This is a genomic window from Thalassotalea sp. ND16A, from assembly GCF_000764205.1.
Classification (GTDB): domain Bacteria; phylum Pseudomonadota; class Gammaproteobacteria; order Enterobacterales; family Alteromonadaceae; genus Thalassotalea_A.
On the sequence record NZ_JQDZ01000123.1, the window covers coordinates 1 to 57,671 of the forward strand.

A 57,671-nucleotide genomic window follows, 5' to 3' on the forward strand; every position below is an offset into this window, starting at 1 on the left:
GCTGACCCAATACCAGCAATGCATACATTCAACGCCTAATACGAGATCATCTAAATAAGGTTTTAATAATTCATGAAGTGCTAATCGATCTGCTTTAATCTGTTGATGTAACACCTTTTTTCCGTCATTATCTAAAATACAAACGTATAAAATGTACGCATGAAGATCGATTCCACAATAATAATTATGAGATTTGGTATAGAATTTCATTTGAGTCTTCTCCTTTTGGTTTTGTCGCCTTGAAGTCTAGTTTAAAGCTGGACTTCAAGGAGAAGGCTCAATAAGTATCAAGTCACTCAAGCGGGAAGATTACAGTTGGCTGTGTTTCACTGCGCTCACTATTTTAGCCAACTATAAATAGCCGCTTAAGGTTGAGTATTCTTTTGCTGGCCAACATAGAAATGCTTTAATTGCTAGAGATATAACGGCTGAAACAGAAAGCTCCAGTTTGGACGATTTAACTAACTTATCGAATACTCTCCGGATTATGGAATCAAGGATATCGGTACTTTGCTGCTGAGACCTTGAGCAGTTGGGCTTCATCACAAATTGATAAAGGGGTTATTACAAATCAAGCTGGGTATTACACACGTGAAGCCATATATGCAAATTTAATACTTAAAGCAAAAGAATTAGGTTTCGAAATCGTTTCATACGACCAGCATAAACCAACCAAGCTAAATACTATAGATGAACGCGAAACTAATGCTGCACTAACTATCAAAGAAAAAATCTTTGATAAAGACCCTGATTCAAAAAAATGGGACATAAGTGTTTTTTGGCCAAGAACAACTTACTTGAATGGGCGCCCAAGTCGGGCCTCTTTAGATAGAAAAAAATACAGCTTAGACTCAAATGACTGTAAAAACTTATATCCTTGTATGGTTGAAGTGTTTAAATTCAATCGCACAGATGAAGTTCCCTTGGATAGAGTTATAATTTCATCTAAAGAAGAGCCCAAGACAGTATTTTTATCTCAAGGAAATAATATTATTGTAATGAGTGATAGTAATGGGAATCTGATTCGAAAAATCACCGTTCAGAATTAAAAGTTATCAAGCTGCCAACCAAGGGCAAAATTCAGTTGGCTTTTGCTCCTTCGTCGCTTATTTTAACCAACTATTTTTAGACTCTTAGGAAGGCGTTATGAGTACTACATATGAGTATTAATCTCCGGCCACTTAACAAATATGACGCTAATTATTCGGAGGTTATCGATCTTTATAAAGAAGCTTTTCCGGAAGCTCAACGCATATCTACATGGATTCTTAGATACAAATTGAGAAAAGGAAAAGTAGGATTTAACATACTTTATGCACATGATGATTGGATTGGTCTCATCTATGTAACTGAATATAAAGACATTATATTTGTACAGTTTTTAGCAATAGCAGAATCTTACCGCTCTGGTGGTTTCGGTAGCAAAGTACTAGATTCAATGAAAAATATGCACTTCGGAAAAAGAATTGTTTTAAACATTGAGGAGCTTGATAAACAAGCAAACAACAACCAGCAAAGAATAAAGCGTAAAGCTTTTTATGAGAAAAATGGGTTCTGTACTACAGGGTATATTGTGAAGGAACCCGGAGAACAACTTGAGATGCTGATATTTGCTGGGACGATCAGCAAAGAAGAGATAGAAGCAATGTACAAGAACCTTTTTGGTCGTATCCTTGGATTCTTTTTTAGACCTAAAGTCATAAAAATCTGAAGGAGCACCTTTGCCACGTACCTCAAAACAAGGCAATAAAGTCGATTCGTAACAGTTTGCTCGAAGTGAGCAGGCCATTAAAAACGGTAATATATTTTCTAATGAGGAAGCCAAAGAGAAAATGAATAAATGGCTGAAGTAACATGGACAGCCCCAGCTCTTAATGATCTTATCGAGAAATTATTGCTATCTTTGTCGAACTTTCTATAAAGTAGAGGAAAATCATACTTTTATTTTACATGTAAGGCGACAAGAGCGAGAGCTTAGAAAGTTTATTTTAAAGAGTTAAGGTATGGCTAACAAGATTCTTAACAGGACAAATAACATCGTCATGGTTTTTGCAAAAGCACATGCCAATATAGTTTGCCTCTTAATGAGGCGTTAGGGGAAATGAGGGTTACATGAGACTACTACTAATATTATCAATGTTTGCATCATCAGTACTCGCATCAAAATTTGACATAAATACTTACTCTACCTCTTTAGAATTTGCTCAGGTTACACATGTTCTCGCTACTCAGAAGCCAGATGGCAGTTGGTGTTTTGGTACATCAGTTCGACACAATGACCAAGGCTGGGAACATTATGCAGATGGCTGGGAAGTTATAGATTTAGAGGGTAATCAACTTGGATACCGTCAACTTGTTCACCCTCACGATAATGAACAACCATTTACGCGCAGTCAGTGTAATATCAAAATTCCATCAGAAATATCTAAGGTAATAGTACGAGCCAAATGTAATAAACATGGATTTGGTGGTAAACCGTTCATCGTTGACCTAAATTCTATTTAGGTAGTGATATATTCGGTTAAGCGGCTCAATTAGGCAACTTTTCACCTAACAAGAAAACACACAAGGACACGTAACAGTTGGCTACGTTTCGCTTCGCTCATAATTTTAGCCAACCATTACTTAGTCTGTTATTTGGGCGCTAGGCATAGATTAAATGGAAATCAGTGTAAATTTCAAATCAGACCTATTCCATCCGCATCTTCCGGATGAAGCGCAAGTGAATCCTGGAGTGCATGGAGCTGAGTTAGCTTGGTGGCTCGGGAAAGAACTTGCTGCTAGAGACGTTGTCACGTCATATCCTGAATCGGAAGATTGGGGTTGGTTTATTGAGTATATTATTGATGATAATGTATATTCAGTTTGTTGTGGAAATGTAGAAAATAGAAGAAATGAATGGCATATATATTTAGATCCACATGCTAAAAGCTTGTTTGGGCGAAACAAAGCCAAAATGGAGCATGCCAACGTACTTATTTCCACTTTAAAAGAGCTGTTAAATGAAACAAAAGAAATCACAAATATTGAGTGGAACGGTGTAGGTGCCTAACAAGTAAGAAAAACAAGGGCTTAAAACAGTTTACTGTTTTTCGCATCTCAAATTTTTTGCCTCTTAATGAGCCGTTATAGCGTACTTCAGGTTTCAAGCTTAAAATTTGATGTAATGTACTCGCTAAGTTAAACGAGAGCGATTATTATGTAACGCAGACTAATTTTTAGAAGTGGTAATGTATGTCTTTTCCTCCTTGCCCAAGTTGTAAATCTGAATTCGTTTACCAAGATCAAAATCACTTAATTTGCCCTGAGTGTGCACATGAGTGGAATCCGTCGGAAATTCTTTCCGAACAAGCTTTAACGATTAAAGATGCCAACGGCACGCTACTAGATGAAGGTGATAAGGTCACGTTAGCTAAAGATCTCAAAGTAAAGGGCGGCTCTCAAGTACTCAAGATTGGTACAAAAGCAGTTATTAAGCGAATTGTCGACGGAAAGGATCACCAATTAGATTGCAAAGTTAACGGTGCGGGCGAAATGATGGTGACGGCCAAATTTGTGAAAAAAGCCTGAGTAAGGCTTAGCCCTGCGCTATAACAAACCAATTAAAACGGGACTGCTAACAGCTTGCTCGGTTCCGCTACGCGACACATTTTAGCAAGCCATTATCAGTCCCTTATTCGGACGTTATGAGTAAATCAAATGAATAGAGTTATCATTTTATTGTTAGTTATGGGCTTATTTGGTTGTAGTAAGTCACTAGATATTCAGTTAGAACCTGAAGTGCACATGTTTCTTAGCAATGATACCAAGCAGAAGATACCTATTACTCAGAAAGATGAAGTCTATGTGGTTCTCAACGAATGGCTACATGAGAACAAGGACGGTTGGTATGCCACTTCTGGTCGTTACCCTGGTGGCGTCTACGTTAAATCTGGCAACTATGGTATTCAAGTTACTGAGTCAAAAGTTGTTATTTACTCAACCGTAACTAATGATCCAAAAGCCATCTATATCCAAGAAATTAACAAAGGTGAGTTAAGTGCAATATTAAATTTTGCTAAATAAACTCATAACCGGCTGTTTAAATGGGAAAAATACAGTAGGTTGTTTTCGCTCCGCTCAATATTTTAGCCAACTGTTTTCGCCGATTCGCAATAATTAAGAGTATCGATGAATATCAGCTTTAGAAAAAGCCACACTTAAAGACTCTGAAATAATAGGCTCGTTGGTGGTAGAACTTACAACTGAAATTTGTGAGTTAACAAAAGCACAGCATTTTGATATTGATCTCAATGGTACAATTCAACGCTGTCATGAACTAATTAGGAATGGCCACTATTCAGCAATTATTGGAGTCTGTGACAATAACCCGATTGCTGTAGTTACGCTCACAGAAACATACGCATTATACGCAGGTGGCAAAATTGGTGTAATTCAAGAATTTTATGTTTCTCCTGATTTAAGAGCTTCTGGTGTAGGTTCAATGTTAATTGAGCAGGTGCAAGGCTATGGAAAGAAACAAAATTGGTCATGTATTGAATTATGTACTCCGCCTTTACCTGAGTTCGAGCGTACATTGAAGTTTTACCAAAAAAACGGTTTAATTCCTGTTGGAGGTCGTAAAATGAGGCAGTCATTGGTGTAAATAATTGCTAGCAAGGTATTCAAACGGACAAAATGCAGTTGGTTGTTTTCACTCCGTTCAACATTATAACCAACTACATATAGTCGCTTAATGTGGCGTTAGGCAGACATAAAAAGGATCGCCAATGTATCGGAATTTTTTAATCTCAATCTTTATTCTTTTATCTTTCAACAGCACCGTTCATGCGGTCGAGTTTACGGAAGGTGATTACTATATAGAAATTGAAGGGGACGCTACTAAAAGCAAAGAAATCACTGAGTTTTTTTCCTTTTTTTGTCCTCACTGTTTCAAACAAGAACCTCTAATGAAAGAGTTAATTGCATCTTTACCTGCTGATGCAACCTTTAAGAAAAATCATGTTGACAGTATGCCGGGACAAAACATCGAAATCGAACAAGCGTTAACTAAAGCTTTAATTACAGCTGATATTTTAAAAGTGAAAGAAAAAATTGTTGCTGCCATATTTCAGTACATACACAGTGACAAAGCCAAATTTAATGACGAAAAAGAGATTAAAAATCTATTTCTAATTAATGGTGTGGACGGTGATCAATTTGATAAGACATTTGCGAGTTTTTCTGTAAATACCCAATTTAAGAAAATGCAAAAGAAAACCAAAGCACTGCGTCAACAAGGTATAGGTAGTGTTCCTACACTCATAATAAATGGTAAATACAAACCTGTCACAGGTAAAATTAAAAGCATGGACGAGTACAAAAAACTTATCTCATATTTATTAAATAAACCGGCATAGTTTGCTGTAAGTATGCCTAATAAGGCACTCAATACTTACAGGTTACGCTTGCTCGTTGCCACGTTGTTCCACATTTTAGCACACATTACTTAGCTCCTTAGTGGGGCGTTAGACATCACGGGGTATCGCGGCATGATTGAAGCAAGTTGTCACTGTGGCAATGTAAACTTTGAGGCCAGGCGCAGTATGATAAAAAAACTTGATAATTCGAATGAAGAAGTCGCAAGTCAAATTTTCACTATATTTCAAAATTCTTATAAAATTGAAGCTCAACTTATAGGTGTTCTTGATTTTCCTCCACTATTGCGAAGCGCTACAGATATAGAAAATTCAAAAACACTGTTTTATGGCTTTAGTGAAAATGAATGTCTCGCAGCAATTATAGAGATTGTGATAGAAGATAAGCACTTAGATATTTGTAGCTTAACTGTTGACCCGAATTATTTTAGGAAAGGTATCGCAAACAAATTAATAAGCTATGTTCTGGGGATAATTGATTTTTCAGAAGCTATTGTAGAAACAGCGGTAGTAAATATACCAGCAATAAATTTATACAAGAAACATGGTTTTGTTGAATTTAAAAGATGGACTCCATCGCATGGCATTCAAAAACTAGCAATGTCGGTTAATACGCTCTCTAAAAAGCAAATTAAGCTGGACGTATAACCGTCGGCCGTCGTTCGTGCCTCAATATTTTAACCAACTAAGTTTTACCCTTAACTCTGCCGCAGTTCTTGAGCGTTAGCGCTATATTGACTACAATAACTCACTTTTTATTTAATCCAGGCACTAACATGAACGATACTAAATCGCTACCAGCTTTACCGGATCGCCTTTCGGGTAATCCCCGTAGCCCACATCATGTGGCAGAAATTTTCGAGCACAATATTGGTATTCGGCTGAACGGCAAAGAGCGTACCGATGTGGAGGAATATTGCATCAGTGAAGGTTGGGTAAAAATTCCTGCTCCTAAGGCGTTGGATCGTCGAGGTCAACCGCTTCTAATAACGCTAAAAGGAACGGTTGAAGCCTTTTATCGTTAAGTCGTTTGGCTCTTCTGGTTTTCACTTTGGGGGAGTCGGCATATAACAAATTATTTAAAGGGACAAAAAACAGTTGGCTTCCCTTTTTCGTCACTAATTTTAGCCAGCTAATTAATTAACTGAGCGCTTTGCTCTATAACAATAAAAAATCAAGGGATAATTAATGAAAACAGCATTACTAGCAACCATAATCGCAACGACTTTATTAGCCGGTTGTTCTTCAGTTCCAATGGAATCAAAAGAAACAACCGATCTGGCTAAAGAGTTTAATGCTCCATCCAAAGATACCGCTGGTATTTATGTATACCGTAAGGATACTTTTGTTGGTGCAGCTCTTAAAAAAGATGTGTGGATTGGTAAAGATTGTGTTGGTGAAACAGCTAAAGGGGTTTTCTTTTATAAAGAAGTGCCTGCAAACGAAAAGCTTGAGGTATCAACCGAGTCTGAATTTTCTCCTAATACGCTCACTATTAACGCAAAAAGTGGAGAGTTATATTTTGTTGAGCAATTTATAAAAATGGGAGCTTTTGTCGGAGGGGCAGACCTTGAGCTAGCTCATGCGGAATCTGGTAAATCAGAGGTTCTAAGGTTAGGTATGGCTAAAGGCGGTAACTGTAGCTCTGTATTACAATAATTGCCTAACAAGAGGTTATGCGACAATAGTTAACTTTTAACTGTTGTCGCATCCCACATCACACCGTCTCTGAGCAGAGGATTCAAGATTAAAATCATCTTCCTAATACGCGCAATAATCTGAAACTCCACTGTTTTCATCTTCAATTAACATATTACGCAAAATTAGTATTTTGGTTTCTTGATCTTCCTGTACCCTAGCCCGGCTCTGATAACTTCACTAGCCGAACCATAACGGCCAGTGTTAAGTTGTTGATTTATAAATTGATCAAAATGTTCGCCTAATGTTACGCTGGTATTTTCAGCCGTTTATTGCGGCGTTAGCTTTCAAATTAACAACGGAGAAAAAATGAAATTACGTAGTATTTCGATAGCTTTTATCGCTATGATTTTAAGTTGCTCATCTGTAGCAAACGATAATATTGATGTGTATAAAAAAGAAATAGAAACTGTTATTGAAACTTTCAGGTTAGCAATCATTAATAAGGATAGAGAAACATTCAAATCTCTTTTTTATAGTGAAAGTATCCCATGGATTGCAGTATTTAGTGATGAAATGATAAACGCCAAACGAAAACTAAAACCAGATTTTCCACGTTCAGTCAATTTTGGAAAATATGGAGCTCCAGTGAAAATGATTTCCGAAAAAGATCAACAAGAAGAAAAAATCTGGAATATTAAAATTGAATCGGATGGTTACTTAGGCTCTGTGCATTTTAATTACAGCGATCACAGAAATGGTATTAAAAAAGCGTTTGGAACAGAAGCTTGGGATTTAATCAAAGGTGAATCAGGTTGGAAAATTGTCTCCGTGATGTACACCGTAACAGAGATTCCCCAAGTTATTGACAGTGCAAGCTTGCAAGTTGAGCAAACGGAAAAATAACCGTTGCGCATTACTGCGCGATTATAGCCAACCTTATTTTCTGCTCACGCAAGACGTTAGCCATATTACCAATGAGGCACCAGTTTGAAACTATATGTATTACTCATGTTCAGTCTCCTTAATAGTGGTTCTATTTGGGCCGATGAATTAACTGCCGATGATAAAGCATTAATTCAGCATTTAAAGCGAACAGATTATGTTTTATCTACAGCCTTAAAAAATTGTACAGATGAAAAACTGAAGCGCATTAATGAGAAAGAGTTTATTTTTTCTGCGGCGTGATATATTTATTCAAATGCAGAGATATACAAATATATTAATCAAATATTGAAAGATTATGGTGTTGATAGTGATGCCATTGTAAAACAAGTGATATATGCAACCGATCTTGAGGGAATGGATGATAAAACAAAACCAGAAGTGCTCGACTGGGGAGGTTCAGGTACCCCTCTTGTTTTGTTGACTGGTCTAGCTCTTAACGCCCATACTTTTGATAATTTCGCACCGTTGTTTACCGGCTCATACCGGGTTATCAGTATCAGTCGAGTTGGACACGGAAACTCTGATGCTCGCAAGAAAGACTTTTCAACGAGTCGGTTGGTTAAAGATATTATCACTGTCATGAAAAATAAGAGCATTGACAGTGCGATTTTTTCAGGGCACTCCTTTGCCGGAACTGAATTAACCTATCTGGGCAAGCATTTTCCGCAGAAAGTAAGGGGCTTGATTTACATTGATGCTGTGCAAGCTCTTGAATACCTACCGAAAGTTCAGGAGTCATGCCCTGATGTTGGTCAAGCCAGTATTGATTCACATGGTTACGCCGGAAAGTTAGCGATAATTATGAATAATTGGCTTTCGAGAACCTTTGCCACTAAGTCACTCGAACCGGACAAATAATGCATGGATGCTGCAGTTGGTACTGAGCAAGTAGCCCATCCACAGGGTGAAGCTAGCATATTAGTTATAGAATCAGCCGGCAGCGTTTCAGTAATTAAAGCATGGCTGTAGTTAGTTTCACTTACAACGTTTAGCCAACTATAATTTGTCGCTTAATGTGGCGTGATATTTCAGGAGAGTTTTGCATTTGCCCAAGTTAAGAGATTTAAAAGGATTAGGTCCGAAGTCAGAGCAGTTACTGATTGAAGCGGTAGAAGGAGCTGGGGGTAATATTCAAGATGTTATCAGAACCCGAATAATGCTTACCGACATATCTCGCTGGAAAGAAGCCGCACAAGCTCATGGCGAGTTATTCTCAACGATTAAACCAGCTTGTACGTTTGTTGAGATAAGTCAATTCATCGATAAGCAATGGCTAGTAGAAACCGAAGTTGACTGTGTTGTAACTTAGTGATTAAACAAAAACTTAAACCCTATCGTAATAAATACATATCCGTGCTGCTCCTATCTATGATTCATGTACTTTTTGTCGCGGCCGCGAATGCTAACCCTATGGTCAAAACCATTGAAGACGTTAAGCTGAAGCTTGGCGCTGATGTTGGTGTTGCCGTTTATGATATCTCTTCAGATGACCTTTGGAGCTACAATGGTGATACTCGCTTCCCGCTAATGAGTACTTTTAAAACATTAGCGTGTGCGAAATTACTCGTCGACATTGATAATGGCGAGCAGTCTTTTGACACCTCTGTGGTGATAAAGAAAGCATCTCTTGTTACCTGGTCTCCCGTTACTGAGAAACATGTTGGCGAGAAATTTTCGCTCAGACAAGCGTGTTCGGCGACAATGATCATGAGTGACAATACGGCAGCTAATATCGTACTCAATGGCATCAATGGGCCAACAGCGTTGACTCAATTTATGCGCTCTATTGGTGACCCAATCACTAGACTCGATAGAGTCGAACCATATTTGGGCGAAGCTCTTGCGGGGGATGTTAGAGACACCACCACACCGAACGCTATGGTAAAGAGCTTACACAAACTACTGTTTGGTAATGCGTTGTCAGCAGCAAATAAAACGCAACTAAAACAGTGGATGACAGATAATAAAGTGTCTGATAGTTTGTTAAGGTCGGTACTTCCCGTCGGTTGGACAATTGCTGATCGCTCTGGTGCCGGAGGTTATGGTTCCAGAGGGATTACTGCGGTGGTTTGGTCTGAACAACATTCACCTCTAATTGTCGCCATTTACCTGACCCAAACAGAAGCGTCTTTTGCCCAGAGAAATAAAGCGATTGCGCAAATAGGCAAAGAAATTTTTAGCTATTATCGATAATAGCAAGTTGCTGCAAATGGATAAATTAGATGTTACGCTCATATATTATGGTGAGCAAGAGTTTAGAATGGAAATAATCATGGAAGTAAAAATATTACACCGTCACAAAGTGGCGGTTCATTTCAGCCTTCTACCATAGTGGTAAGTGTCTGGTATCATTAATACATCTAGATCTGAGTATGAATAATTTAACATGGAATGACTTCCAAAAAGTCGAATTAAGGGTAGGTACAATTATTTCGGTTGACGATTTTCCGACAGCAAGAAACCCATCTTTCATTGTTAAGGTGGATTTTGGCAAGGTGATCGGCATTAAAAAATCTAGCGCTCAAATTACCGATCTTTATAGCAAAGAAAGTTTGCTTGGTAAAAAAGTTATCGCAGTAACCAACTTTCCTGCCAAACAAATAGGGTCAATAATGTCAGAGTGTTTAATTACGGGCTTTCATCGAGAAGATGGTGCCGTTGTTTTATCGGTACCGGATAATGAGATACCCAATGGAACACGTCTTGCCTAAGCGGTTAAAGCGGGGTGAAAACCCGTTAGCGATTATTGCTCTATTCAATATTTTTGCCAACTCAAAGTCTTCCTAAACCGGGTGTTTGTTTACAAGAAGAATTTATATGCACATTCATATATCTGAAAACGTTAAGCTGTCTGCCCTGCTCGAGTCTGATGCGGCAGAAATATTAGACTTGGTGAATACCAGTCGGAGGGATCTGAATAAATTTTTGTACTGGGTTAAAGACGTTAACAATATTGAATCGGCGAGACAATATATAGCAGACAGAGTGAATAGCTCACTGCCTGGCTCTCGCTGGTTTAAGGTTTATTTCAACAACAAGATATGTGGTATTTTTGCGATTAAATCTATTTGTTCTGACTCATATGTGGCGGAGTTAGGTTATTGGTTAGCAAGTGCCACTCATGGTAATGGTGTTATTAATCAAATAACGGATAAGCTCCCTGATATTTTAGCAGATACTAGCGCGAGAATAGTTGAATTCAGATGCCTTGAACAAAACCTGGCTAGTATCAAAGTCGCCTTAAAATCTGGGGCTGAGTTGGTATATTGCATTCCCAATTTTATGGTGGCAAACCAGACTATGCAAAACCTAAATATTTATCGAGTGCAATTACCAACATAAGGCGAAATAGAAACAGGACAGCTAATCGCTTGCATTGTCCACTTAATCCCTCTGGTTTTTGCTGGAGCTTTGCAAGCAGAATTGTTTGAAGTAGATGGAGGTGATATAAAAGTAAGATCGTTAGCTTATAGCGGCTATCAAACGGGCATTGTTCAATCAGACTTCATTCATGTCGTGTTAAGAATACTCTCTGGGCGCACCAGTGCACAGAAGCTCAAGTAATCGCAATTAGTGTTAGCGCAACTTGAAACGGCAGGGTTGACTAATTGCTCAATAACCATAGAAGTTGTAGATATCGACCGTGCTAGTTACTCAAAGCTGGTCCGTTGAACATAACAATTTAATAACAAAGGATGTTCTAATGCTTAAATTCATATTTAGCTTGTTGGTATTTGTTTCAATCTCACTTAATGCGCAGCAACTGGGCGATAACAATTTTAAACCTAAAAACACAACCAGTACATTTTCAAAAACAGAATCGCCACTAGTACTGTTGGATGAAGCTCATCATAATTTTCATACTATGGATGGCAGATATCAACCTTTTGTCAAAATATTGCAGAGTGATGGCTATTTAGTAAAGAAAAATAAGGCATTATTCTCTAAGGAAAGTCTGGCCCATGCGGACATCCTGGTTATTTCTAATGCCCTGAGTGCGAAAAATGTAAAACATTGGAGTTTGCCCAACTATTCCGCATTTTCGAGAGAGGAAATTGAGGCGGTTTATCACTGGGTAAAAGATGGCGGCTCACTATTTCTGATTGCCGATCATATGCCGTTTCCGAAGGCTGCAGAGGGGATGGCCGCGATTTTCGGGTTTCAATTTAATAATGGTTATGTAGAAGATCTCAATAATAAAGAGCAGATGTTTGAACAAAGTCGTGGGACTTTAGCGGCTCACCCAATCTTAATCGGAACCGGTAGTAAAGAAGAAATAAAAGCAGTAAAAGCATTTACCGGACAAGCCTTTTTATCGCCACCAAATGCGAAGCCGTTATTGGTTTTTGCTGATTCAGCAATTTCACTTATGCCGAAGAAGTCATGGAAATTTCCTCAGGGTACACCCGAGATATCCGTGAACGGCTGGCATCAAGGTGCGACCTTGGAATTTCATCAAGGAAGAGTTGTGATCTTTGGTGAAGCGGCCATGTTTACGGCTCAAATGAGTGGTAAAGCGAAAAGAAAGATGGGCGTTATTGCTGATGGTGCCGAGCAAAACGAACAGTTCTTATTAAATATCATGCTGTGGTTAGCAGGAAAAATTTAACCAAGGATTAAAATCTCTTCTTGTGGCTTACGCTGCAAGATTTCTAAATTCAATAACAAGGAAATGTAATGAAAAGGTTTGAATATAAGATTGTTGACACTCGGGACGTTCCAACGGGTGGTATGTTTAAGGGCAGGAAACGCGAAGATGTTGAAGCGTACCTCTGCTCTCTGGGCTTTGAGGGATGGGAACTGGTAAATGTGGATTTCCGTGAGCTTGAAGGTGGACTAGAGTTCGCTGGCGTTATGAAAAAAGAAGTTTAACAAAAATAAAATGGAAAAGGCATTTACTGGTATCTTTGCAGCCGATTCGGTCGTTAAAACCTTGGTTCTTTGTGTATTAACCATTGGCGCCTTTTTAATGGTCAAACTCTATCGCTTTTCATACCAAATTAACCACCATACAAATTTAAAAATATCTAATGTTTTCATTGCTATAACCATTGTTTTATTTGGTGTTTCTTTGGCGAGTTTAATTTATGGCCTGGTTAATCTGGACAATCCGGTTATCTTAAAAAGCTCAATTGGTGTTCATCTCATTTCCAGTGTGTTTGATGTCATTTGGATAATCATGGTACGTAATCGTATTAATTTAATTGCCGGTGCCAATAAAGGTGACAAACTTTGGTTAAACCCACTTATCACCTCAATTTTTCATGTGATCTACATGCAATATAAAATAAATCAGGGATTGCTTAAGAGTGCAACCTAACACGCAAACAAAGCTGATTTTTAATTTGTGGCGGTGTTCGCGGAGCACTAAATTTAGCAAACTCGTTTAAGCTGACGTTAAACTCTCAAGCTAAGTGTGGAGTAAAATTCAAAAATGAAAACAATAGGCATGCTTGGCGGCATGAGCTGGGAATCTACGGCGAGCTATTATAAAGCGATAAATGAAGGGGTGAAAAAGGCTCTTGGTGGTTTACATTCAGCAAAAATATGTCTTTATAGTGTAGATTTTGACGAAATTGAAACCTTACAGCATCAAGGGCGATGGGATGAAACAGCGAAAATACTGGCAAAGGCAGCCCATGCCGTAGAAGCCGGCGGCGCAGATTTCCTGTTAATTTGTACCAATACAATGCATAAAGTAGCGCCCGACATTGAAGCTGCGGTGGCAATACCGCTGCTGCACATTGCCGACGCCACCGCTGAACAGTTAATCGGTGACAAGGTGAAACGTGTCGGGTTATTAGGGACAAAATTTACCATGGAGCAAGACTTTTACAAAGCTCGGCTCACCGATAAATTTGGCATTAACGTTATTGTACCAGCAGCTGAACAGCGGCAAGTCGTGCATGACATCATCTATTCTGAGTTATGCCTTGGCAAGGTCACTGAGCAGTCCAGAGTAAAATACCTGGAGATTATTGAGCATTTGTATGAGCAAGGAGCCGAAGCCGTGATTTTAGGCTGTACTGAAATTGCCCTGCTAATAGAGCAAGAGCACACTAAGGTACGCTTGTATGACACTACCGAAATACATGCCGAGCAAGCGGTAAAGGCTGCGATATCCGAGTGAATGGCAAGGTCAGCAGCTAATTCCGCACTTGGTAGCATTGGCATGATGTTTAAATTTGTTTTTTAATCGCCTTTAACTGAATGTGCATCGCCTTTATCTGAGTTTTTTGCTGTTGCTCAGTTAAGTTTTGATATTCGAGTTGGATAAAACAATCACTTAGCTGGGTAAAGTTGCTGGCAACATTCGGTAAACTTCGATTCACCAGAACAACAAAATCGCTCACCGACATCGCTTTTGGCTTTTCTAGCCCTTTGCCAATTAACAAGCTTAATGCTTTTTGATACAGCTTTAACCACGGTGAAAGCCCCTTAACCGGCACTTTTTGTTGCTGTAGTAGCCACAACAATATCATTACCACTGAAAATGCCAGGCCGATAAGCAGGCCGGTTTTCCACGGCAGCATTTGACCAAACCAGCGCGACAATAATTCTATTTGCTGCTTAGATGAAAAACCAATTACCCATTTTGTCCATTGATAATCCATGGCGGATAATTTTAATCTTACTGCATTTAACCACTTCGAGTTTTTATAATTTGAAAGGCTAAAAAAGTTGTCACTTAAGCTCGACTGTTCGTTGATTAACTGTTGTGAAAAGCCACTCTCAACGCGCTCAGGATCAACGACAGCGGTTGGATCAACCCGTTTCCAGCCGATGCCTTGTAGCCAGATTTCGGTCCATGCATGGGCTTCATATTGATATATCGAGTAATAGTTTCCCTCGGGGTTGTATTCGCCCCCCATATAGCCCGTCACCATGCGCGCAGGAATGCCGGCAGCTCTCATTAAATAGGTAAAGGCACTGGCATAATGTACGCAAAATCCTGTTTTAGTGTCAAAATAGAATTGATCTAAACTATTCGCCACTAACGTTGGCGGCTTGAGCGTATAAAAATATTGTTGTTGTCTAAATTGTCCGAGCACCGCTTGCACCAGGTCATTATTATCGGTATACAATTGTCTTAGCCTGAGCGCTTCTTGCTCTAATCTGGGGTTACTACCCGGCGGATATTGCAGGTTTCTTGCTTTCATTTCCCTGGTTAGCGTTATATCTAAAGGGGCTTCTAAAAAACTGTTTACCTGGTAACTTAACGTTTGACTGATAATGTCTTTACTTTGCAAGGTAAAGTCCGGTCGCTCAATAATGACGGATTGCGCCATTGGTTGCGGGTTCACCACCGCAATATCTAAACCAAAAAGCCAACGCCTGAAACTGGGTTGGGCGATCACTTGGTAGCTCAACGAAGGCCCGCTGACTTGTGGTATATATTGCTGGCTGTTTTCTGCGTCTAACCAAGCTCGTCGCTTTTTATCTTCGCTGCGTAACCAGCTTGTTCCGTTATATTGATCTAACACCAATGCTCGCCAATATAATTGCGAATAGAATGGTTTTTCGTCATTAAAAGTCACCCGAAAAGCCAACTCATTTGAGCGCGCCAAATTGGCAATATCTCCCGGTGTGACATTATCGGACAACCCCGTTTTCGCTGAGTTTGCCAAAGGAACTTGCCAAAAAGGTGCTAACCGTGGAAACACAACAAATAACATCAGCGCTAACGGTAAACTTTGCAGCAGCATTTTGCCACAGCGTGTCAGGATATGAGACACGGTTTCAGTGGGTGAAAAAAAGTGCAGCAGCAAAGCAAAATTAAACACGATGATTAACGCCAGTACGCTGGTAAAGAGCAGTGATTGTTTGAATATTAACGCAGTAGCAAGAATGAATAAGCCTAATACAACCAACTGATAAAAGTCTTTCCTGCTATTGAGTTCTAAGGCTTTTAAGGCATAGGAGAAACAAAGCAAATGTAACATCGCCAGTAACAAGCCCAGCTGCATACTGGTGATCGCAATGGCGGTACAGCCGCTGAGGGTTAATAACAGAAAAATAAACCGCTGAGGCTTACTGCCTGGTTGCCGAATCAGTAAAACTCGCCACGCCAGGCAAATAAATATCGTGGCTAACATCCAAACGCTTAATTGTTGCGCAACCATCGCGATATTGAAGACTTGGCTGAAGAGTAATAACCAGGCTGTGGTGAGATTGATTTTAAAGAATCGTGTTTTTTGCTCTACCGCCTGAATTTCTGAGCGGTTACCTAAAAGTAGTGTATTAATCATTGCCTTTAAGACCTCACACTAAAGTCTGCTAAGGCCGTTAAACATTCATGCATATGTTGCAGACCATCATTAGGAGGAATTTTCACTGTGCCCAGGTTAAGGCCAAATTGCTGTGCGGTTTTACTGTATTCAAGGATGATATAGCACAGCAATTGCAATTTACTTTCAATATCATTGGCGGGCATATCTTGTAAATTTAGCCAACACAAGTTGCCCTGACTTTGTTGATAGTGTTTGGTAAACCTGCCTTGCCCTTTCGCTAGTTGCTTCCAGGCGATACGGGATAGAGGCTCACCCAACACATAGTTTTTAAGTTCATAAAAATCATCATTGCCGTTGTTGCTGCTGGTTGCGTTTTCATTACTGTCAAAATCGGCTGACATGGCGGGCAATGCGCCATTAATGGCTTTAATTTTAGGATAAACAATTGCCTGACATTGAAAATCTAGCCGGGTCCAGGTAATAAATAAACCAAAACAATATTCACTGGATACTTTTAAGCGACCAGGACAAAAACGGCCACGGGTTTTGCCCAAATAAGGCACTTGCACGGTGTTATTGCCTGGCGAGCAGAGCGGAAGTTGCACGCTGTTTTGTAAATCAAAACTAAAATTAAGGTCAAACCGGCGTTGCGGTGACGTTGTGGTCACCACAAAATTCACTGGTTGATCAACATGTCCCCTGCTTTTGTCCTGGGCTTTAATAATCAAACCCGACAGATTAAAAAAACTGGTCATCATCGCAGTGATGAATAAACTCGCCATTAAGTAACTGAATAACATAATTATGTTATTTTGATAATTGGTCGCCAATAAAAACAAAAGTAAAACAAAGAACAGATAAGCAAAGCCAAAACGGGTCGGCATAATAAAGATATTTCGGCTGGTTAATTGATGCTGAGCGGCCGCCGGGATACGGCGAGTTAACCAGGCATTGAATCGACCCTGAAACAACTGTGTTATTTGCCTTTTTACTTGTGCCGGTAAGCTTGCTGACTTATATTCAGCGTTATTTTCAGAACCCATTAGGTTAGTGCGGACCTGGCTCATAATGACTTATACCTGTTCATATTTAACTTTAACAATTAAGTGGGTTAAGCACATCAACCTGTTGTAGTATTTGCTTAGCAATATTATCGGCTTGCAGATGATCGCCAAAATGGGAAAATTCTTCGGTACCGGTTTCAATTCGGTGTAAACAAACCGCCATAAACACCGCCTGAACATCTTCCGGTAAAACATAATCTCTGTTTTCCATAAAAGCCCATGCTTTTGCTGCGCCCAATAGCGCTTTGCCTGCCCGTGGCGATAACGGTTTCGCATTAACATCAGCTTGCCGACTCACCTGACACAAAGCAATAATGTACTCAAGAATACTGTTTGCCGCCGTTACTTTGCTAGTAGCCTGCTGCATCTGCTGTAATTGTTCGGGCGAAATGCATGCGGTTAACTGAGTTAATGTTTGATGATTGTCTTCGCTCAGTAAAATGCGTTTTTCAGCGTCAACGCCAGGGAAACCTAGCGAAATCCGCATCATAAAACGGTCAAGTTGTGACTCAGGTAAAGGATACGTGCCGGAGTGGAACAAAGGATTTTGCGTTGCGATAACAAAAAATGGACTGGGTAACGCATGAGTTGTACCGTCAATGCTAACTCGCCTCTCTTCCATGGCTTCTAATAACGCACTTTGTGTTTTCGGACTGGCTCGGTTAATTTCATCGGCTAAAACCAGTTGATTAAATATCGCGCCTTTATGGAGCTCAAAACTTTTATTGTCACTATTATAAATCGAAACCCCGATCACATCTGCCGGTAACAGATCACTGGTAAATTGGGTTCTTTGATAACTCAAGCCTAACGTTTTAGCCAACACTTGCGCTAACGTGGTTTTGCCCATGCCGGGCAAGTCTTCAATTAAAATATGCCCTCTGGCCAATAAGCAGGCGAGTGACAATTTAATTTCTTGCGGCTTGCCTAAAACAACAGAGCCTACCTGGGATAAAATAGTTGCAATCAAAGTTTGCATACACACCAATACCTTTTCTTTTTATATAATCGATACGGTAGCACCAATTGCACCAAGTTTTCATTGTTTTTATCTGAGGATAGCAAGTTGATTAAATATTGATCGTTGCAGACTCTAATGTTGTATGCAAAAGTATCCGTATTATTAGGCCATTTGGAGATATCATTTGCTATGAAATCGTATTTGTCGCTACTCTCTGAGGTTCGAGCCTGCACCCTTTGCAAGCCGCACTTGTCGCTAGGTCCAAGGCCGGTTCTGCAGTTGCATCCGCAAGCAAAAATACTGATTGCTGGGCAAGCACCGGGCAAAAAGGTGCATGAGTCAGGCGTGCCGTTTGATGATGCCAGCGGCAATCGTTTACGCGAGTGGCTGGGGGTGACACGTGAGGTATTCTACGATCCGGAACAAATTGCTATCTTGCCGATGGGCTTTTGTTTTCCAGGTTCAGGAAAGTCTGGAGATTTACCGCCACGACCCGAGTGTGCGCCGGCCTGGCGAAACCAGCTGCTTCAACAACTTGGTAATTTGGAAATTACCTTGGTGATTGGACAGTACGCACAGGCCTATCATTTAGCGGACGCAGGTTTGTCGGTGACCGAACGGGTAAAGTCGTGGCGAACTTATTGGCCAGATATGGTTCCGCTGCCACACCCCAGCCCGAGAAACAACCTTTGGCTGCGTCGAAATCCGTGGTTTGAAACCGAGGTGTTACCACCCCTTCGACAACGGATATCGGCTATTCTCGCCCGCTGAACGCACATAATTAGCTGTTGATCGGTAGCTAATTCGTTGTTAACGTTCAGTTGATTGGGATGAGATTTACTTTGGAGCGCAAATGGGGTTTAAATTTTGGTTTACGAGATTTATCAAGGTGTTCTTGGCAATCACAGCTGTTCTATTTATTGTCGAATTGCTAAAGCAGCATTCCGTTCAACAATCGCTTATGTTTGCCGTTACCTGGGCCTTCATTACCACAGCGATATTTGTCGGTTCAAGACTCTATCAACCCCGCAAAGGCATTGAATGTGCACTGTGTAATGATACCCCGGAAACGAATGATAATAATATAAAAAAACATGGAGTTAAAATGAAAGTTTGGTTATCAATGTTGGTTAGTTTCATGCTGTTACTGCCCTTCCCGGCCCGTTCAGCAGAGCAAGAGTTTAATTATGATGATTTCATTAATAACTATTTTGCCGCATGGGTGAATGTGCAAAACCCCAAGGCTAGCACCGATGATTTAGAACATTATTTGTCTTTTTTAACCGACGATGTTGGTTATCAACATTTGCCTTATTCGACTGATGATAGTCGCCAAGAGGATGGTAAAAAAGGGCTGCGCAAAGGCATGACCTATTATTTAGGTATCCATACCGAATATTCGGCCAAACTCACCAATACTGCCTATGGGCATAACGTGATTATGATTGAGTTTGATACCCAGGCAAAAGGGGTACACCCAGATAATGGTCAACTGATGACGTTTAATCACCATTCTTTTGAGGTGTTAGAAATTGACAATGGCAAAGTATCTGTGATCCGTCATTACAGCAAATAATTCAGACCATAAAATGTTAAAGCGGAGCCAATTACCACTGACAGTAATCGCTCCGCATAACATTTCAGGCAAAGAAGATAGGGGCTTTATTTGAGCGTTATGCGTTTAACTCCCCGCTTCAGCACCTTCACTATAGCCCCCTTATTTTTACTATTTCATCCTTAGCAATGCCCAGAGATTCTAAAAATAATTGATGCTCTTCCGGCTCCATCTTTTCAAAGTTTTTATGCCAGTTTGTCATGTCATTCTCACTAAACCCGGTAGCTTTCATAATTTCTACCCAACGTTCTTTGGTAACCATGTTTTTCTCCACTAGTTCAGGTTGTTGTAGCAGCGCTACGATAGCGCTTTGCTGTTTGCGGAGTGCCAAAATGTTATATTCAAGCTTTTCAAATTGTGCTTTCAATATTTCTGCTTGGCAAACTTCACTTTCGTGATCAAGAAGTGTTTCTATTTCTGCAACAGGTATGCCAAAAGAGCGAAAACGAATGATGTCGTTAAGCCGGTTAATCTCACTTTCCCCGTACCACCGATAGCCATTTTCTGAGCGTACCGTTGGTTCTAGCAAGCCGGCACGCTCGTAATAAAGTATGGTTGCACGTGACACCTTGCACGTTTTAGCGAGTTTGGTTACTGTAAACATAATATTCCTTTTTCCTAACCGCACGACTACTATCAACCCTGAACCTATAGACGGGTCAAGCAAAGTTAGTATAGTATTTTTGCTGTAAAATAAGTTGCTCTAAATGGCAAATGCTCAGCAGCAGAGTAACTGTGAGGTTTATAAAAGTGGTAGTTATTTGTTATCTTGGTAAAGACTATTAACAACTCAAGATAGTTAGGATAAATTAAATGGTATTCGAGAAACGTTCATCTTTGTTTTTTAGAAGAATAACGGCAAGCGGTACATTACTGCTTGCTATGGTTTGGCAACATGCGTTTGCCGTTGAAAGCCAAGCGGCAGATATGTACACAAAAGCGGTGCAACACGAAAAAAGATTAAGCAAAGACATCGAGTTCGACAAAAAAAGAAAACCCGCCGATATTTTACCATTCACTCAAATAAAAACCGGTGATTCGGTTTTAGAATTGGGGGCTGGCGGTGGTTATACCACCGAGCTGGTATCCTGGTTAGTGGGTGATACGGGCAAGGTGTATGCTCACTTTCTTTATAATAAAGCGCGCTTAAAAGATAATCGACTAGCGAATGTAATACCGCTGCGTGATCATTCACTGATAGAACACAATACTGTGCTAGAGGAGATAAATGTCGGCGAAAATGATTTAGATGCCATCATTATTTTCTTTGTTCTGCATGATATTTATCTTAACTCGGAAATGAGCGAGCAATTATTAACGACTCTCTACTCATCGCTTAAGCCAGGAGGAAAGTTAATCATCCTCGACAATGCGGCAAAACCTGACGAAGGACTTTCCCAAATTGGCACGCTGCATCGAATCGGTGAAAATTTTGTCAAAGAGGAATTTGTCAAAGCTGGCTTTGTCATCGACCAGACAACTGATGTACTCAGAAATAAAGCCGATCAGCACACCAAGCCTTGGGGCGATTTTAACGGGTTGCAAGATAGGTTTGCCATCCGTTTTAAGAAACCTGAAAGTTTGTAAACCAGTGTTGCGGCATTTTACGGTTACGCCGATGCCGCGATAACAACCTAATAGAAAAGGAAAATTCATGTTAAAAAAAGCCCTGTTGTTCGCACCCCTATTTTTTCTTAGTGGTTGTCTTGTTGTTCCTGAAACGGATCAAAGCCAAGAGTATCAATGCGCATTATCAACAGACAAAAAGGTGCTGAAATTAGTCAACTTAACCGAGGGTGACACTAGCTTCTATGAATGGAATGATGAGCTGTTGGCGATTATTTCAGTGCCGACCTCGGCCATAATTTCAGGTACTTATGTGTTGGTTAACAATGTCTATCACATTGGTGAAAAATACATTAAATGCAGTTAAGCCCTAGTTCATCAAATTTCAAAATAGTTTAATAAGGAAAGTTCATTGTACCAATTGTATTACTATCCGTTGAATGCCAGCATGGCGCCTCACTTTGTTCTTGAAGAGTTAAAGGTCGACTATGAATTGATCACTGTGGATAGAAAGAGCAATGCGCAAAAATCTAGCGATTACTTAGCATTAAATCCTGCTGGCAGGATCCCAACGTTAATTGCCGATAAGTTGGTTATTTTTGAAAGCCCAGCCATTTGTATTCACTTGGCCGAAACTCATCCTTCAGCCAATTTAATTCCCCCAGTTGGCGACCCGAATAGAGCACTTTTTTTGCAATGGATGATGTATTTAACGAATACGGTGCAAGCTGAACTTATGGTTTATTTTTATCCGCAAAAGCATACCACGGATACTAGTTCAGCGAGCCATATTGCCACAGCTCAAGAGCAGAGAATAACGGAGATGTTTGAACTTCTTGATGATGAATTAGAGAACAAAGATTTTCTGGTGGGGAACAGCATTTCTGTTTGTGACCATTTTTTATTTATGCTCGCGGTGTGGGCTGATGAATTTAATAAGCCACCTTTGTCTTTTAACAACCTTTCCCGGTATCTCTGCAATTTAGCGAAACGTGATGCAATTATTAAGGTGTGTAAGCAAGAAAATCTTAGCCTTAAAAATTATCAGTAAGTTGCTTACTTTTGAACACTTTAGCACTTTCATATTCCATGTCGGTTTATCGTCGGCTTATTGTCAGGGAGTTGTCGTGGTATTTATTCCCTTTTAACGGGATGATTTTCCTGACTTTTTTAATGTGGGATTACAGTTATGACAATTTCTAAAACAAAAATAATTCAGTTACGCAAAGATCGCGGTTGGTCACAAGAAAAATTGGCGGCCATTGCCAGCTTGAGTGAAAGGACCATTCAACGAATTGAAAAGGATGGCACTTGTTCTTTAGACAGCAAAATGGCGTTGGCTACGGCGTTTGAGCTATCTCCGGCTGAATTGTCAGCCAGCGATGAAAAATATGTTCAGGAAAGTGCGGTCAAAACCGATTGGAGTGGTGCCTTTGGTTTATTAATACTGGGTATGGCGATACCACTTATCATTTTGCTCACCGGTACTAATGGCCCTTGGGAAGTCGCTAGCTTTACTATCGTTATCGGCTTAACGGTGATTTTGTCGATCATGACTTATGGTGCTCGCAATACCCATAAGTTATTTGATAAAACCTCGTGGATTGTTCGCTATCCAACGCGAGTTTCAGGCCTGAATGAATTAATTGTGCAAGCCCAAACCGCCATTAGTAATGCTTATATAATCGGCGTTGTTGCCTCTGTGGTCACCACCATTACGTTAGCGGTGCACAAACCTGAGATGTTAGGTAACTATCAGGCTTTTATTGCCGTGGTATTGAAACCGATTTTATACGCGATACTTTTTTCAGAATTTTGGTTTCGACCGTATAAACGAAAAATGGAAAAAATGTTACGTTGTCAATTAGGGGAATAATTTTGGGGTGCTATATGCAGGTTGTATTCTTACTTAATGGCGTCTTGATATTAAACTGATTAAAAAGAAAACGATAATAATGGGAAATTATGAAAGTTCATTTATTAGGATCGAACCAAGAGCTCGATGGCGTAGCAAAGGTGTTACTGCAATTGCGGCCGCAATATTCATCAGCAACAATTATTGAGCAAATCAAACAACAGCAACAGTCAGGTTATCAACTGGCATATGTAACAGAAAAAGGTGAAGTTACCTGCGTTGCCGGCTTTGTGGTTGGTGAAAAGCTGGCTTGGGGCAAACACATTTACATTGATGATTTGGTAACCTGTGAACAGCACAGATCAACAGGGGCCGGTAGTCTTTTGATCAATTGGCTTAAAGACTATGGTCAGCAAATTGGCGCTAAGCAGTTACATTTGGATTCTGGTGTACAACGATTTCCAGCACATCGATTTTATTTGAGAGAGCGGTTTGATATTGCCAGTCACCATTTCTCCTTCAGTATTGATAGTTAATAAGGAGTAAACAATGTCGAAAGTCATAAATTTTAAAGAAAAATTTAACAAGTTTGAGGATCATTGGTCACCACGAGTGATTGCAGAAATGAATGATTACCAATTCAAACTGGTAAAGGTTGAAGGGGAATTTGTTTGGCATGATCACCCCGATACCGATGAAGTATTTATTGTCATGGAAGGGATACTTACCATTGAGTTTAGAGATGGCAATGTCACCTTACAATCCGGAGAAATGTATGTGATCCCGAAAGGGGTGGAACATAAACCTGTGGCAAAAAGTGAATGTAAGATCATGATAGTAGAACCGAAAGGGATAGTGAATACCGGCGATAGTGGTTCTGCTTTAACCGCAGAAAATGATATTTGGGTGTGAACTGCATAGCTGATGGTAATCCGATATTAACGACGGAAGATTAATTTTCAGATGATGTTGAGGTAGTTAAAATGAAACGATTTTTTAGCTTTATGGTATTGCTGGCGTGTCAACAAAGCGTCTTCGCGACTTCATGCGATAACTTGCAATCGTTAAACTGGCTGGTGGGTAACTGGCAAGCCGAAGATGAAAATTATAAAACCACAGAATCCTGGCAAGCGGTAAGCGCAAATACCTTTGAAGGCCACGGCCAAACCGAGTCGATAGCAAAAAATAAAATCGTTAGCAGTGAAACATTAAGGCTAGTGATGATGTCGGGCGAAGTGTTTTTTTGGGCGAAGGTGGCCAATAATGAGCTGCCGGTAGCCTTTAAGCTGACCGAATGCACGGCTTTATCGGCCACCTTTGAAAATCGAAATCATGACTTTCCACAAACACTCAGTTATCAGCTTCAAGATCAAAACCTCTTAACGGTACTCGTTGCTGGCGAGCAGGGCAAAAACTTTAGCATTCACTATTCTCGTGTCGAAATGCAGAATTAACATGTAATCACTGAGCCTAATTAGTTAAAATGACGCAAATTAAAAGTGTGAATGGGCGATAGCTCAACCTTAACGGGTATCAGAGTTAATGATGAAAAGAATATTAGTGATCGGTTATGTTTGGCCTGAGCCAAACTCTTCTGCTGCTGGCAGCCATATGATGTCGATTTTGCGTTTGTTTAAACAGCAAAACTGGCAAGTTGAATTTGCTACCCCGGCGCAACCAACAGAGCACATGATTGATTTGGCCAGTGAAGGCATTACTAGCCAAAGTATTGCCCTTAACTGCGACAGTTTTGACGATTATGTCAGTCAATATATGCCAGATATGGTGCTGTTCGATCGCTTTATGATGGAAGAGCAATTTGGCTGGCGCGTAGAAAAACACTGTCCGCAGGCGCTAAAAATATTAGACACCGAAGATCTGCAATGTTTGCGTAATGCTCGTCATCAAGCTCATAAAGCGGGGCGAGAATTAACTCAAACCGACCTTGCCAGCGATCTGGCGAAACGTGAAGTTGCGGCCATTTTACGTTGCGATATCTCGTTGATCATTTCCACCTTTGAAATGCAGTTATTAACTGACACTTACCAGGTCGACCCCCAATTGTTGCATCACCTGCCCTTTATGGTCAATCTGGCGGAATGCCCTAGCGAAACGCTGGGTTTTGCCGAACGTCAGCATTTTATCACCATAGGTAATTTTAGGCATGCGCCCAATTGGGATGTGGTGCTGTATTTACAGCAAATATGGCCACTGATTCGCAAGCAACTGCCCAAGGCTGAATTGCATATTTATGGCTCCTATCCTCCACCGAAAGCGATGGCATTAAATAACCCAAAAATCGGTTTTATCATTAAGGGCTGGGCTGAAAGTGCTTTTGAGGTAATGGAGCAAGCGCGAATTTGTTTGGCGCCGATTCGCTTTGGCGCGGGCATAAAAGGTAAGTTACTCGATGCTATGATCATGCAAACGCCGAATGTCACCACATCACTGGGCAGTGAAGGTATGCACAGCCAAGAGCCATGGCCTGGCATTATCAGTGACGAAATGGTGGCGTTTGCGCAAGCGGCAGTTGATTTATATAACAATGAGCAGCAGTGGTGTGCAGCTCAACAACATGGTAGCGCCTTGTTAAACGCACGCTATGACAGTGTGCAGCTAGGGCAACAGTTACTCGCCAAAATTGTTGAGACGCAGCAACAATTAGCGCAGCATAGACTAAACAACTTTACCGGTGCTATGTTAAAGCATCATTCGTTGGCGAGTACCAAATACATGTCACAATGGATCGCGGCGAAAAATGCTAAGGATGCTTGACCTCTGGTATATCAGCGGAACCAACAATGATTCTTTTACGGCTTGTGGAGAGCAATAGATGCAAATTAAACAAGGTGGCTTAACCACTAGCGCAGTGATTTCGTTATTAACGGAACATCATCAAGACATGCTGCAACATTCACCGGTAGATAGTGTGCATGCGCTCGATTTAACCGCGTTACAAGCCGAGAACATTAGCTTCTGGAGCCTTTGGAGCAATGATGAATTGGCCGGTTGTGGGGCAATGCAGGAGCTGGATAAAGATCACGCTGAGATAAAATCTATGCGTACCGCCAAGGGGCACTTGCGCACAGGCGTTGCCGAAACTATGCTGCGTCATATTTTAGTAGAGGCCAAAAAGCGGGGTTATCGTAAAGTGAGTCTGGAAACAGGTACTCAGGCGGCTTTCTTGCCTGCGCATCGCTTGTATTTGAAGTTCGGCTTTCAAGTGTGTCAACCATTTGCTAATTACCAGGATGACCCTTACTCTACTTTTATGAGTAAATCTCTTTAATAACGAACCAGTTGAGTGGAAGCTTTATGCATGTAGCAGATAAATGGAATATGGGCAGTGTTGCTGATTTACAGCAGTTTATCAGCCAAAATGGATTTGCAGTACTAGTATCAGCAAACTTTAATGCCAGCCATGTGCCTTTGCTATTGGCCAGTGATGAGGGTGAGATGGGCGTATTGTATGGTCATTTAGCCCGAGCTAATTCACATGCTAAAACCATACATGGAGAGCAAGTGCTGGCGATATTCTCTGGACCACACTCCTACATTTCACCCACTTGGTATGCCGCCACTCCAGCGGTGCCTACCTGGAACTACGGTGCGGTGCATGCTGTCGGTAGAGTTGAGCTCACCAGTGATGAGCAAACGCTGAAAATAATCGATGCCACCATAAACAAATATGAACCCACATTATTGCAACAAGACAATATCATGCCCGAACAATATAAAAGCAAACTGGCGAAGGCCATTGTCGGTTTTAAAATTGTGTTAACCAGTATTCAAGGACAAGACAAGCTTGGTCAGCATCGTAAAATGGAAGATCAACAAGGCGTTGTTGCCGGATTAAGTGCGTCACCCTCGCTAGACGCCAAACAACTGCTTAATTATATGCAACAAAAAAATATCGGCATGGGTGTCTAGGACGCGCTAAAGGTTAAGCTGAATCTAATATAAATTTGTTTTTGTCATAGAAGCGTAACAAATAAAGGCTAGTATAAAGATTTAGACTAGGGTCTATTGACCTTTGCGGTACAACTTTTGTTCAAACAGGCGTACTTTGAACAAGGCTTGGCGATTGAAGTTTGGTTGCTCCAAATAATTGAGCCATAACGCGGTGCAAAGTTCGCCTGCCTAAACGCTGCAAAAATGCACAGCAAAGGTCAACAGACCCTAATACCCTGTGATTCAATACTTTATTTGGGATTTTACCTTTTGAAAAATGTGTTAGAAGTTTTTTGGCAATTTTTGCTACTTGGCTTAATGAGCTTTGGCGGCCCAGCTGCTCACATAGGCTATTTTCAAAAAACCTTCGTGCAACAATTAAAATGGCTAGACGATAGCAGTTATGCCCGGCTGATCTCATTAAGTCAGTTTTTACCCGGCCCCGGCTCCAGTCAAATAGGCTTCGCCATAGGTTTACAACGCGCCGGTCTGTTTGGCGGTATTGCGGCGTTTATTGGTTTTACCCTGCCTTCATTTATGTTGTTATACCTGCTTGCCAGCCAGTCTGTGAGTCAAGATTCAGACCTGCTCAATAATGTTATCCATGGCTTGAAATTACTTGCGGTGGTAGTAGTGGCCGATGCCACATTATCAATGTTTAATAGTTTTTGTACGAACCGTTTGGCGAAAAGCATTTGTATTTTTAGCGCCGTGCTACTGCTGTTGTTGCCAAGTTTATATACCCAGATGATGGTCCTTGTTGCTGCTGCCATGGCCGGCATTTTGTTTGGCACAGTAAACAGTGAGCCAAGCCCAAACCAGGTAAACGTTAAATGGCTGCCATTAGTGCTGTTTACCCTGTTATTTGTTGGTTTGCCTATCGTTGCCGATAATTCGCAATGGCTAGCACTACTCAATGGCTTTTATACCTCAGGCAGTCTGGTGTTTGGTGGCGGCCATGTGGTACTGCCGTTATTGCAAGAAACCCTAACGGACAGTGTCAGCACCGATAGATTTTTAATGGGCTATGCCGCAGCACAAGCAGTCCCTGGGCCGATGTTTTCGGTGGCGGCATTTTTAGGGGCCGACATGCTAGTTGAGCATAGTTTCAGTGCAGCCTTACTCGCCACCGTGGCCATATTTTTGCCAGGGTTCTTACTGGTACTGGGTTTGCAGGGAGCATGGCAAACACTGGCGCAAAAACCTAAGGTTGCTGCTGCCGTTTGGGGGATAAACGCGGGTGTTGTTGGTTTACTGTTGTCAGCTCTATATCATCCAGTGTTTACCAGCGCGGTAAGCTCAGGCAAAGAAATGGCCTTGGTATTAATCGGTTTCTTTATTCTGCGCCAGTTTAAGTTACCCATTGTCGCCTTAGTACTGGCTTTTGCTCTGATTGGCAGTTTATGGTGAGTGTCATCAACAACAGCAACTCAGCTGCCAAGGAGCATAGATAGAGGTTGTCGGTTAATTGATGGGCAGCTGAATCGTTATCTGGCAGCCGCGCTCAGAGTTGCGGTTGGCCATCGATAAAAAGCCATTATGGGCTTCAATGATCTGCCTTGATAACACCAGGCCAATACCACTGCCCTGTTTTTTGGTGGTATAAAACGGCGTGAACAGGTTATGACTGCTGGCAATGCCAATGCCTTGATCGGCAATGGTGAGTATCGCATTGTGTTCATCAGTGGATGCGCAAATCGATATGTTCCCCGGACAGGTTTGCATGGCTTCATCGGCATTTTTAATGACATTAATCAGCACTTGCTCAATTTGCACCGGATCAAGCGCAAGGGTGATGTCATCACTAATGTCTAACTCAATATTACACTGCTTAAATATCGCCACTACTTTCGTTAGCAGAGCCAACAAATTTGTGTTCTGCTTTTGCGGTTTGGGCAAATGGGTGAGTTGTCGATAGCTGTCGATAAATTGTTTTAAGCTACTGGAACGCTCACCAATGATGGTTAAGCTTTGCTGCAAGTTGTCGGCAAAATCGCTAGATAAATCCTGCTTTTTAGCCAGCCGGCTAATGGTGCTGGCGAACGAAGATATTGGCGTTAATGAGTTATTAATTTCGTGACTAAGTACCCGGATCAAGTTTTGCCAGGCTTGCCGTTCTTGTTCTCGCAGTAAATGATTAACATCGGTAATGAAGAATAAGTCGTGCTGATGGCCATGATCGCGATAGTTATCTCGGATCACCTGAAACTGGCCCTTTTTATTGGCAAAGGTTAATTCCATGACTTGTTGTTGGCTAATGGTTAATAACGATTGCGCATCAATATTGGCCAGCGGTTTGCCGAGCATTTGCTCACTGCTCACATTCAATAATTGTTCTGCCGCCGGATTTAATAGCGCCAATTGCTGTTGCTCATCAACAGCGATAATTGCGACGTTGATGTGCTGGATCACTTTCTTCAGTAAATGCTGCCCTTCCATCGCACTGAAGCGTTGTTCGGTAAGGGTGTTGGCAAGATTGTTGATCTGATCAACCAGCTCCCCTAAGGCATCATCACGGCTGTGGCGACGACCACGCAATGAATAGTCGCCATGGCTCATGCCTTCAAGCAAATTCGACAAGGTACGAAATTGAAAAGTGATTTTGTGATACATGGTGATGGCGCAATAGCCAGTGATACAAAATAAGGTCAGCAAAATAAGCATAAACAAATTTGTCGATGCTTGATAATACCAGAGCACTAATAATAGCAAAGCGACAGGTACCCCCGTCGCGATGAGCAAATATTTTAATAGTTGAGTTTCAAATTTTACTCGCGCTTTCTTGGCCAAAGTGCACTCTTTTATAATTGGTATTTATCAATTCTACGATAAAACGCACTGCGACTTAAACCTAAAGATTTTGCCGCATTCTGCATATTGCCTTTGCAGTGTTTGATCCTAGCGCAAATAATTTTCTGCTCTAATTCGTCTAAGGTTTTATCAACATCCCATTCAGGCTGTTGTTGATTTTGCTGTTGTGCATTATCGGCGGTGACATCATGCACAAGGTTGCCTGCTTGCAGGCCCAGATGCTGCGGCTCAATATGGTTATTGGTGGTTAATATTACGGCCCGCTCCAACATGTGGCTGAGCTCTCGAATATTTCCTGGCCAGGCATAGCTTTGCATCGCGGCAATAGCCTCTGCAGATATGGTTAACTCTGGTTTATGGTATTTTGCTTTAAAGCCAGCCAAAAATGATTCTGCCAGTGGCTTGATATCTGCTAAACGGTGGCGCAGTGGCGGCAATTGAATTTCAAAAGTATTTAACCGAAAAAATAAATCCTGGCGAAACTGTTGTTGACTGATCATTTCTTCAATATTGGCATTGGTCGCGGCAATGACTCTGGTATCAACCTGTTGGGTTTTACTCGCCCCTACTTTTTCAAATTTTTGATTTTCCAAAACCCGCAGTAATTTACTTTGCTGCGATAATGGGATATTGCCTATTTCATCCAAAAATAAACTGCCTTGATCGGCCAATTCAAAGCGGCCAATGCGATTTTCTCTGGCGTCGGTAAACGCCCCTTTGACATGACCAAACATTTCGCTTTCAAACAAGTTTTCACTAATCGCGCCCATATTGACACTGATCAGCGAATGTTCAGCGCGATTGGAACGATTATGAATGTGTTCCGCCAGCAAGCTTTTGCCAGTACCATTTTCACCGGTAATTAACACATTAACGTCACTTTGTGCCAGTTGCTCAACCATAGTCAATACCGCTTGCATGCTAGTTGATTCGGCGATTATTGGATTAAGGTTGCTGTGCAGAGCTTTTAAAATTTGATTTTCACGATTAAGTCTGGCCGATTTTTGTTGTTGCTGTGCCAGTTTGATGTGGGTCTCGCTAGTGCGCAATAATTGCTCATTATCCCACGGTTTTTGGATCAAATCGGCGGCACCATTTTGCATCGCTGAGACGGCTAAATCTATGGTCGCCCAACCGGTCATCACAATGATCGGAATATTCTCATCCACTTGCGCTAATTTGGCAATCAGGGCGATACCTTCTTCACCAGAGGTAGTATCTAAAGTGAAATTAAGATCTAACAACACACAATCAAATGATTGCTGTTGAAACAACTTTAATACCTGTGCAGGTTGTGAGGCTAAGGTTACCTCATAACCTTCGCAGCTGAATAGCATTTTTAGCGCCGCGAGAATGTTTTGATCATCGTCGGCTACCAGAATTTTTGCGGCCATTTATTACATCTTTATTGTTATACCAATCAGATTTGGTATTAGAATTACCATTAAACGATAGGGAGCAAGCAACTTGCTCCCTGTTCGCGTTATTCGTAGCGCAGTGCCGAGCTAGGTTCCAGGGCAATTGCCTTCTTTGCTGGGAAATAGGTTGCTGAGCTTACTACCAAGGTAATAATGGCAGGGATAGCGGCAAATACAAAGTAATAATTATTGGTTTCTGGTCCGACTAATTGCACTATGCCCTGACTTGCCAGGTAGGCTAATGGAATACCAATCACCAGACCGATGATCAATTGTATCCAACCTTGGCGCATTAACATCGACATCACTTTAGCGTCGCTGGCGCCTACGGCACGACGAATGCCAATTTCCTGGGTACGGCGACTGGTGCTATTTGCCAATACACCATAGATACCACTAGATGCCAATAACAATGCACATAGTGCGAAGACACCGAATAAATCTCGAATGAAAGACATACCACCAATATTACGGCGAATTTTTTCCTTCAACACCATCATATTATAGGTTGGCACTTCCGGGTCTATCTTCGCCGCTGCCGCATTGAAGGCGGCGCGATATTCATCGGGATCACCTTGTACATCAATAAATGCACTCATAAAACGGCGATTTGCCTGAGTGTAAGGACGATAAGCGGTGGTGCGATGTTTGATCATTGAATATGGCTGACCATGGATCACATGATTGACCACACCAACAACCGTATACCAAGGAGCATCCTCATCGTTAACATATTTAAAGCGTTTGCCTAACGACGATTGTTCTGGCCAGTATTTGTCTGCCATTGAATCGGTAATAATGGCCACCGGTAATGAATCTACCCGGTCACGACTGTCAAAATAGCGTCCTTCGATTAGCCTCATATCCAGCGCCTGCATGCTGCCGGTAAAACTAATGGATTCACCAGTACGTGGGTATTGCTTGTCAGTGATCTCAAATCCTTCTGGTTGAAAAGCACGATACCAAGTGCCATTGCCCGGTAAATTTGACATCGCGCCGGCGCCACTTACCCCTGGAATGGTTTGTAAGCGTTCAACCAGACGTTGAAAATACTGCAATCGGTCTTGCTCGTTTTCATAGGTGGCCTCAGGCAGGCCTATACGGGCTTCAAGTTTATGGCCGGTATTTGCGCCATAATCAGTATTGTTCACTTCTTGTAACACTACGTACAATACCCCAGACAGGCTTAATAAAATGCACGATAACGCCACTTCCAAAATCACCAGTATACGGTTTACACGACCGGCGCGTTTGCCTTGGGCACCACGAGTACCATCGCGCAATACCGCGTTAAAATCGCTGCGTGACATTTTCCATGCGGGAATGATACCGGTAATAAACGCGGTGGTAATTATGATCAAGATGGATTGATAAATTAATTTAGCATCAAGCGTCATTGCCCACCAAAAAGGTACTGCCATCGGTAACATATTGGGCAAAAAGGCATCCATTAATTCCAAGGCCCAGGCGGCGATGAACAAGCCAAACAATCCGCCTAAGGTACAAATAAACACACTTTCCCACATCATCTGCATGATTAAGCGGGCACGAGGTGCGCCCAAGGCAACGCGAATGGCCGTTTCCTTGGCACGCTCATTGGCTCGGGCTAACAATAAGTTGCCGACGTTGACACAAGCAAGGATCAACACAAAAGTGACGGCCGTTAGCATTAAGCCAATGATCATTTCTGAACCATTACCCATCATGTTCTTTTGAAAACTGGTGATGTAAGCCGAGGTTTTACCGTTGGTTTCAGGGAAGTTTTTCTCGGCTATCGCCATGATACCCTGCAACTCCTGGGTTGCTTGCGCCAAACTGACAGAGGTTTTCTTTAATGCAAAAATGGACACATTTGGAGACTCTGCGCGAGTCAGACGCTTGCCATCTTCTTTCATCGGTAACCAAAGCTGGCCGGCCATCGGGAATTTATACCCTTGCGGCATTACCCCGATAATCGTAGTCGCCACGCCGTTTAACTTTACGCTTTTGCCAACAATTTGTTGATCGTTACTAAAGTAATTTTGCCAAACTTCATAACCAATGACGGTTACCGGTTGTGCCCCTTCGATGGCGTCCTGGTCATTAAAGGTGCGACCGATGATAGGGTCGGTACTGGTAAAGCTGAACATATTAGGCTCAGTGACGATACCGCTAAAGCGTTCGGCCCGGTCACCATTACTCAGGTTGGCCGTTGCGCTGTAATAGGCACCTAACGTTTCGTAACTTTGGCTTTGCTCTTTAATGTCGAGATAATCGTGTAACAGTATTGAGCCACCGTTATACAACACGCCATCGACTTCTGCTTCAATCACATACATGTGCTCGCCATCAGCAAAGGGCAATGGACGCAGCACAATACTGGAAATAAAGGCCAACATGAATACACATAAGCCTAAACCCGCCGCCATCACCGATACCGTTAAAGAGGTAAATCCCGGATTTTTGAGTAACATGCGATACGCATATTTAACATCGAATAACCATTTCATCATTGTTCCCCTTAAGCTGCGTGCATACCACGTTTGATTGGGTTGTCGGCGATAATTTTGCCATCGAGAATTTCGACTAAACGCTCACTGCGCTGAGCGGAACGCGGGTCATGGGTAACCATACAAATAGTGGCCCCTTCGCTGTGTAAACTGTCTAACAAGCTCATCACCGCTTCGGCATTTTTGCTGTCTAAGTTACCGGTAGGCTCATCGGCAAGAATAATAGACGGGTTACCCGCTATCGCACGAGCCACAGCAACACGCTGTTGTTGACCGCCGGAAAGCTGTGATGGGAAGTGACTCGCGCGATGCAACATGTCGACTTTTGCTAAGGCTTTTTTCACCGCCTCAACCACCTCTTTGCTGCTATAGTCATCGCGATAAGTTAATGGCAGCGCGACATTTTCTTCTACGGTTAAATCGCTGATTAAATTAAATGACTGAAAGATAAAGCCGACTTCTTTATTGCGAATGTGGGCTCGTTCACTGGCTTTTAAATTCGCCACTTGTTGCTTGTTTAATACATAGTCGCCATTGGTTGGCGTATCTAATAACCCGAGTACAGACAATAAGGTAGATTTACCACACCCCGAAGGCCCTGAAATTGCCAGATATTCACCGGCATTGATGGTCAGTTGAATATCGGCTAGGGCATGGGTTTCTACTTCATCGGTATGAAATACTTTTTCTATATTGCTTAAGGTAATAAGGGCGTTATCGTTCATCTTGTTATCCTGTAGTTAAAGTTGTGAATTCTGTTTTGTCTGTTTATTTCAAAGTAATTTATTTCAGGGTGACTTATTTCAAAGTGATCTTGTTAAAACGATTCAGTTCATCATTTTGTGAAAGTATAATTTTGTCGCCGGCTTCTAAACCGCTTTTTATCTGAATTTTTTGCACCGAGCCCTGGCCAAAATCGACGGATATTTTTTCGGCATTAGCACCATCATTGCTTAGTTTAAAGATTTTCGCACTGCGGTGGCTCTGGGCAAAAGACGGGCGACGGACAAATTTAGTGTTGGCCAGGTTTGCCACCAATATTTCACCGTCGATGCTCAAGTCGGGACGGGCATCGGCAGGTAGCGGTTGCTTTAACGCAACATCGACTTGCACCGAACCGTTATTCACTGCCGGGGCAATGCGAATAACCTCGCCGTTGATTTGATTGTTACGGGTATCGATGATGACCGATTGTCCAAGGGCAACATCGCGGATTGCCAGCTCAGGTATTTGCAGTTCGGCAATCAACTCCTGTTGTTTTGCAAGCTTGGCTAAGCTGGTGCCCAAGGTGACTTGCTGGCCTACTTCAATGGCTACGTCTTGCACCACACTGTCGATTGACGCTTTTACCTGCAGGTTGTCCACTTGCTCTTCCATGCTTTCTAATGATTTGCGCATTTTGTTCAAACGAGCATTTAGGGCATGAGTTTTTGCGATCAAGGTTTCTTTCATTTTGCTTGTGCGTTGTTGTTCAATTTGCCAGCGTTCTTTATTTTGGCGGGTGGTTAACTTGGTTCTTTCAAAATCAAGTTTTGACACTGCTTGGGCGCCGTTATTGAACAGTTCGGTTTCGGCATTCAAACGCATGGCGACACTGTCGTAGTCTAATTTGGCATTAAACACCCGTGCTTTTTGATCAAGCAGCATCGAATCAAATTCGACGATTGCGGCTTTTGCCTCGGCTTCTTGCGCCTCTAATTCCCAGCGTGTTTCTTCAAGACTTCGTTCAAGTTTGGGATTGGTCAGTTCGATTAACAAATCTCCGGCTTTCACATTAGCGCCGGGTTTAACCAATACCCGTTCCGCTCGGCCTTCAACCGAAGAGGCAATCCAGCGAATGTCTTTTGGTGTTAATACCCCGGGGCCACGCACTTTAATGGAAAAATTACCTTGCTGAACTTCGGCAATGAGCAATTTGTTGCGATCAAGGGCATAACTTTGCGTGCTCAAAAACTGGATAAATACTACTGCCGCGAGCAAAACCAAAGCGCCGATAACAAGCTTGCCATACTTTTTAAATAATGAAGTTTGTTGCTTTTTAACGATGTCCATAACGACTACCAAAAATTAAATAATGTAAACTACAGGTAAATGAGCATTATCTATGCCAATAATTTAATGTGTTGTTTTTATTGGCTTATATTTATTTTTACGTCGCTGTGATTGCTGGTTCCTGATATGCCGTACCAATAATGGGATGGTCTAAATGTGCGCTCTATTCCATTATTGGGACAAATACTCATTTAGATTCGGTCCTACGCTGAGTTATACGGCTAACGATTGGGTAAACAATAGTTTACAAGCCGAATGTGGGTGACGCTAGACATTGCCGGGTCATGTCTTTATTCTTATCGCGTTTATAATAAATATAAAGAAGAAGAATTGATGAAAAAATATACACTCTTGTGTTTGGCAGGCCTATTATCCGCTTGTGGAAATGACACGACTCAATCTCAACAATCTGCAGCTGCCGTAAGCCAAGCAAGTCAAGTAACCAGTTATCCAGTTACCCGCCAAGGTGATGTGGTAGAAACCTATTTTGGTAAACAGGTTGCCGACCCATACCGCTGGCTAGAAGACGATCGCAGTGATGAAACTGCCGCCTGGGTAAAAGCCGAAAATGAAGTTACCTTTGATTATTTAAATAAAATTCCTTACCGTGCGGCGTTAAAACAACGTTTGCAAGAGTTGTGGAATTATGAAAAAACCAGTGCGCCATTTGTCGAAGGTGAGTATCGCTATTTTTACAAAAATGACGGCTTGCAAAACCAGTATGTGGTTTATCGCCAAAAAGAGGGGGCGCAGGCTGAGGTGTTTTTAGATCCAAATACGTTCAGTAGCGACGGCACTACCTCACTAGCACAGTTAAGCTTTTCTAAAGACGGCTCAATCGCCGCTTATTCGATTTCAGAAGGTGGCAGTGACTGGCGTAAAATCATCATTATTGATGTAGAAACCGGGAAGAAGATTGAAGAAGCCCTTGTTGACGTTAAATTTTCAGGCATTTCCTGGTTTAACAACGAAGGCTTTTATTATTCAAGCTATGACAAGCCAGAAGGCAGTGAGTTATCGGCAAAAACTGATCAACACAAGCTGTATTATCATCAGTTAGGTCAACCGCAAAGCCAGGATGCTTTAGTCTTTGGTGGTACTGCAGAACAAAAACGTCGTTATGTATCCGGTACTGTGTCGGATGATGGTCGTTATTTAATGATCTCTGGTGCACTATCGACATCGGGTAATGATTTGTTCATTAAAGATTTAACCGTGCCAAACAGTGAGTTAATTAACGTACTCGATCACCACAATTCAGACACTTATTTATTGCATAACCAAGGTTCTAAACTATTCCTGGTAACTAATTTAAATGCGCCGAATCAAAAAGTAGTGACTGTGGACGCTAGTGATCCTGCTCCTGAAAATTGGACGGACTTTATCGTTGAAACGGAAAACGTTTTAACACCTTCGGTTGGTGGCGGCTACATTTTTGCCGAATACATGGTGGATGCAACGTCGAAGGTATTGCAATTTGATCTTACCGGTAAACAAGTGAGAGAAATTAATTTACCTGGAATTGGCAGTGTCAGTAGCATAGAAGGTAAACCAGAAGATAGTGTTTTATATTACTCGTTTAACAACTACAAAACGCCTAGTACCATTTACAGCTACGACGTGAACACAGGTAAATCGACAGTTTATGCCGCATCGGCAGCCAAATTTAACAGTGCCGATTATGTGTCTACACAAGAATTTTATACCTCAAAAGATGGTACCAAAATCCCGATGATCATTACTCATAAAAAAGGTCTTGAACTGAACGGTAAAAATCCAACTATCTTATACGGTTACGGTGGCTTTAACGTAAGTTTAACGCCTCGTTTTTCTGTCGCTAATGCGGTATGGATGGAGCAAGGCGGTGTTTATGCGGTGGCCAATTTACGTGGCGGTGGCGAATACGGTAAAGAATGGCACAAGGCCGGTACGCAATTAAATAAGCAAAACGTATTTGATGACTTTATTGCTGCCGGCGAGTATTTAATTAGCCAACAATATACGGCAAGCGACTACTTAGCCATTCGAGGTGGTTCAAATGGTGGTTTGCTGGTTGGTGCGGTAATGACTCAGCGACCTGATCTGATGAAAGTGGCACTACCTGCGGTTGGCGTATTAGACATGCTGCGCTATCACACCTTTACCGCGGGCGCTGGCTGGGCATACGATTACGGTACGGCAGAACAAAGTGAAGAAATGTTTAAATATTTACTGGCTTATTCACCGGTGCAAAACGTTAAATCTGGTGTGTCTTACCCGGCAACGCTAGTGACAACTGGCGATCATGATGACCGTGTAGTGCCAGCACACTCGTTTAAGTTTGCGGCAGAGCTACAAGCGAAACAAGCAGGTAATGCCCCAACGCTGATCCGCATTGAAACCAATGCCGGTCACGGTGCCGGTACGCCGGTTTCTAAAACTATCGAGCAATACGCCGATATCTTTGGTTTCACTCTTTATAATATGGGTGTGAAAGAGTTAGCTAAGTAAACGGTATATGAGCAATCAATAATATTGGTTATCACCAACTAGCGAGACTGAAGTCCCGCCAACCAGGTAGCGTACCCGGTTGGCGGGGTTTTTAACCTCGCGTCATTGCCGAAGGTAACTCAGAGTAGTTATCGCTGTACCTGAAAGTGCTTATATTCCCGGGCCATGGACCACTTATTCGTATCCTCGGCAATTACTCAAAGAGCTATTTTGTCGCAGGACTGTCACCATTGTTTGCATCTTTGCCATTTAAAGGCCCGGTACTTTGAGCACTTGCTTGTGCTTGTGTCACTGAAATCGCATCTTTCGCTAAGTTATGATTGCCACTGATCAAATCATTTAAACTGCCGCTATCTTTGTCAACAATTCCTAACTCACGGATCATGGTATCGATTAATGGCGCATTGGCCCGGTAATTTAATGCCGCACTGGTAATTTGCTCCGCCATACCGCCACTCACACTTTGGCCATCGGCTGAGCCTGTACTCGCCATGGTATTGCCACCATTGCCACCATTGCCGCCAAACCCTTGCAAAATTTTAATGCCATCAATATTTTCCAGAGGTTTCACCGCGTTGGCGACAATTTCTGGCAAGGCTTTGAGAATGGCCAGTGATTTTTGCAATTCTACCTGTTCATCACGGAGCGTATTTTCGGCATCATACAAAGCCTTTTTACCCTCGGCTTCAACCGCATAAATCTTCTCATCGGCTTCTGCTTTGAGTTTTTTCGCATCGGCATCGGCACGCGCTTCGGTTAAAATTGCTTCGGCTTTGTCTTCGGCGGCGCGTTTATCGGCTTCGGCCTGTACGGTAATGCCAACAGCATCACGTTCCGCCTCTTTTTTCGCATCAATCACTTCAATGTCTTTTTGACGATTGGCGACAGCAATTTTTTGTGCGGTGATCACCGCTTCTTCTTTTTCTACTTTGGCTTTTTCAGCCTCCGCCGCTTTGGCACGGGCAGCAGACTCTTCTTCAGATTTTTGCGCGACCGCAATTTGCTTATCTTGCATTGATACTTCAATGTCTTTTTGTTGCTGAATGCGTGCCTGTTCTAACGTTTTACGTTTTTCAATTTCTTGCGCTTCAATTTGTTTCGATTTTTCAATTTCGGCGGTTTCTACCGCTTTTTCTTTGGCGATTTCCGCTTCACGCTCTTCTTTTTCGCGCAACTCTCGTTGTTTAACAATTTCCGCTTGCTGTTCAACACGCTTAAATTCAACGGCCTGCTCTTGTACTAATTGTGCTTCTTGTTTGGCTCGCTGTATGTCTAGCGATTGCTTTTCGGCATCCAAATTGCGCTGTTCTATCAGAATACGGTTTTCTTGTTCAATATCGTTGGTTTCTTTGCGTTTTTGCTCGATTATTTTTGTCAGTCGAGCTCTACCTTCGGCATCAAATGCATTGTTTTCATTAAAAAAATTCAAGTCTGTCTGGTCAAAACCGGTAAGTGAAACCGACTCTAGCTCTAGACCATTTTTCTCCAGGTCAGCCATCACATTTTGTTGTACTTTTTGCACGAATTCACTGCGCTGCTCATGCATTTCGGTCATGCTCATCTCGGCAGCAACGGCACGCAGTACATCGACGAATTTTGATTCCATTAATTTTTTCAACTCTTCAACCCGCATGGTACGAGTACCAAGAGTTTGAGCGGCCATGGAAATGCCTTCACCATTTGGCGCCACGCGTAAGTAAAAATCGGCTTTTACATCAACCCGCATTCTGTCTTTGGTGATCAGTGCGTCTTTTTGAGTTTTCTCTACTTCAATACGTAGTGTATTCATATTCACCGGTATGGTTTCGTGCACTACCGGTAAAACGATGGCGCCGCCATCTTTAACCACTTTTTCACCGCCCATGCCGGTACGAACAAAGGCGATTTCTTTTGTTGCTCTAATGTAGAGTTTGGCGAAAATTAAGCCAATGGTGATAAGCGATACCAGCACTGAGCCGGCAACAATAAGCATGAAGGTGAAGTTATCACCTGCGGTAAATTGATCCATGGGATGTCCTTTTAATGTGTTTTTATTATTTTAATTTTGCAGCTAACCAGCTGTTGGCAGTTTTTTCCATAAGCACCACCGAGGCACCTTGAGTAAAGCTGGAATGTTCATCATCTGGTTCAACCATGACGTAATGTTTTTGATTAAACTCGTCTTTTAGTACCGCTTCGGCAGCACTACCTTTCGTGGCTTTGCCTAGCGTGATGGTGGCGACTTTGCCAATAAAAGTGTCGGTTGAAACCGCAGAAGATTCATTTTTGGGCACTATTTTAGCAATGGCGTCACCCAAGTAGTGGCTAAGTAACATAGCTCCAATCAGGGCCACAGGCTTACTGAGCCACAAGAGCACAGCAATATTGAGAGTTGTTACAATGCAATAGTTATACACTAAACCGGTTATGGCAAAGCTGATTAATATTAATACCAGCCAAACCAGCATCGGTAAACGGTTCAGACATAACCAGCCCAAAAGGGCGGTTAAGCCACCGGGTGTAACATCTGCGTCTATATCGATATCAACCAGGTCATCAAGCATACTCATCACGCTTGCGCCAATTAATAACGCGATACCTTCTAATAATGCTAAACCAAAGACTATGGCAAGGGCGATAGTATAGGTTATGTTAAGATCTGAGAGGAAAAACTCGAGCAATTTCAGCCTCCTTGGCTTTTTATTTTTTATTCCAAGATTAAGAATCTACTCTAATTAATAAATTATTCAATGTTTAATCAATGACTGATGCAAAAATGAACATAGATGAGCTAATTTTGTTTAGCAATTTATCACTCGAGTAATAACACAACTAGGCTAAAGTATAATAACAAATATTTAACAAATGGCGTATGATAAGTATGGACAATAAATTATGGATTAATAGAGATGTTTTTACCTGATAAAGTGATTATTGCCGACGATCATCCGTTATTTCGTCACGCATTGCTGGAAACGCTTAAGCAAAGAATGACTACAACCAATTGGTTGCAGGCTGAAACGGTAGAAGAGCTTGAACAGCTGTTATTAAAAGAAACTGACGCGGATTTATTACTGCTGGATTTAAACATTCCTGGCGCTCATGGTTTCAATACTTTAATCCATGTCCGCCAGCATTTCCCGCAAATTCCTGTGGTCGTGGTTTCTGCTTATGAAGATGTTGATACCATCAATCAAGCGATGAGTTATGGCGCTTCTGGTTTTGTGCCAAAATCGACCGATGTAAATACCATATTTACCGCCATTAATCAGGTATTATCTGGCCAGTTGTGGACGCCGGAAATCTTAAATAGCGCCGATGCAAGTGATAGTAAAGCCGAAATGGCAGAACGTATTGCCAGTTTAACCCAACAACAGTATAAAATTTTACTGATGTTTGCCGAAGGTTTGTTAAATAAACAAATTGCTTACGACTTACATGTGTCAGAAGCGACGATAAAAGCACATGCGACAGCGATATTCAGAAAATTGAAAGTCAATAATCGTACTCAGGCGGTAATTTCACTGAATCAGCTTGATCTTAATGAAGGCGGTTTTAGTCGCGAGTTAAGTCAATAACACGAGTCCCTGACGCAACGAAGCCCATTACCCTGCGTTTACTTCGGCATGTAATTGGCTTGCAGCATTTTGGTGAGCATGGCACTCATCATCGCTCTCAACGCCGCTGGTTTTACCATCTTACGCATATAACCGACTTTTGCCTTACGGGTTTTTTGTTGGATGTCAGATTCCGTCGTGGCGGTGATTAAAATTGCCGGTATCTGCCGTTGGGCAAGCTCCCTTAATTCATTAATTAAACTGATACCATCTTCATTGTTGTCCAATTGATAATCCACTAACAGTATTTCAATTTCATTATTGTGGCGGTTAAATATTTCTTTCGCTGTCGCACTGCCATTAGCGCCATACACATTGCATTGCCAGGCACCAAGCAATTCCAGCATGCCGGCAAGTACCTTAGGATCGTTATCAATACACAATACCGATACCCCTTGCAAGCCAACCTGCGCTGTTGCTGGTTGCTCTTTAGTCTGTACCGGTTCTGCCGTAGGAACCGACACCGAGAAGTTACAACCACAGCCAGCTTCAGACTCCAGGTGTAAAGTGTGACCCAGAATTTGCGCCAGTGAACGAGTAATATTTAACCCTAATCCTAAGCCATTGCTGGTGCTACTTTTACTATTTTCAAGCTGAGTAAATTGCTCAAACACTAATTGCTGTTTATCTCGCGCTATTCCTGGACCATCATCAACAACCTGGATTTTTAATTGATTTCTTTCTAATTTTGTCGCCAGCACAACATTGCCCGGACTGGCATAGCGAAACGCATTGGTTAATAAATTTTGTAAGATACGACGCAATAAATGTTTATCGGTTTTTATCCATTGCTGCGACGGAAAAACTTTAAAACTCACTAAGTATTCGTTTGCCGCCGCCAAAAATTCTTGTTCCAACTGTGCCAATACATCGTGAAAACAAAACACTTCGATGTTCGGGCTGATATTGCCACTCTCGATACGGGCAACTTCGGCCAAGTTCACCAATAAGTCATTGGCCACTTTTAACGAGTGGTCGATATTGCTGACTTGCCGGCGCTGAGCATCATTTAATTTATTTTGATCGGCCAGGGCCGAAGTAAATAATCTTGCCGCTTCTAACGGTTGCATTAAGTCGTGGCTGATGGCTTTTAAGTATTGGCTTTTTTTCAGGTTTGCCTGCTCGGACTTTTCTCGAGCTACGGCCAGCTGCTCATTGACCAGTTCCAATTTTTGCGTACGCTCGGTGACTAAGGATTCCAGATCCAAGTTTTCCGCTTTTAGCAGCATTTCCGCTTCACGATAGGCGGTAATGTCTTTAAATATCATGACAAAGCCACCATCGGGCAGCGGGTTACCTTCAATGCGGATAATGACGCCATCTTCGAGTTGGCGTTCTGACACGAGTGAGCTACCATCTTTTAAAAATTGTACTCGCCTGCTTACTTGCTGCTCCACTTCGCCCTCACCGCACAGTCCTTTACGGGCATTGAAACGGATCAAATCTTCAATTGCACAGCCGATGAACACCATATTTTCCGGATAATTAAATAGCTCTAGATAGCGGCTATTCCACGCCACCAACTTGAGATTGCCATCAATAATTGAGATCCCCTCGCTGGCATTCTCTATCGCACTTTGCAGTAAATGCTGGTTGAATTGCTGTTGCTGACTAGACGTCTCTTCGACCAGTTGTGCCAACTCATTGAGGTTAATATTTCTGCCTTGCATGGCCGAATGCAGTACCAGCCTTGCCGAAGCGGCACCCATTACCGTGCCTAAGGCATTTTCACAATGCACGATCATTAGCCGATGCTGCTGAGGCGCACTAAGTTGCTGCCCTTGTACTTTTTGCTCGAACGCCAAAAAGCTTGCCGCGGCTTTGTCTTCACCGATAAAACGGGAAATAAGCAATTGCAATTCTGAATTGGTGATGTGTTTTTTCTTTTGTTCAGGCAGTTCAATCGCATTTTTTTCTTCAATAAAAAAGGCCGCCTGCACCCGTTCATGCACACTTTGTCGGCTCAACAATGATATCGCCCACATCACTAAAATATTACTGCCGAGACTGATCAAGGTGGCCGTAGTGTTGGTGGCAAGCTCTCCTAAAAAAACATCTTGCGGATAGAAGCCTAAATTCGGCAATAAATTCAACAGCAGCCATAATGAAAAACCGGTGGCAATACCACTATAGACACCGGTTAAACTGGCATGACGCCAGTAAAAAGCCGCAATTAACGCCGGTGTCAGTTGGGCGATAGCGCCAAAAGCCACTGCGCCTAGGGATGCCAAAGTATCATCATCTGCCAGTAAAAATGCGCCATAGCCCATCATGATAATGGCAAGCACCAGAAACTTACGGGTGTTTAATAATTTTAAGCGAAAACGTTCGTAATCGTCACTCTGTTGTTTTTTACGGCTAAACAGGATCGGGAAGACAATTTCATTGCTTAACATCGTACTTAAGGCGATGGCAGAAATGATGATCATCGAACTGGCCGCAGAAATAGCCCCTAAAAAGGTTAGTAAGGTGAGTATCGGCTGGTCGTTTTGTGCTGGCAGCATTAACACGTAAGAGTCGGCGGCGACATCACCGTTAAACAGTAAATGGCCGGCCATGCCCAGCGGCATGGCAAAAATGGCAAAAACCAAGACATAAGCGGGAAAGATTTTACGGGCAAAGCGGGTGTCTTTTTTATCTTTTAGTTCAACCACCATCACCTGGAACTGTCGTGGCAAAGATAAAAATGCCGCCATGACAATAATTAACATGCCCAGCATAGAGCTAATGTTAGGGGCGCTCAACTGGCTGGAAATATCAATATTCGCTTGCTGAAACAGCTGCTGCGGTGAGTCGAACAAGGCAAAACAGACAAATAAGCCAACCGCTAAAAAGGCAATCAGTTTGACCAGGGATTCAAACGCAATTGCCAGCATAACCCCTGGATGGCGTTCGGTGACATCAATGTTGCGAATACCAAAGATAATGGTAAATCCGGCCAACACTAAGGCAATAATTAAACCCAATTGCCAGGTATTGGTTTCGCGTTCCATTTGTAATAATTCAAATGAGTAAACAATGGCTTTTAGCTGTAACGCCAAGTATGGCAGGGTACCAATTAACGCGACTACGGTAACTAGAATTGCCAGATTGTGGGACTTGCCAAAACGTGAGGCGAGCAAGTCAGCGATAGAAGTTAAATTAAGTTTTAAACTGACCCGAATAATGCGTTGGATAAATGGCCAGGCAAACATAAACAGCAATATTGGCCCGAGGTATATCGGGATATGAGAAAAAATATTGGTTGCCGTTTGGGCGGTCGTGCCTAAAAAGCTCCATGAGGTACAATACACCCCCAAAGTCAGGGCATAGACGATGGCCTGGCTATTACCATGAATTTTATGACGGTATTTATCACCCAGGTAGGCAACGACAAACAATAAGCCAATGTAGGTGATGGCCAATACCACCAATTGCCAGTTGCTAAACATAGTATCCCGTATTTTTCTTTATCAATTTAAACTCATACTCTACCAAGTATATTAAACATTATCCTTTCGAACCCGTCTGGGTATAAAATTCACTGATATACTGGCCACCTTTTATGGTGGCGATAATTCTCATCTTGTGCGTGTCACCGACTTGTGAAATCGTTGCTCTGAGTGGGGTTTGGCGATACCAATAGTAAGGTGAGTCACTCATTTGCAGCTGATACGATGTTGCCTGATCGTTTTTATCGACTAAGAACAAGGTTGCGGTATCGAGCGGAAAGGTCGAGTTAATGGTGGTTTTACCATTATCATCAAAAATGTTTAATTTAAAATCTTCGGCCAATAGCACGCAATTGCCGGTAAGCACATCACAGGAATTTTCCGGCGTCATCTGAAAAATTCGAGTGGCATTGGCTTGCTCTTCAACCCAAAAATCTGAAGCAATATAGCCACCAATGGCTAATACAGGCGCTACCATTAAGGCCAGTTTGGTATGTTTATTCATTTACTTAATTCCTCTTCTCTAGTTTTAACACCTTATTCACCCGGTGAAAAGGTTTATACCATTGGTATTAACCATCGGAAATACTAATCTGTGTACGTTGTCATTGATTTAGTTGATAACAGTCTAGTAACAAGAAAGACTCCCGTAGGAGCCTTTCATTAACCAAAGTCAGTGTTAGTGAGCGTGCGCTTCACCTGCACCTTTTGGCACTCGGAAGTTTTCTACCATATGCTGGATATGCGCTGGCGCATCGCCAGTTAGCTTACATACACCGAAGGCAACAGCAAAGTTAACTAACGCACCAACCGCACCAAAGGCATTTGGTGAAATACCCAAGAACCAGTTCTGCTCAAGGCCACCTAAGAATGAGGTGCCAGGAATAAACATGATGCCTTTGTGTTGGAACACATACAACATAGTAATACCAATACCTGAACACATGCCTGCAATGGCCGCTTTACCGCTCATTTTCTTCGAGAATATACCCATCATTAATGCCGGGAATATTGACGATGCGGCCAAACCAAAGGCTAATGCAACGGTACCGGCGGCAAATCCAGGTGGATTGAGGCCGAGATAACCTGACACCAGTATGGCAATGGTCATGACTATCCGCCCTGCCCGCAGTTCTGCTTTCTCTGATAAATCAGGCGTTAACACCCCTTTCATTAAATCATGGGAAATTGAGGACGATATTGCTAACAACAAGCCTGCAGCCGTTGATAACGCTGCCGCCAAACCACCAGCAGCCACCAGGGCAATTACCCAGTTTGGCAAGTTAGCGATAGCCGGATTAGCCAGAACCATAATGTCACGGTCAACTTTCACCATTTCATTGGTCTCGGCATCCGCTACGTACTGAACTTTGCCGTCACCGTTTTTATCTTCAAACTTCAACAAACCGGTTTTTTCCCAGTCTTTGAACCATTGTGGACGCTCTGCATAAACCATATTTTGACCAGCGGTTGGTTCAATAGTGTTCATTAAGTTTAAACGTGCCATGGCGCCAACAGCAGGAGCTACGGTGTAAAGTAAGGCGATAAAAACTAGTGCGTAACCTGCCGATGAACGTGCCGCTTTTACTGAAGGTACAGTAAAGAAACGCATAATAACGTGAGGTAGGCCAGCAGTACCAATCATTAGTGACAAGGTGTAGGCGAACATGTTTAATGTGCCGCCCATGTTGTCGGTGGTGTACTCTTTAAAGCCTAAATCGGTGACTACCATATCAAGCTTATCCAAGAGATATACGCCACTACCATCGGCCAGCGTTGAGCCTAAGCCAAGTTGTGGAATTGGGTTGCCGGTAAGTTGCAATGAGATGAAAATTGCAGGGATAGTGTAAGCAAAAATCAGTACACAATATTGGGCGATTTGGGTGTAAGTGATACCTTTCATCCCACCGAGTACCGCGTATACCCAAACCACCATCATACCTATGCCTAAGCCTAAGCCGTAATCTACTTCCAGGAAGCGAGAGAATGCTACACCAACACCTTTCATTTGACCGATGATGTAAGTGAGTGACGCAATGATTAAACAAACTACGGCAACGATACGTGCGGTTTTTGAGTAATAGCGGTCAAAGATAAACTCCGGCACAGTAAATTTGCCGTGCTTACGTAAGTATGGGGCAAGTAACATCGCGAGTAATACATAACCGCCAGTCCAACCCATTAAAAATACCGAGCCACCATAGCCTAAAAAGGCGATAAGACCGGCCATCGAAATAAACGATGCCGCACTCATCCAGTCGGCGCCAATGGCCATACCGTTTTGCAGTGGGGTAACACCACCACCAGCGACATAGAAATCACTGGTTGATCCTGCTCGTGCCCACCAGGCAATGGCAAAATAAACACCGAATGAACCGAAAACGGCAATGTATGTATATAGTTTTAACTCATCCATTATTTAGCCCTCTTCCACGTCATGTTTTTTATCCAGTTTATTCATCTTCGATGAATACCAGAATACTAAGCCGACAAAGGTATAAATTGACCCTTGCTGGGCAAACCAGAAACCGAGTTTATACCCGCCAATTCGAATCTCGTTTAACGGCTCTACCAATAACAAACCAAAGCCAAATGAAACGACAAACCAAATGACAAGGCAGATGAGTATAAGGCGAAGGTTTTCTTGCCAATAACTTTGATTACTCTCCACAATGCTCTCCTAACTAATTATGTATACCTGTTGATATAACTTTTATGTTTTTTAAATGTTTTTATTAATATTGTTTTAACTCATTCACGTTGTTTGAAGAAGATGTCTATCGAAAGTGATTGTTAATTGTGAGTTAACGCTTTTGGTAAAAATCTTTTTCTATCTATCACCCTAGCAATCAAACTCAAGCTTTCACATTAGACCTTGGTCTAGTTAACATCTGATTCACTTGTGTTAACCCGCGGCTTGCGATAAAACTATGTATACCCGTTCCACTTCAAGATGCGGGATTTCAGTGGGAGTTAAAAGCAATTTAGGCAAGGCATTAAATTTAGGGAATGGTTGTTCAATTGTTAAAGTTAATAACGCGGCATAAATTGCTTTTAAACCCATCGAAGAAGTCCTTGAGCAATCCTACTACTTCGTTGCAGTGACTTGAAAGGGAATAACCATTACTACATCACTGCGCCTTGTATTGGGATCGCTCAAGAACTCTGAAACCTGCATCTTGAAGTGGACCGGGTATATACCAATTTGAACAAACTTACCTTCCATCAAGGGGTTAGCGATGAGCACAGAACTGGCCGACATTCATGACTTTATTAAGGCGATTGAGCCGTTTGATCAATTGCCCAGGGACAGTATTGCCCGCATAGTGCGCAATATCAGTATTTGCTATGTGCGCCAGGGCGAACAATTGCCGCCGGCGGGTATTGATGAACCTATGCTGTATTTTTTACGCAAAGGGGCGCTTGCTTATTACAGTGGCAACGACGAATTGCTCGGTAAGTATGGTGAAGGCGACATCTGTACGGTGTTTTGTTCCCCGGATGAAGACTTTGCGGTTAAGGTGATCCCCGAAGAAGATACATTGTTATGCGCGATTAATTGCGCTGAGTTAAAGTCGGTGATTAGTGATTTTCCTTTCGTCCATAACTTCTTTTTGCAATCTGGAGCACAACGCTTAAAGCAGCAAGTAAGCAAAATTAATGAAGAGGCACTGCTTACTTCAACCTTAATGAATACCTCAATTGACGATTTCTATCATGGCCCAGCGGTGACTATTGATAAGGGCGAGTCGATAATTGCTGCGGCAACGAAAATGACAGAGCTGAATTTTTCCTGTTTGGTGGTGATGGATGAGCACGGCTTAGCGGGTATAGTTACCGATAAGGATCTACGTCGCCGCTGCATCGCTCAAGGCCTGGATTTTACAAGGCCGGTAAGCGATATCATGACCGAAAATGTAGAGTTAATAGATCATAATTTCAGCGCCTATGACGCGCTGATCAAAATGACCAGTCAACACATTCACCATTTACCGGTGACCAAGAATGGGGTGTTGGCGGGAATGTTAACGGTAACTGATTTAATGAATCAGGAAGGCTTAAACGCGGTAAACCTGTCGAGTACAATAGGCAAAGCGCAATCGGTAGACGAACTGGCGAAAATCAGCAAACTGTTGCCGAAACTGCAAATTAGAATGGCCAAACTTGGTAGTACCGCCGATCATGTCGGCAAAACCATCAGCGCCTTAACCACCGCATTTACCAACAAGCTGATCCATATGGCGAAAGAGCAATATGGCCACGAGCCGGTTCCTTTTGCCTGGCTAGCTGCCGGCTCACAAGCCAGACAAGAGCAGTTTGCCCATTCTGATCAAGACAATGCGCTGATTATTTCCAACGACATGCAACCTGAAGATGACGCCTGGTTTAAACAGCTTGCCACATTTGTCAGTGATGGTCTGGCGAGCTGTGGCTTTATTTACTGTCCCGGCGATGTGATGGCGACCAACGCCAAGTGGCGACAACCACAACGCGTGTGGCAACAATATTTCGATAGCTGGGTTAACACCCCGGAACCGATGGCGCTGATGCATTCCAGTGTGTTTTTCGACTTGCATTGTGTCTATGGTGAAGTCGATTTATTGGCGCAGGTCCAAGCGAATATGCTGCAACAAACTCAGCGCAATACTTTATTTATTGCGCATTTATCGACGAATGCGTTGAAACTGCGGCCACCATTAGGGTTTTTCCGAGATTTTGTGTTGATCTCCAACGGCAAACATAAGAAAACTTTAGATTTAAAACACAATGGCATCGCCCCAATTGTTGATTTGGCGCGAATTTACGCGCTATCAGAAGGCATTACCGCCGTGAATACAATCGAGCGGTTAAAGCAAGCGGCGGGCACGGCGAGTTTAAGTGCCAAATCTGCGGCCAATCTGATTGATGCCTTTGAGTTTTTGGGAATGTTGCGCGCAGAGCATCAGGCCGGGCAATTACAAGCGGGCATCGAACCCGATAACTATTTGTCACCAAAGGAAATTTCCCGGTTGGAGCGAGAGCATTTAAAAGACGCTTTTAAGGTGATTAAAACCATGCAAGCCAATCGTCAAACCACATTCGGTTGAACCATTATGTTTTCACTATTTGATAAACTATTGTTCGCCAGTAAGGGAATAAATAGCAAACGAGAAATGCTGCTGGATAAAGCGCCTGAAGGGGCGCTAAAGCAGTTTTTAAGTGTGCCATTCCCGGATAAAAATACCGCCATTAGTGACATTGATATTTTAGCGGTCGACTTTGAAACCACCGGCTTAAATGCGAAAACGGATAAGTTACTTAGTGTCGGTTACGTTGGGGTAAAAAATGGCTTAATTAAACTCGGCGAAAGTGAGCATCAGATAATCCAATCAGATGGCAGGCTGGATAAAGACAATGTGGTGATCCATCAAATTACCGATGGTGAAAAGGCCAATGGCGATGAGTTAAAGGCGGTTGTCGATAAGCTATTACTGGCGATGGCCGGTAAGGTGATGTTGGTGCATTATGCCAATATTGAACGCAGTTTTTTACAGCAAGCCTGTATTGAGTTATATGGCATGGCTCCGGTTTGGCCAATTATCGATACACTAGTCTTGGCCAAAACTCGCCTCGAGCGCTCAGACACCCCCTACGACCCACATAATTTAAGGCTAGCCAATTTGCGAGCCAGCTATCATTTACCGGCTCATCACGAGCACAATGCGTTGAATGATGCCCTTGCCACTGGCGAATTGCTGCTGGCCCAAATGCAGCATTATGATCAAGGCCTGAAAACCCCATTAAAAGAATTTCTTCTGTAAATTTAATTGCTTAGGTGAGTGCAGAGCGATCGAGATTTGTGTAAACGCACGCCTTATTTTTTCCACATTTAGACTAACGTCTAGCCCAAATCCAGCAATTTTAGACCTAAGTCTAATATCTATCTTTGCCAACTCAACATACCTTTAGATATAACAAATAATTTACATATTTATTTTCGGTTGAAAGTGATCTGATATCAACCAATAGCAGCAATTAAGAGTGGAGAAAGTTATGAACTCAGCAGTGAATCCAGACATGTACTATCCAAGCGAAGAAGTGGTAGAACAAGCCAATGTCAGTGAATATGAAAAAATGTACCAATATTCGGTGGAAAACCGAGAACAGTTTTGGGCCGAACAGGCGGACACCTTAGGTTGGTATAAAAAATGGGATTCAGTGTTAGATGAATCGAACGCCCCCTTTTACAAATGGTTCGATGGCGGTGAAATTAACATAGTACACAATGCCATAGATCGCCATTTAGAAAATGCCAATCGCAATAAAATGGCGATCATCTGGGAAGGAGAAAATGGCCAAAAACGGAATTTCTCTTACAACGGCTTAAATCGTGAAGTTTGTCAATTTGCCAATGTATTGAAAAGCATGGGTGTTGAGAAAGGCGATATTGTCACCATTTATATGCCGCAAATACCAGAGTTGGTTTTTGCCATGCTTGCCTGTGCCAAAATCGGTGCAATTCATTCCGTGGTTTATGGTGGTTTTAGTACTGAAGCTCTGGCTTCTCGGATTGACGATGCCCATTCAAGAGTCTTAATTACCGCCGATGGTGGCTGGCGCCGTGGTAAACAAATCGACTTAAAATCCATTGCCGATGAAGCGATGAAACGTTCACCAAGTATTGAAGTGTGTATTTGTGTGAAAAACAATGAACTGGATGTGGAAATGGAGCCAACGCGTGATTTTTGGCTGCATGATTTAAAAGCACTGCCAATTGCTGGCAGTAAATGTGAAACCGAGCAAACCAGTGCCGAAGACCCGCTATTTATTCTGTACACCTCAGGTACCACCGGAACACCAAAAGGTATGCTGCATACACACGGTGGTTATGCCGTTTATACCTCAACCACACACCGCATGGCATTTGATATTAAACCACAAGACAGATGGTGGTGTGCCGCCGATCCTGGTTGGATCACCGGTCACAGTTATATCGTTTACGGACCATTAATTAATGGTGCCACTATCATGCTGTATGAAGGAGCGCCGAACTATCCTTATCCGAACCGCTGGTGGCAGATCATTGAAAACTACGGCATCAACATTTTATATACCTCGCCGACAGCCCTTCGCGGTTTGATGCGCTTTGGTGACCGCTGGCCGAAAAAACACGATCTATCTAGCCTGCGCTTATTGGGTAGTGTTGGTGAACCGATAAATCCAGAAGCGTGGAAGTGGTATCACAATGTCATTGGTAACGATAAATGTCCGATCATCGATACCTGGTGGCAAACAGAAACTGGTGGTTTTATGGTATGTCCATTGCCGATCACCCCGTTGAAACCAGGTTCAGCGACGAAACCATTCTTTGGTAATGAAATCTCCATCGTTGATGATGAAGGCAAAGAAGTGGGAGCGAATGAAGAAGGTAAATTGATCATCAAAAATCCTTGGCCAGGTATGGCACGAACGGTGTTTAAAGATGATCAACGATATGCCGATTTGTACTGGAGTAAAGATGAGCAGGGTAAATGGATTTATCTTGCCGGCGACAGTGCCAAAAAAGATGATGATGGTTACATTTGGGTCATTGGCCGTATGGATGAGGTATTGAAAGTGAGTGGCTACCGTTTAGGTACGGCTGAAATCGAAAGTGCTTTAGTCAGCCATCCGAAAGTCAGTGAAGCTGCGGCAGTAGGATTACCGCATGAGCTTAAGGGTAACGCCATTCATACCTATGTGATCCTGCAATCTGGTCTTAAAGGTGATAAAGAGCTTGAGCTAGAGCTGAGAGCCCATGTTGGCAAAGAAATGGGCAAAATTGCCATGCCGGAATGTGTTGAATTTGTTGAGTCGTTACCAAAAACTCGTTCAGGGAAAATCATGCGTCGGGTACTGAAAGCGCGCGCTTTAGGTCAAGACGAAGGCGATTTAAGTACGTTAGAAGAATAACTTAATCGTCAAAAAATAGAAAAATAGAAAAACGTTACAACATAAAAATAAGGGGGAATACCAATCAGGTATCAACCCCCAACAACAAAACTTAAATCATAACGAAAACAAAATATCGCCGAAGAGGGTGTTAGCAGTCTTACCTTGGAAGACGATGGGGAGCAAAACATGTTAAACCGAAATAAACTGGCCATTGCAACTGGCTTAGCTTTACTTGCGAGTAGTGCCCATGCGGGTTATACCGTTAAGTTAACCGATAAAGATAGCATTACCTTTGGCGGCTATATTCAAGCGGATATGCGTTATATCGACGGTAATGCCAGCTCACCACTGGTCAATGATGACTTTTGGATTGGCCACGCGGTTAATGATGAAATATCGACCGTAAATTTTAATGCCAACTCTACTCGCTTTAACACCAAATACGTTCATGGTGATGTCACTGGCTTTATTGAAATGGATTTTTATGGCGGTGGCGGTAATGAAAAACTGACGAATTCACGCCATCCTCGAATTCGACATGCCTTCATCAAATACAAAAACTGGACAGTTGGCCAAACCTGGTCGACGTTCATGAATACCAGCTCATTAGTCGAAGCCGCCGATTTCGCCGGACCATTGGTGGCATCAGCGTTTATTCGCCAGGACCAAATTCGTTATACCAACGGTGGATTTCAAATAGCGCTGGAAAACCCAGAGTCATACGGCGGTGAAGTTGGTGATGCCGGATATGGTAATCAAGATTCAGTGCCAGATGTTGTCGCTAAATATACCTTTAACGGGGATTGGGGTAATGTTGCCATTGCCGCAGTTGCCAAGCAATTAAACACGGTTGGCGGTGAAGAAGAATCGGCAGTGGGCTATGGTGTATCTGGCCGTATCAACACGTTCGGCAAAGATGATTTACGTTTTGCTTTTCATGGTGGCAATACTGGCCGTTATGTAGGCGCCGCCGCCGCTACCGATTTAGTCGGTGAAGAAGTGGAAGAATCAACGGTTATTATGGTTGCTTACCGCCATTTCTGGACCGAAACATTACGCACCAGCGTGTTTTACGGCAACACTGAAACCGAAGAATCAGACCGAGATCGTACTCATTGGGGTATAAATATCTTTAACAACATCACCAAAGATCTGTCTTATGGTGTTGAGGTGGGTAACTTTGAAGCGGCAGATATCGATGCCGATTCAGACTACGTACAACTGTCGGTGAAATACGCGCTGTAGTTGCTAGAGGCAACGACATTGAAGAGTTTAACTTTTCTCCTCGTTCTATTCGCCTGAGGCTTAAGCAACCTCAAACGAGGGTTTTTGGGGAAAGCATTTGCTTTCCCTTTTTTTTACATCCAATTACGCTTACTATGCTCTACTTCATACAAGCTTTCATCGATCAGCTTTAAGCCGTCTTCCTGCTTTACATACGGCACGTTCACCGCGCCTGCCGCTAATAAGAACTGCACTGAACATAGTTGTTTGCGCTTTAAAAACCAGCTTTGTTTAAATGTGGTTTGTTGCACCTTATAAATCGGGAAGCAATAGTAATCGACGCCTAAACAGCCTTTGCGCACATAAATAAAGTTATCGTCTTTGGCATAACCCCAGCGGCGGTAGCTCATATACATTAAAAAGCAGATGAAACTGGCAGCTGCTGCCACAAATATCAGGCTGTCAGTTTTATCTTTGATGATAAACAAAGCCGAGATAAACGCGGTGAATGGCAGTAACAACAGCAATACATTGCGCACAAACAAACGCACACTTACCGGTGAATATTGGATGTTTTCCAAATTATTTTCCGGATAAGCGTCATTGATTAAGTGCTGGCATTCTTTCGTCGTTACCGACGGCACGATGATTTTATTGGTTAACTGACCCGGTTGCGCTTGCTGATAATTGGCGTTTGATTGTTCAAACTTAAGGTTGATGCGACCTAACAGCACATCCAGCCAGTCTTGTTGGCGCACGATCATTTGCAAGCGTGACAAGCGCATCGTCACTTCATTTTTAGTAAATAAACCACTGCGACGAATGTATCTGTCACCCACTTTGCTGAGCTTAAAATCATGAAAGGCAATGATAGAACCGAGAATTGAAAAAATGGTGATTGGGATCATGACAAGCAAGGCTAATGACAGTGCCGCGGTGGCAATTTGCCAGCCGGACTTGCCATCAAAGGCAAAGTACTGCTCAACGTTAAAACCAAACATTAACAGCCATTCGCCAACTTTTTCGCTGATATTGTCGATGAATGGCGCCAGGCCACCGATAAATATCCACACTCTGTTGTTGGTTAAACCATGGATCACCAAATCATCGAGATTGCGTCGGTCTAACACTTCTTCATCGGCAGTGGTGACTTTAGCCGTGACACTGTCATCGTCAGTTTCGTTATTTTCATCAGTGCTGACCGGTTGTTGATGTGCCGCTAAAATTTCATGCTTGAGTTGTTCGGCGAAGTGTTTTTTCAGGGCGACGACTTTCGCTTCTTGTTTGACCGAACCGGCAGTGTCTAATTGCATGCAGGTATAACCGAAGGGACGATAATACAGGGGTTCACTAAGTTCAACATTTTGAATTCTTGAAAATGGCAAGTTGGTGTACTTTTTGGAAAATACCCCCGAGCGGATCTCAATTTGTTGATTGGACAAGCGGTATTGGAAAAAATAAAAACTGAGAATTGCCGATAAAGCAATTAGTCCGGCAAAACCATAGACAAATGGTAGCCAAAACGTGGGATCCTCACTGAACTTGTTGTAACCAATAAGTATTGCCGGCGCCAGATAAACGATGTTGCCAAAGATATTCTTAATCAACATTAAGACAAAGTAGATCAACGCAATGGGCGAAATCCGTTGCCACTTATGAGAGTGATTATTTTCCTCTGGGGTCGAAATGTCTGGCACTTGTTCAGTCGAATTCTGCCGTTCAATGACTGGCGACTTATCCATGTTGATTGATATCCTTATGTGCCAAAATAAACTGACGAATGTGTTCCGCATCATCAATATTCAACCCGGGAATTTCAAACGTGTGCAATGAGCCGCCGGCACTGAATACCTGTAAACTGGCCAATCCGACTTTGCGCTCAACCGGACCGCGCTTTAGTTCAACATGCTGAACTCGCAATATCGGCTGGCTCACCGTTTTACGAAATATAAGACCCGACTGATAACTAATATCTTGTTCGCGCAAAGCATAACGTTTTTTCGGATCCGCGAATGAATTGTAGAGGGTGGCAATTAAGCCAATGCCACCGACTAGCCAGAGAATAAACTCAAAAACGGTAACGGCTTCACTGGGAAGAGGAGCAAAAGGTTGATAAATAATGGCAGTTAACACTAACATTAAAATAACCGTTGTTAACAACGTTACCAGGCGATGAGTGGGGGCATATCTTTGAGAGAGGGTGGCAAACTCTAAATTTTCTAACTGTGGCAATTCATCACTGATAATAGTTTGATTGGTAAAGGATTCTGCTATCTCGGTCATCGCTGATTTCTATGGTGTTAACTATATGTAGCTCTAGCTTAACCCTAAATGAATATGGATTAAAATGATTCGTCATAAAACGGTTCATTTTTTAGGTAATTTTTTACCTTGATCTGCATCAACTAAGCGGTCCGTACACATTGCGCTATGGTTAACATCAGGGTAACTTATCGACAATATCAGTGACATCTAGAGATTTTATGAGTACTGCAAACATCAAACTAACGCCTGAAGCGTTTGCGCTGCCTTTTTATCAAGAGCAGCACAATGAGGTGTCTCTTTTTGAGTACGCCAATCAGCATCACTTGCCTATCTTGATCAAAGGGCCTACCGGTTGCGGTAAAACCCGTTTTATTGAGCATATGGCAAAAAAACTGAACAAACCGTTATACACCGTAGCCTGTCATGATGACTTAACCGCTGCAGATTTAGTTGGCCGCCACCTAATTGGTCCAGATGGTACCTATTGGCAAGATGGCCCGTTAACAAGAGCCGTGCGTGAAGGTGGCATTTGCTATCTTGATGAAGTGGTAGAAGCGCGTAAAGATACCACCGTGGTTATTCATCCACTTGCTGATGACCGTCGAGTATTACCATTAGAAAGAACCGGCGAGTTAATAAAAGCACATCCGGATTTCATGCTGGTAGTCTCTTACAACCCTGGCTATCAAAACCTGTTAAAAGGCATGAAGCCGAGTACCAAGCAACGTTTTGTGG

The 57,671-nt window shown here is 42.4% G+C and carries 60 protein-coding genes and 2 pseudogenes (1 of these 62 running past the window's edge); 42 read left to right on the top strand and 20 right to left on the bottom strand.

The annotated features are described in order from the left end of the window. Window positions 1-210, bottom strand: a pseudogene (locus tag ND16A_RS21790) (IS110 family transposase); the annotation flags it as partial. Window positions 211-524: 314 nt separating this feature from the next. Between ND16A_RS21790 and ND16A_RS01730 the strand changes: the two are divergent. From ND16A_RS01730 to ND16A_RS01680, 11 genes are all read left to right on the top strand, one after another. Continuing rightward, window positions 525-1,049: a hypothetical protein gene (locus ND16A_RS01730; RefSeq protein WP_033079176.1), complete on the top strand. Its 525-nt coding sequence runs from the start codon at window positions 525-527 to the stop codon at window positions 1,047-1,049. Between the two features lie 110 nt (window positions 1,050-1,159). Further along, complete coding sequence (locus tag ND16A_RS01725; RefSeq protein WP_033079177.1) at window positions 1,160-1,711, top strand: GNAT family N-acetyltransferase; 552 nt, start codon at window positions 1,160-1,162, stop codon at window positions 1,709-1,711. 425 nt (window positions 1,712-2,136) lie between these two features. After that, window positions 2,137-2,505 (top strand): hypothetical protein, encoded by a 369-nt coding sequence (locus ND16A_RS01720; RefSeq protein ID WP_235282244.1) that lies wholly within the window; start codon window positions 2,137-2,139, stop codon window positions 2,503-2,505. 154 nt (window positions 2,506-2,659) lie between these two features. Continuing rightward, entirely contained in the window at window positions 2,660-3,052 is a 393-nt protein-coding gene (locus ND16A_RS01715; protein WP_033079179.1) for a hypothetical protein, read from the top strand. 182 nt (window positions 3,053-3,234) lie between these two features. Then, entirely contained in the window at window positions 3,235-3,570 is a 336-nt protein-coding gene (locus tag ND16A_RS01710) for a zinc ribbon domain-containing protein YjdM (RefSeq protein ID WP_033079180.1), read from the top strand. A 129-nt stretch (window positions 3,571-3,699) separates the two neighbouring features. Beyond that, a complete protein-coding gene (locus ND16A_RS01705) occupies window positions 3,700-4,065 on the top strand; it encodes a hypothetical protein (protein WP_033079181.1) in 366 nt (121 codons plus the stop codon). Window positions 4,066-4,228: 163 nt separating this feature from the next. Beyond that, a complete protein-coding gene (locus tag ND16A_RS01700) occupies window positions 4,229-4,645 on the top strand; it encodes a GNAT family N-acetyltransferase (RefSeq protein WP_235282247.1) in 417 nt (138 codons plus the stop codon). Window positions 4,646-4,769: 124 nt separating this feature from the next. Next, window positions 4,770-5,399 (top strand): thiol:disulfide interchange protein DsbA/DsbL, encoded by a 630-nt coding sequence (locus ND16A_RS01695; RefSeq protein ID WP_033079183.1) that lies wholly within the window; start codon window positions 4,770-4,772, stop codon window positions 5,397-5,399. Between the two features lie 186 nt (window positions 5,400-5,585). Beyond that, on the top strand, window positions 5,586-6,065 hold the full coding sequence (locus tag ND16A_RS01690; protein ID WP_033079184.1) for a GNAT family N-acetyltransferase: 480 nt from the start codon (window positions 5,586-5,588) through the stop codon (window positions 6,063-6,065). Window positions 6,066-6,193: 128 nt separating this feature from the next. After that, the gene (locus tag ND16A_RS01685) at window positions 6,194-6,442 is read left to right on the top strand and encodes a DUF3297 family protein (RefSeq protein WP_033079185.1); all 249 of its coding nucleotides are present in this window, start codon (window positions 6,194-6,196) and stop codon (window positions 6,440-6,442) included. A 163-nt stretch (window positions 6,443-6,605) separates the two neighbouring features. Next, on the top strand, window positions 6,606-7,076 hold the full coding sequence (locus ND16A_RS01680) for a DUF2846 domain-containing protein (protein WP_033079186.1): 471 nt from the start codon (window positions 6,606-6,608) through the stop codon (window positions 7,074-7,076). Between the two features lie 102 nt (window positions 7,077-7,178). Here ND16A_RS01680 and ND16A_RS20820 read toward each other — a convergent pair. Continuing rightward, window positions 7,179-7,381, bottom strand: a pseudogene (locus ND16A_RS20820) (type II toxin-antitoxin system ParD family antitoxin); the annotation flags it as partial. Window positions 7,382-7,424: 43 nt separating this feature from the next. Between ND16A_RS20820 and ND16A_RS0119725 the strand changes: the two are divergent. The 11 genes from ND16A_RS0119725 (at window position 7,425) to ND16A_RS01640 (ending at window position 14,133) form a co-directional block, all read left to right on the top strand. After that, window positions 7,425-7,961 (top strand): hypothetical protein, encoded by a 537-nt coding sequence (locus ND16A_RS0119725; RefSeq protein WP_052073308.1) that lies wholly within the window; start codon window positions 7,425-7,427, stop codon window positions 7,959-7,961. Window positions 7,962-8,045: 84 nt separating this feature from the next. Further along, a complete protein-coding gene (locus ND16A_RS21175; protein ID WP_152593934.1) occupies window positions 8,046-8,243 on the top strand; it encodes a hypothetical protein in 198 nt (65 codons plus the stop codon). 45 nt (window positions 8,244-8,288) lie between these two features. Beyond that, window positions 8,289-8,861: an alpha/beta fold hydrolase gene (locus ND16A_RS20425; RefSeq protein ID WP_052073309.1), complete on the top strand. Its 573-nt coding sequence runs from the start codon at window positions 8,289-8,291 to the stop codon at window positions 8,859-8,861. A gap of 187 nt (window positions 8,862-9,048) precedes the next feature. Further along, on the top strand, window positions 9,049-9,312 hold the full coding sequence (locus ND16A_RS01675) for a Rid family hydrolase (protein WP_235282249.1): 264 nt from the start codon (window positions 9,049-9,051) through the stop codon (window positions 9,310-9,312). 59 nt (window positions 9,313-9,371) lie between these two features. Further along, complete coding sequence (gene bla, locus ND16A_RS01670) at window positions 9,372-10,196, top strand: class A beta-lactamase (protein WP_033079187.1); 825 nt, start codon at window positions 9,372-9,374, stop codon at window positions 10,194-10,196. A gap of 179 nt (window positions 10,197-10,375) precedes the next feature. Continuing rightward, window positions 10,376-10,714: a tRNA-binding protein gene (locus ND16A_RS01665; RefSeq protein ID WP_033079188.1), complete on the top strand. Its 339-nt coding sequence runs from the start codon at window positions 10,376-10,378 to the stop codon at window positions 10,712-10,714. Between the two features lie 106 nt (window positions 10,715-10,820). Continuing rightward, complete coding sequence (locus ND16A_RS01660; RefSeq protein WP_033079189.1) at window positions 10,821-11,345, top strand: GNAT family N-acetyltransferase; 525 nt, start codon at window positions 10,821-10,823, stop codon at window positions 11,343-11,345. 301 nt (window positions 11,346-11,646) lie between these two features. Continuing rightward, a complete protein-coding gene (locus ND16A_RS01655) occupies window positions 11,647-12,612 on the top strand; it encodes a DUF4350 domain-containing protein (protein ID WP_152593935.1) in 966 nt (321 codons plus the stop codon). 68 nt (window positions 12,613-12,680) lie between these two features. Continuing rightward, on the top strand, window positions 12,681-12,875 hold the full coding sequence (locus tag ND16A_RS01650) for a DUF4177 domain-containing protein (RefSeq protein ID WP_033079191.1): 195 nt from the start codon (window positions 12,681-12,683) through the stop codon (window positions 12,873-12,875). A 10-nt stretch (window positions 12,876-12,885) separates the two neighbouring features. Then, entirely contained in the window at window positions 12,886-13,323 is a 438-nt protein-coding gene (locus ND16A_RS01645) for a hypothetical protein (protein WP_033079192.1), read from the top strand. Between the two features lie 114 nt (window positions 13,324-13,437). Next, window positions 13,438-14,133 carry an aspartate/glutamate racemase family protein gene (locus ND16A_RS01640; protein WP_033079193.1) on the top strand — a complete coding sequence of 232 codons (696 nt, stop codon included), beginning with the start codon at window positions 13,438-13,440 and terminating at the stop codon, window positions 14,131-14,133. Between the two features lie 49 nt (window positions 14,134-14,182). Here the strand turns inward: ND16A_RS01640 and ND16A_RS01635 are convergent, their stop codons facing one another. Genes ND16A_RS01635 through ND16A_RS01625 form a run of 3 tightly spaced genes read right to left on the bottom strand, consistent with a single transcriptional unit; the run spans window position 14,183 to window position 18,277 of the window. Further along, a complete protein-coding gene (locus tag ND16A_RS01635) occupies window positions 14,183-16,252 on the bottom strand; it encodes a transglutaminase family protein (RefSeq protein ID WP_052073310.1) in 2,070 nt (689 codons plus the stop codon). Window positions 16,253-16,257: 5 nt separating this feature from the next. Continuing rightward, window positions 16,258-17,301 (bottom strand): DUF58 domain-containing protein, encoded by a 1,044-nt coding sequence (locus tag ND16A_RS01630; RefSeq protein WP_081945692.1) that lies wholly within the window; start codon window positions 17,299-17,301, stop codon window positions 16,258-16,260. Between the two features lie 28 nt (window positions 17,302-17,329). Next, window positions 17,330-18,277, bottom strand: coding sequence for an AAA family ATPase (locus ND16A_RS01625; protein WP_033079194.1), 948 nt, complete (start codon window positions 18,275-18,277; stop codon window positions 17,330-17,332). Window positions 18,278-18,448: 171 nt separating this feature from the next. On the opposite strand from ND16A_RS01625, the gene ND16A_RS01620 reads away from it, so the two are divergent. Together ND16A_RS01620 and ND16A_RS21795 are read left to right on the top strand one after the other, a co-directional pair. Then, complete coding sequence (locus ND16A_RS01620; protein ID WP_033079308.1) at window positions 18,449-19,030, top strand: uracil-DNA glycosylase family protein; 582 nt, start codon at window positions 18,449-18,451, stop codon at window positions 19,028-19,030. A 124-nt stretch (window positions 19,031-19,154) separates the two neighbouring features. Next, on the top strand, window positions 19,155-19,835 hold the full coding sequence (locus ND16A_RS21795) for a hypothetical protein (RefSeq protein ID WP_235282251.1): 681 nt from the start codon (window positions 19,155-19,157) through the stop codon (window positions 19,833-19,835). A gap of 130 nt (window positions 19,836-19,965) precedes the next feature. On the opposite strand, the gene ND16A_RS01615 is transcribed toward ND16A_RS21795, so the two are convergent. Continuing rightward, window positions 19,966-20,478: a MerR family transcriptional regulator gene (locus tag ND16A_RS01615; RefSeq protein ID WP_033079195.1), complete on the bottom strand. Its 513-nt coding sequence runs from the start codon at window positions 20,476-20,478 to the stop codon at window positions 19,966-19,968. 209 nt (window positions 20,479-20,687) lie between these two features. Here ND16A_RS01615 and ND16A_RS01610 point away from each other — a divergent pair, with 209 nt between their 5' ends. From ND16A_RS01610 to chrA, 11 genes are all read left to right on the top strand, one after another. Further along, entirely contained in the window at window positions 20,688-21,461 is a 774-nt protein-coding gene (locus ND16A_RS01610; RefSeq protein WP_033079196.1) for a methyltransferase domain-containing protein, read from the top strand. Window positions 21,462-21,528: 67 nt separating this feature from the next. After that, a complete protein-coding gene (locus ND16A_RS01605; protein WP_033079197.1) occupies window positions 21,529-21,807 on the top strand; it encodes a hypothetical protein in 279 nt (92 codons plus the stop codon). 45 nt (window positions 21,808-21,852) lie between these two features. Next, the gene (locus ND16A_RS01600) at window positions 21,853-22,491 is read left to right on the top strand and encodes a glutathione S-transferase family protein (protein ID WP_033079198.1); all 639 of its coding nucleotides are present in this window, start codon (window positions 21,853-21,855) and stop codon (window positions 22,489-22,491) included. A gap of 138 nt (window positions 22,492-22,629) precedes the next feature. Then, a complete protein-coding gene (locus ND16A_RS20430; RefSeq protein ID WP_052073312.1) occupies window positions 22,630-23,316 on the top strand; it encodes a helix-turn-helix domain-containing protein in 687 nt (228 codons plus the stop codon). A gap of 89 nt (window positions 23,317-23,405) precedes the next feature. Next, window positions 23,406-23,831 carry a GNAT family N-acetyltransferase gene (locus tag ND16A_RS01595; protein WP_033079199.1) on the top strand — a complete coding sequence of 142 codons (426 nt, stop codon included), beginning with the start codon at window positions 23,406-23,408 and terminating at the stop codon, window positions 23,829-23,831. A gap of 13 nt (window positions 23,832-23,844) precedes the next feature. After that, entirely contained in the window at window positions 23,845-24,207 is a 363-nt protein-coding gene (locus tag ND16A_RS01590) for a cupin domain-containing protein (RefSeq protein WP_033079200.1), read from the top strand. 71 nt (window positions 24,208-24,278) lie between these two features. Further along, a complete protein-coding gene (locus ND16A_RS01585; protein WP_033079201.1) occupies window positions 24,279-24,749 on the top strand; it encodes a DUF6265 family protein in 471 nt (156 codons plus the stop codon). 91 nt (window positions 24,750-24,840) lie between these two features. Continuing rightward, window positions 24,841-26,070 carry a glycosyltransferase gene (locus ND16A_RS01580; protein ID WP_033079202.1) on the top strand — a complete coding sequence of 410 codons (1,230 nt, stop codon included), beginning with the start codon at window positions 24,841-24,843 and terminating at the stop codon, window positions 26,068-26,070. A gap of 58 nt (window positions 26,071-26,128) precedes the next feature. Beyond that, entirely contained in the window at window positions 26,129-26,584 is a 456-nt protein-coding gene (locus ND16A_RS01575; RefSeq protein WP_033079203.1) for a GNAT family N-acetyltransferase, read from the top strand. Window positions 26,585-26,610: 26 nt separating this feature from the next. Beyond that, window positions 26,611-27,225 carry an FMN-binding negative transcriptional regulator gene (locus tag ND16A_RS01570; RefSeq protein ID WP_052073313.1) on the top strand — a complete coding sequence of 205 codons (615 nt, stop codon included), beginning with the start codon at window positions 26,611-26,613 and terminating at the stop codon, window positions 27,223-27,225. 291 nt (window positions 27,226-27,516) lie between these two features. Next, window positions 27,517-28,656: a chromate efflux transporter gene (gene chrA, locus ND16A_RS01565; RefSeq protein WP_033079204.1), complete on the top strand. Its 1,140-nt coding sequence runs from the start codon at window positions 27,517-27,519 to the stop codon at window positions 28,654-28,656. Window positions 28,657-28,710: 54 nt separating this feature from the next. On the opposite strand, the gene ND16A_RS01560 is transcribed toward chrA, so the two are convergent. The 5 genes from ND16A_RS01560 to ND16A_RS01540 form a co-directional block, all read right to left on the bottom strand. Then, the gene (locus tag ND16A_RS01560) at window positions 28,711-30,036 is read right to left on the bottom strand and encodes a sensor histidine kinase (RefSeq protein WP_033079205.1); all 1,326 of its coding nucleotides are present in this window, start codon (window positions 30,034-30,036) and stop codon (window positions 28,711-28,713) included. Between the two features lie 11 nt (window positions 30,037-30,047). Continuing rightward, on the bottom strand, window positions 30,048-31,451 hold the full coding sequence (locus ND16A_RS01555; RefSeq protein WP_033079206.1) for a sigma-54-dependent transcriptional regulator: 1,404 nt from the start codon (window positions 31,449-31,451) through the stop codon (window positions 30,048-30,050). Between the two features lie 89 nt (window positions 31,452-31,540). Then, complete coding sequence (locus ND16A_RS01550) at window positions 31,541-33,967, bottom strand: ABC transporter permease (protein ID WP_081945693.1); 2,427 nt, start codon at window positions 33,965-33,967, stop codon at window positions 31,541-31,543. An 8-nt stretch (window positions 33,968-33,975) separates the two neighbouring features. After that, entirely contained in the window at window positions 33,976-34,689 is a 714-nt protein-coding gene (locus ND16A_RS01545) for an ABC transporter ATP-binding protein (RefSeq protein WP_033079208.1), read from the bottom strand. A 73-nt stretch (window positions 34,690-34,762) separates the two neighbouring features. Next, window positions 34,763-36,016, bottom strand: a complete 1,254-nt coding sequence (locus tag ND16A_RS01540) for an efflux RND transporter periplasmic adaptor subunit (RefSeq protein WP_033079209.1) — start codon at window positions 36,014-36,016, stop codon at window positions 34,763-34,765. Window positions 36,017-36,349: 333 nt separating this feature from the next. Here ND16A_RS01540 and ND16A_RS01535 point away from each other — a divergent pair, with 333 nt between their 5' ends. Next, on the top strand, window positions 36,350-38,506 hold the full coding sequence (locus tag ND16A_RS01535; protein ID WP_033079312.1) for a prolyl oligopeptidase family serine peptidase: 2,157 nt from the start codon (window positions 36,350-36,352) through the stop codon (window positions 38,504-38,506). Window positions 38,507-38,711: 205 nt separating this feature from the next. Here ND16A_RS01535 and ND16A_RS01530 read toward each other — a convergent pair whose 3' ends face one another. Next, on the bottom strand, window positions 38,712-40,514 hold the full coding sequence (locus ND16A_RS01530; RefSeq protein WP_033079210.1) for a flotillin family protein: 1,803 nt from the start codon (window positions 40,512-40,514) through the stop codon (window positions 38,712-38,714). Window positions 40,515-40,539: 25 nt separating this feature from the next. Then, window positions 40,540-41,166 (bottom strand): YqiJ family protein, encoded by a 627-nt coding sequence (locus ND16A_RS01525; protein WP_033079211.1) that lies wholly within the window; start codon window positions 41,164-41,166, stop codon window positions 40,540-40,542. A gap of 228 nt (window positions 41,167-41,394) precedes the next feature. Here ND16A_RS01525 and ND16A_RS01520 point away from each other — a divergent pair, with 228 nt between their 5' ends. Then, entirely contained in the window at window positions 41,395-42,063 is a 669-nt protein-coding gene (locus tag ND16A_RS01520) for a response regulator transcription factor (protein ID WP_033079212.1), read from the top strand. A 38-nt stretch (window positions 42,064-42,101) separates the two neighbouring features. Here ND16A_RS01520 and ND16A_RS01515 read toward each other — a convergent pair whose 3' ends face one another. The 5 genes from ND16A_RS01515 to ND16A_RS21560 form a co-directional block, all read right to left on the bottom strand. Further along, the gene (locus ND16A_RS01515) at window positions 42,102-45,533 is read right to left on the bottom strand and encodes a hybrid sensor histidine kinase/response regulator (RefSeq protein ID WP_033079213.1); all 3,432 of its coding nucleotides are present in this window, start codon (window positions 45,531-45,533) and stop codon (window positions 42,102-42,104) included. 58 nt (window positions 45,534-45,591) lie between these two features. Next, window positions 45,592-46,038 (bottom strand): hypothetical protein, encoded by a 447-nt coding sequence (locus ND16A_RS01510; RefSeq protein WP_033079214.1) that lies wholly within the window; start codon window positions 46,036-46,038, stop codon window positions 45,592-45,594. A 174-nt stretch (window positions 46,039-46,212) separates the two neighbouring features. Continuing rightward, window positions 46,213-47,949, bottom strand: a complete 1,737-nt coding sequence (locus ND16A_RS01505) for a sodium:solute symporter family protein (RefSeq protein WP_033079215.1) — start codon at window positions 47,947-47,949, stop codon at window positions 46,213-46,215. 3 nt (window positions 47,950-47,952) lie between these two features. Further along, window positions 47,953-48,204 (bottom strand): DUF4212 domain-containing protein, encoded by a 252-nt coding sequence (locus ND16A_RS01500; RefSeq protein WP_033079216.1) that lies wholly within the window; start codon window positions 48,202-48,204, stop codon window positions 47,953-47,955. A gap of 234 nt (window positions 48,205-48,438) precedes the next feature. Continuing rightward, window positions 48,439-48,597 (bottom strand): hypothetical protein, encoded by a 159-nt coding sequence (locus ND16A_RS21560; RefSeq protein WP_200880871.1) that lies wholly within the window; start codon window positions 48,595-48,597, stop codon window positions 48,439-48,441. A gap of 175 nt (window positions 48,598-48,772) precedes the next feature. On the opposite strand from ND16A_RS21560, the gene ND16A_RS01495 reads away from it, so the two are divergent. The 4 genes from ND16A_RS01495 to ND16A_RS01480 all read left to right on the top strand — a co-directional run bounded on the left by ND16A_RS01495 (window position 48,773) and on the right by ND16A_RS01480 (window position 54,692). Continuing rightward, entirely contained in the window at window positions 48,773-50,620 is a 1,848-nt protein-coding gene (locus ND16A_RS01495; RefSeq protein ID WP_033079217.1) for a putative nucleotidyltransferase substrate binding domain-containing protein, read from the top strand. A gap of 6 nt (window positions 50,621-50,626) precedes the next feature. Beyond that, on the top strand, window positions 50,627-51,334 hold the full coding sequence (locus ND16A_RS01490; protein WP_052073314.1) for an exonuclease domain-containing protein: 708 nt from the start codon (window positions 50,627-50,629) through the stop codon (window positions 51,332-51,334). Between the two features lie 232 nt (window positions 51,335-51,566). After that, window positions 51,567-53,465 carry an acetate--CoA ligase gene (gene acs, locus ND16A_RS01485; RefSeq protein ID WP_033079218.1) on the top strand — a complete coding sequence of 633 codons (1,899 nt, stop codon included), beginning with the start codon at window positions 51,567-51,569 and terminating at the stop codon, window positions 53,463-53,465. Between the two features lie 168 nt (window positions 53,466-53,633). Continuing rightward, on the top strand, window positions 53,634-54,692 hold the full coding sequence (locus ND16A_RS01480; RefSeq protein ID WP_033079314.1) for a DcaP family trimeric outer membrane transporter: 1,059 nt from the start codon (window positions 53,634-53,636) through the stop codon (window positions 54,690-54,692). A gap of 113 nt (window positions 54,693-54,805) precedes the next feature. Here ND16A_RS01480 and ND16A_RS01475 read toward each other — a convergent pair whose 3' ends face one another. Both ND16A_RS01475 and ND16A_RS01470 read right to left on the bottom strand, forming a co-directional pair. Beyond that, a complete protein-coding gene (locus ND16A_RS01475; protein ID WP_052073315.1) occupies window positions 54,806-56,413 on the bottom strand; it encodes a PH domain-containing protein in 1,608 nt (535 codons plus the stop codon). Continuing rightward, complete coding sequence (locus ND16A_RS01470) at window positions 56,406-56,954, bottom strand: PH domain-containing protein (RefSeq protein ID WP_033079219.1); 549 nt, start codon at window positions 56,952-56,954, stop codon at window positions 56,406-56,408. The genes ND16A_RS01475 and ND16A_RS01470 overlap by 8 nt, the downstream gene beginning before the upstream one ends. Window positions 56,955-57,154: 200 nt before the next feature. Here ND16A_RS01470 and ND16A_RS01465 point away from each other — a divergent pair, with 200 nt between their 5' ends. After that, a protein-coding gene (locus ND16A_RS01465) for a CbbQ/NirQ/NorQ/GpvN family protein (RefSeq protein WP_052073316.1) crosses the window boundary here: on the top strand, window positions 57,155-57,671 show its 5' portion. The gene runs 299 nt beyond the window's last position; the window shows 517 of its 816 coding nt (coding positions 1-517); the start codon lies at window positions 57,155-57,157; the stop codon falls past the right edge of the window.

Bases quoted from the DNA above. Each gene is read 5' to 3' on its own strand.
- ND16A_RS01725 (WP_033079177.1), top strand. From the start codon at position 1,160: ATGAGTATTAATCTCCGGCCACTTAACAAATATGACGCTAATTATTCG.
- ND16A_RS01720 (WP_235282244.1), top strand. From the start codon at position 2,137: ATGTTTGCATCATCAGTACTCGCATCAAAATTTGACATAAATACTTAC.
- ND16A_RS01715 (WP_033079179.1), top strand. From the start codon at position 2,660: ATGGAAATCAGTGTAAATTTCAAATCAGACCTATTCCATCCGCATCTT.
- ND16A_RS01710 (WP_033079180.1), top strand. From the start codon at position 3,235: ATGTCTTTTCCTCCTTGCCCAAGTTGTAAATCTGAATTCGTTTACCAA.
- ND16A_RS01705 (WP_033079181.1), top strand. From the start codon at position 3,700: ATGAATAGAGTTATCATTTTATTGTTAGTTATGGGCTTATTTGGTTGT.
- ND16A_RS01695 (WP_033079183.1), top strand. From the start codon at position 4,770: ATGTATCGGAATTTTTTAATCTCAATCTTTATTCTTTTATCTTTCAAC.
- ND16A_RS01690 (WP_033079184.1), top strand. From the start codon at position 5,586: ATGATAAAAAAACTTGATAATTCGAATGAAGAAGTCGCAAGTCAAATT.
- ND16A_RS01685 (WP_033079185.1), top strand. From the start codon at position 6,194: ATGAACGATACTAAATCGCTACCAGCTTTACCGGATCGCCTTTCGGGT.
- ND16A_RS01680 (WP_033079186.1), top strand. From the start codon at position 6,606: ATGAAAACAGCATTACTAGCAACCATAATCGCAACGACTTTATTAGCC.
- ND16A_RS0119725 (WP_052073308.1), top strand. From the start codon at position 7,425: ATGAAATTACGTAGTATTTCGATAGCTTTTATCGCTATGATTTTAAGT.
- bla (WP_033079187.1), top strand. From the start codon at position 9,372: ATGATTCATGTACTTTTTGTCGCGGCCGCGAATGCTAACCCTATGGTC.
- ND16A_RS01665 (WP_033079188.1), top strand. From the start codon at position 10,376: ATGAATAATTTAACATGGAATGACTTCCAAAAAGTCGAATTAAGGGTA.
- ND16A_RS01660 (WP_033079189.1), top strand. From the start codon at position 10,821: ATGCACATTCATATATCTGAAAACGTTAAGCTGTCTGCCCTGCTCGAG.
- ND16A_RS01650 (WP_033079191.1), top strand. From the start codon at position 12,681: ATGAAAAGGTTTGAATATAAGATTGTTGACACTCGGGACGTTCCAACG.
- ND16A_RS01645 (WP_033079192.1), top strand. From the start codon at position 12,886: ATGGAAAAGGCATTTACTGGTATCTTTGCAGCCGATTCGGTCGTTAAA.
- ND16A_RS01640 (WP_033079193.1), top strand. From the start codon at position 13,438: ATGAAAACAATAGGCATGCTTGGCGGCATGAGCTGGGAATCTACGGCG.
- ND16A_RS01635 (WP_052073310.1), bottom strand. From the start codon at position 16,252: ATGATTAATACACTACTTTTAGGTAACCGCTCAGAAATTCAGGCGGTA.
- ND16A_RS01630 (WP_081945692.1), bottom strand. From the start codon at position 17,301: ATGAGCCAGGTCCGCACTAACCTAATGGGTTCTGAAAATAACGCTGAA.
- ND16A_RS01625 (WP_033079194.1), bottom strand. From the start codon at position 18,277: ATGCAAACTTTGATTGCAACTATTTTATCCCAGGTAGGCTCTGTTGTT.
- ND16A_RS01620 (WP_033079308.1), top strand. From the start codon at position 18,449: ATGAAATCGTATTTGTCGCTACTCTCTGAGGTTCGAGCCTGCACCCTT.
- ND16A_RS01615 (WP_033079195.1), bottom strand. From the start codon at position 20,478: ATGTTTACAGTAACCAAACTCGCTAAAACGTGCAAGGTGTCACGTGCA.
- ND16A_RS01610 (WP_033079196.1), top strand. From the start codon at position 20,688: ATGGTATTCGAGAAACGTTCATCTTTGTTTTTTAGAAGAATAACGGCA.
- ND16A_RS01605 (WP_033079197.1), top strand. From the start codon at position 21,529: ATGTTAAAAAAAGCCCTGTTGTTCGCACCCCTATTTTTTCTTAGTGGT.
- ND16A_RS20430 (WP_052073312.1), top strand. From the start codon at position 22,630: ATGACAATTTCTAAAACAAAAATAATTCAGTTACGCAAAGATCGCGGT.
- ND16A_RS01595 (WP_033079199.1), top strand. From the start codon at position 23,406: ATGAAAGTTCATTTATTAGGATCGAACCAAGAGCTCGATGGCGTAGCA.
- ND16A_RS01590 (WP_033079200.1), top strand. From the start codon at position 23,845: ATGTCGAAAGTCATAAATTTTAAAGAAAAATTTAACAAGTTTGAGGAT.
- ND16A_RS01585 (WP_033079201.1), top strand. From the start codon at position 24,279: ATGAAACGATTTTTTAGCTTTATGGTATTGCTGGCGTGTCAACAAAGC.
- ND16A_RS01580 (WP_033079202.1), top strand. From the start codon at position 24,841: ATGAAAAGAATATTAGTGATCGGTTATGTTTGGCCTGAGCCAAACTCT.
- ND16A_RS01575 (WP_033079203.1), top strand. From the start codon at position 26,129: ATGCAAATTAAACAAGGTGGCTTAACCACTAGCGCAGTGATTTCGTTA.
- ND16A_RS01570 (WP_052073313.1), top strand. From the start codon at position 26,611: ATGCATGTAGCAGATAAATGGAATATGGGCAGTGTTGCTGATTTACAG.
- ND16A_RS01555 (WP_033079206.1), bottom strand. From the start codon at position 31,451: ATGGCCGCAAAAATTCTGGTAGCCGACGATGATCAAAACATTCTCGCG.
- ND16A_RS01550 (WP_081945693.1), bottom strand. From the start codon at position 33,967: ATGATGAAATGGTTATTCGATGTTAAATATGCGTATCGCATGTTACTC.
- ND16A_RS01545 (WP_033079208.1), bottom strand. From the start codon at position 34,689: ATGAACGATAACGCCCTTATTACCTTAAGCAATATAGAAAAAGTATTT.
- ND16A_RS01540 (WP_033079209.1), bottom strand. From the start codon at position 36,016: ATGGACATCGTTAAAAAGCAACAAACTTCATTATTTAAAAAGTATGGC.
- ND16A_RS01535 (WP_033079312.1), top strand. From the start codon at position 36,350: ATGAAAAAATATACACTCTTGTGTTTGGCAGGCCTATTATCCGCTTGT.
- ND16A_RS01530 (WP_033079210.1), bottom strand. From the start codon at position 40,514: ATGGATCAATTTACCGCAGGTGATAACTTCACCTTCATGCTTATTGTT.
- ND16A_RS01520 (WP_033079212.1), top strand. From the start codon at position 41,395: ATGTTTTTACCTGATAAAGTGATTATTGCCGACGATCATCCGTTATTT.
- ND16A_RS01515 (WP_033079213.1), bottom strand. From the start codon at position 45,533: ATGTTTAGCAACTGGCAATTGGTGGTATTGGCCATCACCTACATTGGC.
- ND16A_RS01510 (WP_033079214.1), bottom strand. From the start codon at position 46,038: ATGAATAAACATACCAAACTGGCCTTAATGGTAGCGCCTGTATTAGCC.
- ND16A_RS01505 (WP_033079215.1), bottom strand. From the start codon at position 47,949: ATGGATGAGTTAAAACTATATACATACATTGCCGTTTTCGGTTCATTC.
- ND16A_RS21560 (WP_200880871.1), bottom strand. From the start codon at position 48,597: ATGGGTTTAAAAGCAATTTATGCCGCGTTATTAACTTTAACAATTGAA.
- ND16A_RS01495 (WP_033079217.1), top strand. From the start codon at position 48,773: ATGAGCACAGAACTGGCCGACATTCATGACTTTATTAAGGCGATTGAG.
- ND16A_RS01490 (WP_052073314.1), top strand. From the start codon at position 50,627: ATGTTTTCACTATTTGATAAACTATTGTTCGCCAGTAAGGGAATAAAT.
- acs (WP_033079218.1), top strand. From the start codon at position 51,567: ATGAACTCAGCAGTGAATCCAGACATGTACTATCCAAGCGAAGAAGTG.
- ND16A_RS01480 (WP_033079314.1), top strand. From the start codon at position 53,634: ATGTTAAACCGAAATAAACTGGCCATTGCAACTGGCTTAGCTTTACTT.
- ND16A_RS01475 (WP_052073315.1), bottom strand. From the start codon at position 56,413: ATGGATAAGTCGCCAGTCATTGAACGGCAGAATTCGACTGAACAAGTG.
- ND16A_RS01470 (WP_033079219.1), bottom strand. From the start codon at position 56,954: ATGACCGAGATAGCAGAATCCTTTACCAATCAAACTATTATCAGTGAT.